51 protein-coding genes (2 of these 51 cut by a window edge) are annotated in these 57,671 nt (G+C 48.0%); 23 read left to right on the top strand and 28 right to left on the bottom strand.

Annotated features, from left to right (window positions below):
- Positions 1-1,010 carry the end of an endonuclease MutS2 gene (locus tag J0A67_RS12440; RefSeq protein WP_206569649.1) on the top strand. 1,378 nt of this gene lie to the left of the window's left edge, so the window shows 1,010 of its 2,388 coding nt (coding positions 1,379-2,388); its start codon lies off the left edge, out of view; the stop codon is at positions 1,008-1,010.
- Between the two features lie 45 nt (positions 1,011-1,055).
- On the opposite strand, the gene J0A67_RS12435 is transcribed toward J0A67_RS12440, so the two are convergent.
- From J0A67_RS12435 to J0A67_RS12410, 6 genes are all read right to left on the bottom strand, one after another.
- Complete coding sequence (locus J0A67_RS12435; RefSeq protein WP_206569648.1) at positions 1,056-1,529, bottom strand: DUF5004 domain-containing protein; 474 nt, start codon at positions 1,527-1,529, stop codon at positions 1,056-1,058.
- A gap of 61 nt (positions 1,530-1,590) precedes the next feature.
- On the bottom strand, positions 1,591-2,211 hold the full coding sequence (locus J0A67_RS12430; RefSeq protein ID WP_206569647.1) for an ABC transporter ATP-binding protein: 621 nt from the start codon (positions 2,209-2,211) through the stop codon (positions 1,591-1,593).
- A gap of 1 nt (position 2,212) precedes the next feature.
- Positions 2,213-2,992 carry an acyl-ACP--UDP-N-acetylglucosamine O-acyltransferase gene (lpxA, locus tag J0A67_RS12425; protein WP_206569646.1) on the bottom strand — a complete coding sequence of 260 codons (780 nt, stop codon included), beginning with the start codon at positions 2,990-2,992 and terminating at the stop codon, positions 2,213-2,215.
- Entirely contained in the window at positions 2,989-4,383 is a 1,395-nt protein-coding gene (locus J0A67_RS12420) for a bifunctional UDP-3-O-[3-hydroxymyristoyl] N-acetylglucosamine deacetylase/3-hydroxyacyl-ACP dehydratase (RefSeq protein ID WP_206569645.1), read from the bottom strand. The genes lpxA and J0A67_RS12420 overlap by 4 nt, the downstream gene beginning before the upstream one ends.
- A 127-nt stretch (positions 4,384-4,510) precedes the next feature.
- On the bottom strand, positions 4,511-5,533 hold the full coding sequence (gene lpxD / locus J0A67_RS12415; protein ID WP_206569644.1) for a UDP-3-O-(3-hydroxymyristoyl)glucosamine N-acyltransferase: 1,023 nt from the start codon (positions 5,531-5,533) through the stop codon (positions 4,511-4,513).
- 14 nt (positions 5,534-5,547) lie between these two features.
- Positions 5,548-6,780, bottom strand: coding sequence for an HD domain-containing protein (locus tag J0A67_RS12410; protein WP_206569643.1), 1,233 nt, complete (start codon positions 6,778-6,780; stop codon positions 5,548-5,550).
- 59 nt (positions 6,781-6,839) lie between these two features.
- Between J0A67_RS12410 and porX the strand changes: the two genes are divergently transcribed.
- The 3 genes from porX to J0A67_RS12395 are packed head-to-tail and all read left to right on the top strand — an operon-like array spanning position 6,840 to position 10,038.
- Positions 6,840-8,399, top strand: coding sequence for a T9SS response regulator signal transducer PorX (gene porX / locus J0A67_RS12405; protein ID WP_206569642.1), 1,560 nt, complete (start codon positions 6,840-6,842; stop codon positions 8,397-8,399).
- Positions 8,400-8,405: 6 nt separating this feature from the next.
- A complete protein-coding gene (gene tsaE / locus J0A67_RS12400; RefSeq protein WP_206569641.1) occupies positions 8,406-8,837 on the top strand; it encodes a tRNA (adenosine(37)-N6)-threonylcarbamoyltransferase complex ATPase subunit type 1 TsaE in 432 nt (143 codons plus the stop codon).
- On the top strand, positions 8,827-10,038 hold the full coding sequence (locus J0A67_RS12395; RefSeq protein WP_206569640.1) for an alanine dehydrogenase: 1,212 nt from the start codon (positions 8,827-8,829) through the stop codon (positions 10,036-10,038). Before tsaE ends, J0A67_RS12395 begins: the two co-directional genes overlap by 11 nt.
- Here the strand turns inward: J0A67_RS12395 and J0A67_RS12390 are convergent, their stop codons facing one another.
- Positions 10,039-10,512, bottom strand: coding sequence for a response regulator (locus J0A67_RS12390; protein WP_206569639.1), 474 nt, complete (start codon positions 10,510-10,512; stop codon positions 10,039-10,041).
- Between the two features lie 207 nt (positions 10,513-10,719).
- Here J0A67_RS12390 and J0A67_RS12385 point away from each other — a divergent pair, with 207 nt between their 5' ends.
- The 5 genes from J0A67_RS12385 (at position 10,720) to J0A67_RS12365 (ending at position 16,343) form a co-directional block, all read left to right on the top strand.
- On the top strand, positions 10,720-11,823 hold the full coding sequence (locus J0A67_RS12385; RefSeq protein WP_206569638.1) for a ThiF family adenylyltransferase: 1,104 nt from the start codon (positions 10,720-10,722) through the stop codon (positions 11,821-11,823).
- The gene (locus tag J0A67_RS12380; protein ID WP_206569637.1) at positions 11,813-12,520 is read left to right on the top strand and encodes a hypothetical protein; all 708 of its coding nucleotides are present in this window, start codon (positions 11,813-11,815) and stop codon (positions 12,518-12,520) included. The genes J0A67_RS12385 and J0A67_RS12380 overlap by 11 nt, the downstream gene beginning before the upstream one ends.
- Positions 12,517-14,646 carry a sensor histidine kinase gene (locus J0A67_RS12375; protein WP_206569636.1) on the top strand — a complete coding sequence of 710 codons (2,130 nt, stop codon included), beginning with the start codon at positions 12,517-12,519 and terminating at the stop codon, positions 14,644-14,646. Before J0A67_RS12380 ends, J0A67_RS12375 begins: the two co-directional genes overlap by 4 nt.
- Complete coding sequence (locus J0A67_RS12370) at positions 14,639-15,733, top strand: hybrid sensor histidine kinase/response regulator (protein ID WP_206569635.1); 1,095 nt, start codon at positions 14,639-14,641, stop codon at positions 15,731-15,733. Before J0A67_RS12375 ends, J0A67_RS12370 begins: the two co-directional genes overlap by 8 nt.
- Positions 15,734-15,803: 70 nt before the next feature.
- Positions 15,804-16,343 (top strand): inorganic diphosphatase, encoded by a 540-nt coding sequence (locus J0A67_RS12365; RefSeq protein WP_206569634.1) that lies wholly within the window; start codon positions 15,804-15,806, stop codon positions 16,341-16,343.
- Positions 16,344-16,359: 16 nt separating this feature from the next.
- On the opposite strand, the gene J0A67_RS12360 is transcribed toward J0A67_RS12365, so the two are convergent.
- Both J0A67_RS12360 and J0A67_RS12355 read right to left on the bottom strand, forming a co-directional pair.
- A complete protein-coding gene (locus J0A67_RS12360) occupies positions 16,360-16,818 on the bottom strand; it encodes a hypothetical protein (protein ID WP_206569633.1) in 459 nt (152 codons plus the stop codon).
- Positions 16,805-17,410 (bottom strand): acyl carrier protein phosphodiesterase, encoded by a 606-nt coding sequence (locus tag J0A67_RS12355; protein ID WP_206569632.1) that lies wholly within the window; start codon positions 17,408-17,410, stop codon positions 16,805-16,807. Before J0A67_RS12355 ends, J0A67_RS12360 begins: the two co-directional genes overlap by 14 nt.
- A gap of 62 nt (positions 17,411-17,472) precedes the next feature.
- Between J0A67_RS12355 and J0A67_RS12350 the strand changes: the two genes are divergently transcribed.
- The gene (locus J0A67_RS12350) at positions 17,473-19,398 is read left to right on the top strand and encodes an AAA domain-containing protein (RefSeq protein WP_206569631.1); all 1,926 of its coding nucleotides are present in this window, start codon (positions 17,473-17,475) and stop codon (positions 19,396-19,398) included.
- Positions 19,399-19,496: 98 nt separating this feature from the next.
- On the opposite strand, the gene J0A67_RS12345 is transcribed toward J0A67_RS12350, so the two are convergent.
- Positions 19,497-20,624, bottom strand: a complete 1,128-nt coding sequence (locus tag J0A67_RS12345) for a DEAD/DEAH box helicase (RefSeq protein ID WP_206569630.1) — start codon at positions 20,622-20,624, stop codon at positions 19,497-19,499.
- Positions 20,625-20,831: 207 nt separating this feature from the next.
- On the opposite strand from J0A67_RS12345, the gene J0A67_RS12340 reads away from it, so the two are divergent.
- The 3 genes from J0A67_RS12340 (at position 20,832) to J0A67_RS12330 (ending at position 25,392) form a co-directional block, all read left to right on the top strand.
- The gene (locus tag J0A67_RS12340) at positions 20,832-23,375 is read left to right on the top strand and encodes a DUF7133 domain-containing protein (RefSeq protein WP_206569629.1); all 2,544 of its coding nucleotides are present in this window, start codon (positions 20,832-20,834) and stop codon (positions 23,373-23,375) included.
- Between the two features lie 19 nt (positions 23,376-23,394).
- Complete coding sequence (locus J0A67_RS12335; protein WP_206569628.1) at positions 23,395-24,474, top strand: sugar phosphate isomerase/epimerase family protein; 1,080 nt, start codon at positions 23,395-23,397, stop codon at positions 24,472-24,474.
- 123 nt (positions 24,475-24,597) lie between these two features.
- Complete coding sequence (locus J0A67_RS12330) at positions 24,598-25,392, top strand: SDR family NAD(P)-dependent oxidoreductase (protein WP_206569627.1); 795 nt, start codon at positions 24,598-24,600, stop codon at positions 25,390-25,392.
- Positions 25,393-25,408: 16 nt separating this feature from the next.
- Here J0A67_RS12330 and J0A67_RS12325 read toward each other — a convergent pair whose 3' ends face one another.
- On the bottom strand, positions 25,409-26,740 hold the full coding sequence (locus J0A67_RS12325) for a GntP family permease (protein ID WP_206569626.1): 1,332 nt from the start codon (positions 26,738-26,740) through the stop codon (positions 25,409-25,411).
- 171 nt (positions 26,741-26,911) lie between these two features.
- On the opposite strand from J0A67_RS12325, the gene J0A67_RS12320 reads away from it, so the two are divergent.
- The 4 genes from J0A67_RS12320 (at position 26,912) to J0A67_RS12305 (ending at position 30,988) form a co-directional block, all read left to right on the top strand.
- A complete protein-coding gene (locus tag J0A67_RS12320) occupies positions 26,912-28,963 on the top strand; it encodes a family 20 glycosylhydrolase (protein WP_206569625.1) in 2,052 nt (683 codons plus the stop codon).
- 272 nt (positions 28,964-29,235) lie between these two features.
- Positions 29,236-29,622, top strand: coding sequence for a Spi family protease inhibitor (locus tag J0A67_RS12315; protein ID WP_206569624.1), 387 nt, complete (start codon positions 29,236-29,238; stop codon positions 29,620-29,622).
- A gap of 105 nt (positions 29,623-29,727) precedes the next feature.
- Positions 29,728-30,519, top strand: a complete 792-nt coding sequence (locus tag J0A67_RS12310; RefSeq protein WP_206569623.1) for a C10 family peptidase — start codon at positions 29,728-29,730, stop codon at positions 30,517-30,519.
- Between the two features lie 4 nt (positions 30,520-30,523).
- Complete coding sequence (locus J0A67_RS12305) at positions 30,524-30,988, top strand: hypothetical protein (protein ID WP_206569622.1); 465 nt, start codon at positions 30,524-30,526, stop codon at positions 30,986-30,988.
- A gap of 249 nt (positions 30,989-31,237) precedes the next feature.
- Here the strand turns inward: J0A67_RS12305 and J0A67_RS12300 are convergent, their stop codons facing one another.
- From J0A67_RS12300 to J0A67_RS12275, 6 genes are all read right to left on the bottom strand, one after another.
- Entirely contained in the window at positions 31,238-31,738 is a 501-nt protein-coding gene (locus J0A67_RS12300) for an acyl-CoA thioesterase (RefSeq protein ID WP_241265157.1), read from the bottom strand.
- A 9-nt stretch (positions 31,739-31,747) separates the two neighbouring features.
- Positions 31,748-32,182 carry a cupin domain-containing protein gene (locus J0A67_RS12295; RefSeq protein ID WP_206569621.1) on the bottom strand — a complete coding sequence of 145 codons (435 nt, stop codon included), beginning with the start codon at positions 32,180-32,182 and terminating at the stop codon, positions 31,748-31,750.
- A 15-nt stretch (positions 32,183-32,197) separates the two neighbouring features.
- Positions 32,198-33,487, bottom strand: a complete 1,290-nt coding sequence (locus J0A67_RS12290) for an MgtC/SapB family protein (RefSeq protein WP_206569620.1) — start codon at positions 33,485-33,487, stop codon at positions 32,198-32,200.
- 32 nt (positions 33,488-33,519) lie between these two features.
- Entirely contained in the window at positions 33,520-34,149 is a 630-nt protein-coding gene (locus tag J0A67_RS12285; protein ID WP_206569619.1) for a hypothetical protein, read from the bottom strand.
- 182 nt (positions 34,150-34,331) lie between these two features.
- Entirely contained in the window at positions 34,332-35,219 is an 888-nt protein-coding gene (locus J0A67_RS12280; RefSeq protein ID WP_206569618.1) for a dienelactone hydrolase family protein, read from the bottom strand.
- 251 nt (positions 35,220-35,470) lie between these two features.
- The gene (locus J0A67_RS12275) at positions 35,471-35,935 is read right to left on the bottom strand and encodes a YehS family protein (RefSeq protein ID WP_206569617.1); all 465 of its coding nucleotides are present in this window, start codon (positions 35,933-35,935) and stop codon (positions 35,471-35,473) included.
- Between the two features lie 183 nt (positions 35,936-36,118).
- Here J0A67_RS12275 and J0A67_RS12270 point away from each other — a divergent pair, with 183 nt between their 5' ends.
- Positions 36,119-38,290, top strand: coding sequence for a B12-binding domain-containing radical SAM protein (locus J0A67_RS12270; protein WP_206569709.1), 2,172 nt, complete (start codon positions 36,119-36,121; stop codon positions 38,288-38,290).
- 162 nt (positions 38,291-38,452) lie between these two features.
- On the top strand, positions 38,453-39,142 hold the full coding sequence (locus tag J0A67_RS12265) for an SIMPL domain-containing protein (RefSeq protein WP_206569616.1): 690 nt from the start codon (positions 38,453-38,455) through the stop codon (positions 39,140-39,142).
- A gap of 103 nt (positions 39,143-39,245) precedes the next feature.
- Here J0A67_RS12265 and J0A67_RS12260 read toward each other — a convergent pair whose 3' ends face one another.
- Positions 39,246-41,168 carry a tetratricopeptide repeat-containing sensor histidine kinase gene (locus tag J0A67_RS12260; RefSeq protein WP_206569615.1) on the bottom strand — a complete coding sequence of 641 codons (1,923 nt, stop codon included), beginning with the start codon at positions 41,166-41,168 and terminating at the stop codon, positions 39,246-39,248.
- Between the two features lie 187 nt (positions 41,169-41,355).
- On the bottom strand, positions 41,356-41,925 hold the full coding sequence (locus tag J0A67_RS12255; RefSeq protein WP_206569614.1) for a Pycsar system effector family protein: 570 nt from the start codon (positions 41,923-41,925) through the stop codon (positions 41,356-41,358).
- A gap of 242 nt (positions 41,926-42,167) precedes the next feature.
- On the opposite strand from J0A67_RS12255, the gene J0A67_RS12250 reads away from it, so the two are divergent.
- Positions 42,168-43,430 carry a hypothetical protein gene (locus J0A67_RS12250; RefSeq protein WP_206569613.1) on the top strand — a complete coding sequence of 421 codons (1,263 nt, stop codon included), beginning with the start codon at positions 42,168-42,170 and terminating at the stop codon, positions 43,428-43,430.
- 75 nt (positions 43,431-43,505) lie between these two features.
- On the opposite strand, the gene J0A67_RS12245 is transcribed toward J0A67_RS12250, so the two are convergent.
- The 8 genes from J0A67_RS12245 to J0A67_RS12210 all read right to left on the bottom strand — a co-directional run bounded on the left by J0A67_RS12245 (position 43,506) and on the right by J0A67_RS12210 (position 52,672).
- Entirely contained in the window at positions 43,506-44,474 is a 969-nt protein-coding gene (locus tag J0A67_RS12245) for a Kelch repeat-containing protein (RefSeq protein WP_206569612.1), read from the bottom strand.
- Between the two features lie 75 nt (positions 44,475-44,549).
- Complete coding sequence (locus tag J0A67_RS12240) at positions 44,550-46,202, bottom strand: serine hydrolase domain-containing protein (RefSeq protein ID WP_206569611.1); 1,653 nt, start codon at positions 46,200-46,202, stop codon at positions 44,550-44,552.
- Between the two features lie 174 nt (positions 46,203-46,376).
- Positions 46,377-47,225, bottom strand: coding sequence for a prephenate dehydrogenase (locus tag J0A67_RS12235; protein WP_206569610.1), 849 nt, complete (start codon positions 47,223-47,225; stop codon positions 46,377-46,379).
- 6 nt (positions 47,226-47,231) lie between these two features.
- The gene (locus tag J0A67_RS12230) at positions 47,232-48,380 is read right to left on the bottom strand and encodes a pyridoxal phosphate-dependent aminotransferase (RefSeq protein ID WP_206569609.1); all 1,149 of its coding nucleotides are present in this window, start codon (positions 48,378-48,380) and stop codon (positions 47,232-47,234) included.
- The gene (locus J0A67_RS12225; RefSeq protein ID WP_206569608.1) at positions 48,377-49,201 is read right to left on the bottom strand and encodes a prephenate dehydratase; all 825 of its coding nucleotides are present in this window, start codon (positions 49,199-49,201) and stop codon (positions 48,377-48,379) included. Before J0A67_RS12225 ends, J0A67_RS12230 begins: the two co-directional genes overlap by 4 nt.
- Positions 49,198-50,430: a 3-phosphoshikimate 1-carboxyvinyltransferase gene (locus J0A67_RS12220; RefSeq protein WP_206569607.1), complete on the bottom strand. Its 1,233-nt coding sequence runs from the start codon at positions 50,428-50,430 to the stop codon at positions 49,198-49,200. Before J0A67_RS12220 ends, J0A67_RS12225 begins: the two co-directional genes overlap by 4 nt.
- Before the next feature lie 27 nt (positions 50,431-50,457).
- Positions 50,458-51,492, bottom strand: coding sequence for a 3-dehydroquinate synthase (aroB, locus tag J0A67_RS12215; RefSeq protein WP_206569606.1), 1,035 nt, complete (start codon positions 51,490-51,492; stop codon positions 50,458-50,460).
- Positions 51,493-51,574: 82 nt separating this feature from the next.
- The gene (locus J0A67_RS12210; RefSeq protein ID WP_206569605.1) at positions 51,575-52,672 is read right to left on the bottom strand and encodes a chorismate mutase; all 1,098 of its coding nucleotides are present in this window, start codon (positions 52,670-52,672) and stop codon (positions 51,575-51,577) included.
- A gap of 586 nt (positions 52,673-53,258) precedes the next feature.
- Between J0A67_RS12210 and J0A67_RS12205 the strand changes: the two genes are divergently transcribed.
- From J0A67_RS12205 to J0A67_RS12195, 3 genes are all read left to right on the top strand, one after another.
- Positions 53,259-54,440, top strand: coding sequence for a proline dehydrogenase family protein (locus J0A67_RS12205; RefSeq protein ID WP_206569604.1), 1,182 nt, complete (start codon positions 53,259-53,261; stop codon positions 54,438-54,440).
- A gap of 101 nt (positions 54,441-54,541) precedes the next feature.
- Entirely contained in the window at positions 54,542-56,245 is a 1,704-nt protein-coding gene (gene lysS / locus J0A67_RS12200) for a lysine--tRNA ligase (RefSeq protein ID WP_206569603.1), read from the top strand.
- 218 nt (positions 56,246-56,463) lie between these two features.
- Entirely contained in the window at positions 56,464-57,357 is an 894-nt protein-coding gene (locus J0A67_RS12195) for an NAD-dependent epimerase/dehydratase family protein (RefSeq protein WP_206569602.1), read from the top strand.
- A 95-nt stretch (positions 57,358-57,452) separates the two neighbouring features.
- On the opposite strand, the gene J0A67_RS12190 is transcribed toward J0A67_RS12195, so the two are convergent.
- Positions 57,453-57,671 carry the final stretch of a DUF4197 domain-containing protein gene (locus J0A67_RS12190; RefSeq protein ID WP_206569601.1) on the bottom strand. The gene runs 540 nt beyond the window's last position, so the window shows 219 of its 759 coding nt (coding positions 541-759); its start codon lies beyond the right edge, outside the window — the gene reads right to left on this strand; it ends in the stop codon at positions 57,453-57,455.

Genomic DNA, 57,671 nt, shown 5'->3' with positions numbered 1-57,671 from the left:
ATTTGAAGCAGGCGGCCAACAAAAACCAGGGTTTGGTCAACGGCGCAATGCGATACGATGTGGATCGGCTAGAACCGCTTTACCAGCTGGAGATAGGAAAGCCAGGCTCTTCTTTCGCACTTGAAATCGCTTCGAAAATCGGGCTTTCGAAAGAAATCCTCGCGTATGCCAAAGAGCATATTGGAGAGGAACGCGTGAGATACGATAGGCTTTTAACCCAGCTTGAAAACGAGAAAAACCAATATTCGGTATTGCTGAAGGAGGTCAAGGAAAAGGACAAATTGCTTCAGACTCGTCTCAAGGAATACAATCAGCTCAAGGAAACGATAGAGCTTACCAAGAAGCGCTACCTCCAAGAGGCCAAGCAGGAGGCCCAGTCTCTGCTGGATCAGACCAACAAAAAAATCGAAGCGACCATCCGTGAGATTCGGGAGAAGAAGGCCGATAAAGAAGTTACCAAGCAGGTAAGACAGGAGTTGGAAGAGTTCAAAAAGGTGGTCAAGCCGGAAAAAACAGCGGTGAAGGATCCTGAAATCGTCGTGCTAGGGGGCAAGATAGAGACGGGAGACTGGGTAAGGCTGAAGGACAACGGCGCCGTGGCTGAGGTGGTAGCGATAAAAAACAAGGACGTCGAGATCGCCATCGGAGATCTCAAGTCCAACGTGAAGCTATCGCGACTGGAGAAGATCTCCAAAACCGAAGTTAAGAAGGAGCTCAAGGCAGTGGAGCGACGAAGCAACTACAACACCAACGAAAAGATGATGGACTTTTCTCCAAATCTTGATCTTCGTGGAAAAAGAGGGGAGGAGATCTTGGCCCTGATCCAGACATTCATCGATGAGGGCTATATGCTCGGGGTAAAGGATCTGCGAATCGTGCATGGCAAGGGAGATGGCATACTCCGTGAAATCACACGAAACCTTCTGCGATCTATGCCGCAAGTAGGCAGAATGGAAGATGAGCATGCCGACAGGGGCGGCGCAGGAGTGACCTTGATTACCCTAAAATAAAAAAGGGGAGTCGTTTAGGACTCCCCTTTTTTGCACGGCAAAAGCCTATTTTTTTACCAAATCGAATACATAGTCTCCTGCTACGGCGTTTACCCTAGCCCCTGGAGCGGGAATGGAAAAAACTAATTTCAGGTTGTCACCCGATTGGGTAAAGGACATTTCACGGGTTGCAGCGGGTTTGGATCCGCTCAGCGTGATCTTGTCGAAATTAGACCCGGCAAAAGACCAAGTTCCACTTGCGTCAAAAAGATCGTCACTGTTTTTCGAGGTGTAGGTTTTGGAAGAAGTAGAGATGAGCGTGAGCTCAAACGTCGCGTACTCGCTGGTCACATCGGCTCCTCCTTTGGTGACTTTTCCCCCTCCGGTGGTGGTCCAAGTTTGCGTGCCCGAACCAGTCAAGGCTTCGGTGGCTATTTCTTCCGCCGTTTTAGGAGGGGCTGGAGTTGGGTCGTCTCCGCAGGATTGGACTCCCACTGTAATCAGTATCAATGCCGCTACTTTCCAAAGATTCAATCTCATAAAAATCCAATTAGGTAAATGTAAAATTAGAGATATAGCTGAATGATCAAAGTGTAATTTTTTACTTGAAATCCTCAAGCGCCAGTCTTCGGCTACAAAACTCGTATTCGCGGGGTTCATTAGAGCAGACAATCAATATGCGGTTGCTGCGATAGGTCTCGATCAGTTTGGCATACCAGGCAATGCCCTTCTTGTCCAAATTTGAGGTAGGTTCATCCAGCAAAATCAATGGGACGTCCGAAAAAAGGGCCAAACCCAATTTCAATCTCTGCTTCATTCCCGAGGAAAACTGGGAGACGGGCTTGTGGACATGCTGGTCGAGGTATAGGATTTCGATCAGATCTCTTGGCTGGGTCCGATTGAGGGGCTTTTTGAATTTGAAGTGAAAATCTATCGCTTCAGTGAGCGTAAACTCTTCTGGTAGCTCCAAGTAGGGGGCTGAGACCGCCAAGTGTTTGTACCAATCGGTTTCTGGGATTTGGCTGCCTGTCGATTCAAAAGTTATTTTCCCGGATGAAATGGGAATCGCTCCCGAAATACACTTCAACAAAGTGGATTTTCCGGAGCCATTTCCTCCAGTGATCGCCAAGGCGTCTCCTTGGGTCAGCTGGAGGTTGAGATTCTTGAAAATCCATTCATACTGAAAGCGCTTTGAGGCTTCATGCAAGTGGATTTTCAGCATATCAGTTGATATAGCCCTTCATGACACCACGCTCTGAGGAGCGGATGAAGTTCAGGATTTCGTCACGTTCTTTAGTGGCAGGCAGGTTGATTTCGATTTCCTCCAAGGCTCTGCTATTGTTCAGACTATTGAGGAAAAGGTATCGGTAAACCTCCTGGATATGGGAGATCGTTTCACTGGAAAATCCCCTTCTTCTAAGTCCCAGAGAATTGACGCCGGCATAGGAAAGTGGTTCTCTAGCTGCTTTGGTAAAAGGAGGCACATCTTTTCTCACCAGAGATCCGCCAGAGATCATGGCGTGCATGCCGACCTTGACAAATTGGTGCACCGCGCTTGATCCGCCGATGATCGCCCAGTCGTCTATGGAGACGTGCCCCGCGATCTGAACGGAGTTGGCGATGATGACATTGCTGCCAATGACACAATCGTGCGCTATATGGACATAGGCCATGAGTAGGCAGTTGCTTCCGACTACCGTGGTTTGTTTGTCCACGGTACCGCGACTGATCGTCACACATTCGCGGATGGTGGTGTTGTCACCGATTATCACGGTTGATTCTTCTCCCTGAAATTTGAGATCTTGGGGTACACCCGCTATCACTGCACCCGGGAAAATCCTACAGTTTTTGCCAATCCTAGCACCAGGATAGATGGTGACGTTGGACCCAATCCAGGTATTTTCCCCTATAATTACATCCCCATGTATCATTGTAAACGGATCGACCTGAACGTTGCTTCCCAGCTCCGCTTTGGGGTCTATATGGGCCATGGTACTAATCATGATTCTTTCCGGGTTATGCTGGCGGTCATTACGGCTTCACATACCAGTGTGTTTCCGACATATGCCTCACCCCGCATCTTTGCTATACCTCTACGTATTGGTGCCAACAGTTCGCATTTGAATACTAATGTGTCTCCTGGCAAAACCATTTTCCTGAATTTACAGTTTTCGATGCCTAGGAAATAAGTCCAATAGTTTTCGGGGTCATCCACGGTGCTCAAAACCAAAATGCCGCCTGTTTGGGCCATGGCTTCGACCTGTAGCACGCCTGGCATGACGGGGTTGCCTGGGAAATGGCCCATGAAAAACGGCTCGTTCATGGTTACATTTTTCACGCCTGCTACGACGGTTTCGTCCAGATAGATGATTTTATCAATGAGCTGGAAAGGATATCGGTGAGGCAGGATATTGCTGATCTGGTTGATGTCCATCACAGGCGGGAGCTTCGGATCGTAGTGCGGGATGTGCGAAGCGCCAGCTTTCTCCATAGCCCTTTTCAATTTCTTGGCAAAGGCCACATTGGCAGCATGTCCAGGACGCGCCGCTAGGATTTGGGCTTTCAAAGGTCTGCCTACCAAGGCCAAGTCGCCAACTACATCGAGGAGTTTGTGGCGGGCAGGCTCATTTCTGTATCTAAGGTCCACATTGTTGAGGATCCCTTCTTTTTTGACTTCGACAGTCTGCTTGTTGAACATTTTGGCCAGGTGAGCCAATTCTTTTTCCTCTACGACGCGGTCTACGACGACGATCGCATTGTTCAGGTCCCCTCCCTTGATGAGGTTGGAATTGTAGAGCATCTCGAGCTCATGGAGGAAGCAGAATGTTCTGCATGAGGCGATTTCAGTTCTAAATTGGCTGATGTCGGTGATTGACGCATGCTGGCTTCCCAAAACAGGGGAGTTATAATCCACCATTACGGTGACCCTGTAGTTGTCCGTAGGTAGAGCGACCATCTCCACTTCCCGAGCGGAATCCTTGTACTGAATACTTTCCTGTACTTCAAAAAATCTCCGGAGAGCATTTTGCTCCTCAAATCCTGCATCTTCCAGTACTTCGATAAACTGAATAGAGGACCCGTCCATGATTGGAGGCTCAGGGCCATCGAGTTGTATCAAAACGTTGTCGATCTCCAAGCCTACCAAAGCCGCCAAGACATGCTCTACCGTGTAGACTCTGGCACCGTTTTGCTCCAAAGTCGTGCCGCGCGATACATCCACCACCAGATCGCAATCGGCGTCCACAGTCGGTCGTCCTTCGAGGTCAATGCGTTGGAATTTGATGCCGTGATTGGGTGGCGCAGGCAGAAAAGTCATGTTGGAAACCACGCCCGTGTGGAGTCCCACACCGGAAAGCTCCACCTGCTTTTTGATGGTATGCTGTTTTACTTTCATATGATTATTATTTGCCCTTTTGGGGCTAAATGGAATCTCGCATGGTTGATACACCTCGATGTTTGACTAGTTACCGATGCTCGATTTCACGTTGTTTTTTTCCATACGGAATTTCAAGGCAGCAAAATTAGCCCTTTTTTTCCAGTTCTTTGACCCGCTTTTCGAGCTCATCCAGATTTTTGAACAAGGCATAGGACTTCAAAAAATCCTTCATGTCCATTGCCATGTAACCTAACAGCGTTTCACCGGGTTTTTTGATGGACTTGCTGACTCCCGTGTTTGCCCCGATGGTGGTGTTGTCGGCGATTTTGAGGTGACCTACAATACCGGCTTTTCCCGCGATTATGCAGTTTTTGCCGATTTCTGTAGAGCCAGATATACCAGACTGCGCTGCGATGACGGTATTTTCACCGATGACGACATTGTGCGCAATCTGAACCTGGTTGTCTATCTTGGCTCCCTTTCGGATGATCGTGGATCCCATGGTAGCACAGTCCACAGTGGTGTTTGACCCGATGCTGACATTGTCCTCGAGGACGACGTTGCCAATCTGCGGGATGGCTTTGTAGCTGCCGTCCGGCTGTGGCGCAAAGCCGAATCCGTCGGCTCCGATTACCGCCCCCGGGAAGATCTCGCAATTGTTCCCGATTTGGGTGTCGGCGCAGATCTTGACTCCGGCGTGGATGATGCAGTTATCCCCCATCTTCACATTGTCCCCGATATAGGCTTGAGGGTGGATTTTCACATTGTTGCCGATTCTGCACTTTTTTCCGATGTAGGAAAACGCGCCTCTGTAGCAATTGTCTCCGATAGAGCTACTGCTATGGATGAAGCTCGGCTCCTCTACTCCGACCAACATTGCTTTGGTAAACTCGGCGTATGCCTCCAGCAGCTTGGTGAAGCCTAAATAGGCGTCTTTGACCCGAATCAGGGTGGTCTTAAATGGTTTGGAGGGGGAGAAGCCTTCGGAGACAATCACCGCCGTACACTCCGTATCGTACAGGAAGTGCTCATACTTTTCATTGGCCAAAAAACTGATTCCTCCCGGCTTGCCTTCTTGGATCTTGTCCAGTCGATTTACCTTCTGATTTTCGTCACCTTCTGCCTTTCCTCCTAAAAGTGCGGCCAGTTGGCCTAATGTGAATTCCATATACAGCTTTGGATTTATCGGGTTAAAATTAGGCTTTTGGCTTTACAAACGTAGTGTTTCTCCACGATCTTGCTCATGACTTTGATATTTGGCAGATCGGCAGCGGCAGCCACGTCCATTACTTTCCCCTTTTTCGTGAGGATGTTGATCCTCTCTTTGGCCAGATAGCCATAATTGCTCACCGTACCAGAAGAAAAGAAATAATCGATGTCCTCTTCCGGTATCTGCAGTCTTTTTTTTGTTTTTGACTTCAAGTCTTCGATCTCGCTTGGAGAAAAGGGCTCATTCGCCAGCGTGATCTTATATAGGTTTCGGGTCAAAAACATTTGGGAAATATTCCTGAGCACATAATCCTCATCCTGTTTCCAAAGTTTGATCGCGCCCCAAATATCAAAGTCATCCAGGCTCAGAAAGTTTTCGAGAATGTCCCTGTTTTTTTTGAAGTCCTCTAGGTTGAAATCATTTTTCAAGAAAAAGCCAAACTCTTCACTTACCGTCAGCTTGTGCCCAGTCTGGGCGAGGTTCTTTGCTCTTCGGATGAGGTTGATAAGCATTTTTTCCGCGCTTACGGTGGTCTTATGCAGATATACTTGCCAATACATCAGTCGGCGGGCGCTTAAGAAATTTTCTATGGAATAGATCCCCTTCTCCTCGATCACCAGCTGTCCGTCCTTGACATCCATCATCTTGATGATCCTGTCTGCACCGATCGTTCCCTCCGACACACCAGTGAAGAAACAATCCCGCTGCAGGTAGTCAAGGCGGTCAATGTCCAATTGACTGGATACGAGCTGATTAAGGAATTTTCGTTCATATTGATTCTTAAAAATTCGTAAAGCGAGGCCCAATTTGCCACCTAATTGCTCATTTAGCAGTTGAATAGTCAGGAGGGAAAGCTCCTCGTGGGGTACGCCCATGAGCAGGCTGTACTCCAAGGCATGGGAAAAAGGCCCATGTCCGATGTCGTGTAGAAGGATGGCGATGAGCGCCGCCTCGTACTCCTCGTCCGAAATCTCGGTACCTTTGATACGCAGGTTGTCCAGCGTAATGCTCATCAGGTGCATGGCTCCGATGGCATGGTGGAAACGTGTGTGCAGTGCACCGGGGTAGACAAAGTCGGTCAAACCCAACTGTCTGATCCGGCGAAGTCTCTGGAAAAAAGGGTGGTCAATGATCGTAAAAATTAACTCACTGGGTATCGTGATGAATCCATAAACTGGATCATTGAGTATTTTCTGGCTTTTCAATCAGCGCTCATTTGATTGACTCAAAAGTAATTATAATTTTAAAAGAAAGGGAAACCGACATGTCTCAAAAATTCTCCATTCTCTGGGCCGACGATGAAATCGACCTACTCAAGCCACACATTCTTTTTTTGGAACAAAAAGGCTATGAGATCACTACGGCCAATTCCGGAGTAGATGCCATAGACGAAGTCGAAGGGCGAAATTTCGACGTCATTTTTTTGGATGAGATGATGCCGGGCATGACCGGCCTGGAGACGCTTCAGCAGATCAAGCAGATCAAACCCCAGATTCCCGTCGTGATGATCACCAAAAGTGAGGAAGAGCACATCATGGACGACGCCATTGGCGGCAAAATCGCCGACTATCTGATCAAGCCGCTTAATCCGAGCCAAATCTGGCTTTCGGTAAAAAAGATTCTCCAAAACAAGCAGCTCATTGACACAAAGACCACGCAGAGCTATCAACAGGAATTCATGCAGATCAGCCTTGCATTGGGTGACGCAAGGGATCCAAAGGATTGGGAGGAGTTGTACCGCAAGCTGACCTTCTGGGAGTTGCAGATCGATTCCACAGAAAACAAGAACATGCTCGAAGTGCTTGAAAACCAAAAATCAGAGGCCAACTCCTCTTTTGCCAGATTTATCAAGGACAATTATCTCGACTGGCTGGAAGAGAAAAATCCCGACAAGCCCCTGATGTCCCACAAGGTGTTGAAGGAAAAGGTTTTTCCCGTCCTCAAAGAGAAAAAGCCATTATTCCTGATCGTGATCGACAATCTTCGGCTAGACCAGTGGGAGGATATGGAAAAGCTGCTCAGCCCCTATTTCAACGTCGAGGAAAAGAGCACCTACTACAGTATCCTACCGACGACGACAGCCTTTGCTAGAAATGCGCTTTTCAGTGGGATGATGCCGCTCGATATGGCGCGTTTTTATCCCAAGTTGTGGGAGGATGAGGATTCGGATGAGGGGAAAAACAACTTCGAGGAAGAATGGCTGAGGATCAATCTGTCCAAAAACCGGCTGAGCCATAAATTCACCTACAACAAAATCCTGCAAACCAACCAAGGTAAGGCGGTGCTGGACCAGTTTCATACCTTTCTCCAAAATGATCTGAATGTATTGGTCTACAATTTTGTGGACATGGTATCCCATGCCCGGACCGATATGAAGATGATCCGCGAATTGGCTCCCGACGAATCCGCCTATCGATCACTTACCAGAAGTTGGTTTGAGCACTCGTCCCTGTTTGAATTATTCAAGAAAATCCAGAATGCCGGTGCCGATGTCATCGTCACCACCGACCATGGCACCAAAAAAGTAAACAAACCCTACCGGATCATTGGCGACAAAAATGTCACGACCAATCTTCGCTACAAGCAGGGCAAAAATCTGAATTTTGAGCATGGAAAGGTCTTTGAAATCAAAAAGCCGGAGGACGCAATGCTTCCGAGGCTGAATGTCTCCACGTCGTATGTCTTCGCGGTGGAGGACTATTTTTTCGCCTACCCCAATAACTATAACTACTATGTCAATTATTACAAAGACACTTTTCAGCACGGAGGTATATCTTTGGAGGAAATGATTGTTCCTTTGGTCCATCTGACCTCCAAACGATAAGCAAGCTTGATTACCATTCAATATGAACTAGATCAAATCGAAAATGCAGCCCGCCGGATCATAGAAGAAGCCGGAGACGAAAAGATTTGGATTTTCCAGGGGCAAATGGGCGCGGGCAAAACGACCCTGATCAAAGCATTGGCAAAACAGTTGGGGGTGGTAGATCAGGTCAGTAGCCCGACTTTTGGTATCGTCAATGAGTATGGCACCGCTGCCGGATCAAAAATTTTCCATTTTGACTTTTACAGGATGGATGATCCCACCGAAGCATTGGATATCGGAATAGAAGAGTATTTTTATGGTGGAGAATATTGCTGGCTCGAGTGGGCTGAAAAAATCGCCCAGTTTCTTCCGGAGGAATTTCTCCTGATCAGGATCATTCCCGACTCACAAAACAGCAGGACCATTACACTTCAACATTCCCGAAATGCCAACTGAATTATCAGAACTCACTTCTGTAGGGCTGATCGCAAAAGAATCCCCACTTCAGGTCAAGAAGGGGGCAAAGCCACTTCACGTAGGGCTTCCGAAGGAAACTTCTACCCAGGAAAAACGAATTGTGCTTACCCCGGAATCGGTAGGTTTGCTCAGCAATAACGATATCGAGGTGGTCGTGGAATCAGGAGCGGGCCTGAGCGCAAAGTTTTCGGACCAGGATTATTCGGACGCTGGGGCCAAGATTGTTTATTCCAGAAAAGAAGTGCTTTCCGCTGATGTCATTCTCAAGATTGATCCCCTGACCATTGAGGAAATAGGCGACATGTCCCAAGGTGCCTGTTTGATTTCCGCGTTGCAACTCGAAAAGCAAAATGCGGATTTTATCAAAGCTCTAAATGAGAAAAAGATAACGGCGGTGGCCTTCGAATACCTGGAAGACAAGGTAGGGGGGATGCCGGTTGTCCGGGCAATGGCGGAAATTGCAGGAAGTACCGTAATGCTCATTGCGTCGGAATATTTGTCCAGCGTCAATGAAGGAAAGGGATTGATTTTGGGAGGGGTGACCGGGGTACCTCCTACCCAGGTCGTGATCATCGGCGCGGGGACTGTTGCTGAATATGCTGCACGCACTGCAATTGGCCTGGGAGCAAACATCAAGGTATTTGATAACCATATCTATAAACTTAGAAGGATTAAACAGCTGCTTGGGCAGCAAATCTATACCTCGACGATTGACAATTACAGTTTGGGGCAAGCCCTTGCAGAAGCAGATGTCGTGATCGGGGCACTACGGGCGGAAAAGGGCCGAAACAAGATCGTGGTGACTGAGGAGATGGTAGCCAACATGATTCATGGCAGCATCATCATTGACGTGGGAATAGATCAAGGTGGATGCATAGAGACGGCTAGGATGACCACCCATGACGATCCTGTATACCAAGTGCACGACATCATTCACTACTGCGTGCCAAATATTGCCTCGCGGGTAGCGCGCACTGCCTCCTATTCACTGAGTAATATTTTTACTCCCATCATTCTTCAGATGTCCGACTTGGGCGGCACTGAGGAAATGATATTTAACTACAAGTGGTTTCTACGGGGAGTTTATACTTATAGAGGAAGTCTGACCAATGCCTTTTTGGCAAGGAAATTTGGCCTTAACCACAAGGAGCTACAGTTGCTTCTCGCGGCGCGTTATTGATCAGGAAAGCAGGTTTTGGCGAAGCAAAAATTCCAACTGCTCGTTGGCTTTGAGTAGCGAGGAGGTGAGTTTTTCGTTTTCCCTTCTTAGGGCATACACTTCAAATGCATTTTTGATGACCGTCCTAAGGTAATCTTCTTCCCAAGGCTTAGTGAGGTAGTGATATACCTGCCCCTTATTGATCGCATCGATCACGGCCTGTATGTCGGTATAGCCAGTCAACAGTAGACGGATAGGCTTAGGGTGGATAGGAATTATGCTTTCCAAAAATTCAACCCCGGTTTTTTCCGGCATCCTTTGGTCAGTAATGATAATGTCGACTTCCTCTCTCGCAAGGATGTCTTCGCCTTCTTTGGCGGAAATAGCCAAGAAAATCTTGTAATCCCGCCGAAACGTAGCTTTGAAGGCTTGAAGATTGTTTTCTTCGTCGTCTACATATAGGATTCTTATTTTTTCGTCAGGCTGATTTTCCATCCAAAGTTTTCCTTAAAAGGGGGGCGATAGTTGACACTCCAAATATTCTGTTTTTCCGATAAAAAACAAACATAGGGTTGATGTCTGTATTTTTGTGCTAAGCTATGCAGTTTTTAGTTCTTTTTTGGTACAAATTGCGGAGTAAATAATTTGAGTTCTTTGCGGAAAAATTAACTTTACTCAGCTTTATCACCCTAAAGTCAAACTATGCCAACCAAATACCAGGCTGATCGCAGTGATCAAGCCTCTCCCATGATCTTAGACCCAAACGTCGACCGTGATTGGGAAAAAATCCAAAAGCTTCGATCGGATAATTACGTGACTAAGGTAGACGCTATCGATAGTCAGGTGTCTGATTTGATCAAGATGACCCATCCCCAGACTAAGCTTTCCCAGGAAGAGATCGAGCAGAGGATAGAGGAGTTTTTCGAGGGAAAACAGCGGGATCGCTATGGCAACTGGGTGTTTTATCCTTGGAAAAACACGTTGGTCCACCTACTTCCCGAGCGCGAGTTCATTCAAGTCAGAACCTCACGCAACAAATATAAATTTACGGAAGAGGAGCAGGCTTTGATGGCTACCAAAAAAATAGGCGTGGTGGGGCTATCTGTGGGACAGAGCGTCGCGGTTTGTTTGGCTATGGAGCGGTCTTTTGGCGAATTGAGAATCGCCGACTTCGATACGCTGGAATTGTCGAATATGAACCGAATCAGGACAAGTGTAACAAATTTGGGGCTTCGAAAAACAGAAATCGTAGTAAGGGAGATTTCGGAGATTGATCCATATTTAAAAATCAAAGTATATTCGGACGGCCTTACTAAAGAAAATATGGAGGCATTTTTCAATGACGGGGGGGGCTTGGACCTGTTGATTGAAGAGTGCGACAGCCTACCGATGAAGATTTTATCACGTTTAAAAGCAAAATCCCTTGGAATCCCGGTCCTTATGGACACGAGTGACAGGGGCATGGTCGACATCGAGCGATTCGACTTGGATCCACGTCGTCCCATCTTTCATGGATTTCTTTCCGGATTTGGAGAGGAAAGTGAACTGATCGATCGTTTGGAGGAAAACCGTGGACAGCTGCTCATGGCTATCCTAAATTTTGAGAAACTTTCAGAAAGAGCCCGATACAGTATTCAGGAAATTGGAAAAAGTATCACCACATGGCCACAGCTGGCTTCCTCGGTAGTGATGGGTGGAGCGATGTGCGCCTATTTTGCCAAACGTATTCTTTGCGGGCAGATTTCCGGGTCCGGCAGAGTATATGTTGATTTAGACGAGTTCTTTTTGATTGATCATGAAAGTTAGAATTAGAGTGGTAAGGGCAGTTTCTTCCCCGGAAGAGACAGAAAAATATATTGCTGGCCACTTTAATGTTTTGGAATCCTATGGCGTGACTAAGGTAACCTCTGCTGATCGGTCTTGGGTCAAAAACCCAAACGTATATCTGCTCCTGGTGGAATCCATGGATGGAACCGGAAGGATCCTCGGTGGCGGCAGAATACAGATGCGAAACGAAAACTTTCCCCTGCCTTTGGAGGGAGCCATACTCGAGAAGGATGTGCGGATCATCGAATACATGAAGAAGTTTAAGGATCTTGAGGTGGCCGAATACTGTGGATTATGGAATTCAAAAGAGGTTTCCGGGTTTGGATTGGGTAGCATCTATCTCATCAGGATCGGTGTCGCAATCACTTCATTTTTGAGTTTGAAGAGCCTAATGGCATTCTGTTCCCCCTTTACGGTTAAAAATTCCCAGTCTGTCGGCTTTGAGATCATCGAAACTCTCGGGGACAATGGAGCTTTTCTATATCCAAAAGAAGGATTGGTGGCCACCATCATGGAAATACAGGATGTGATTAACTTGCCTTGCTCAAGTCCCGCCGAAAAGGAATATATTGACAATCTGAGAAATAATCCCGTTCAGGTCTCTTTGGACGAAAGTCCCAAAGGGCCATTGGAGATCCATTTTGACCTTAACATAGACGACCTCACCCTGAGATGAAAGGAAGTTTTAAAATCCAAAGTTTGTATTGGGGGCTAGCGCTACTCGTGACACTAGTCCTGATTTCCATCCTCATCATTCGCTCTGACTTTTTTAAGATTGACTACCAAGTTTCCGAGGTCAAGTTTTACCGCCATGTCGACGGACAGTTTGAGCCGATTTCTATACCCGATGACCAGGTGCGCAGCAGTTTCTCCTTGGGGTTTGTTGCAGATACTGTTTGGGCCGAACTCGATTTAAGTGATTTCAACGGAATGGGAAATCCATCCATCATCGAAGTGAGAAATCCCGCCTTTCGCACGGTGGAATTGTACAAAAGTGTCGAAGGAAAAGGAATTGAAAATAGTACGCTCCTCTATGATGAACACCTCGGCAAGTCGAATCCATTGACTTATCCGTTCCCGATTTTTAGGGAGGTCTTACGGCCGGGTGAGACATATTACTTGAAGATCTTCTCCTCAGAGCCTGTCAACTTTTCGGTAGGCATCGTGACTGAGACAGATTTCTATGAAAAATATACCCGAACATTGCTTTTTGTCAGCGTCTACATGGGGATTATGCTGGCGCTGTTCCTTTACAATCTGCTCTTGTATTTTTCGGTTAAGGATAGGGTTTACCTTTTCTACTGTCTTTATATATTGTTAATCTCTGCCACCCAGCTATCGCTCCTCGGCTATAGTTATTTTTTCCTTTTCAATGAGAATTCCAGGCTTTTTGAGAATAGTATCGTTGTGTTTTCCTCGTTTTCGGGCATTTTCGGAGTGCTGTTTTTGCGAAATTTCCTGCTGACCAGGAAATACGTGCCTCTGCTCAACAAGGCTCTTTCACTCATTGTAATCGTGTATTCTGCTGGTGCGCTTGCCCGGGTCTCTGGAATGGTGGAGTTGAGTTATTCCTTTACCGACATTGGCGGCTTGCTCGTGGTTTTGTTGTTTGTGACCACTGCCATATTGATTGCCCGTAAGGGTTACCGGCCTGCATTTTATTTTTTGGCGGCATGGGTATTTTTCCTTTTTGGCTTGTTGCTGTTTGTCTTTCAAAACCAAGGTGTGATCGATCTGGGATCCTTTGCAAATCTGCCGATGCTACTGGGAACTGCATTTGAAGCAATCGTACTGTCCCTTGCGCTCGCCGACCGAATCAACATCCTTAAGAAAGAAAAAGAAGAGGAACAAGCGGAAAAGCTAAAGGTACTCAACGAAAACCAAATCCTGATCAGGGAGCAAAACAACCTCTTGGAAGAAAAGGTGAGGATCAGGACCGAAGAACTGGAGCAGACGCTGAGGACTTTGCAAAATACCCAAAGCCAGCTGGTCAATCAGGAAAAAATGGCCTCACTGGGCCAGCTTACCGCGGGCATTGCGCACGAGATCAACAATCCAATCAACTTTGTGAGCTCGAATATCACGCCGCTGAAGCGTGATATCAAGGATATCATGGAAGTCATCGAATTCTACAGGGATTCGGGCGAACGGGAGTTTACGGACAAGACTAAGAAAGAAGCCAAACAGCTGGAGGAGGACCTTGAGCTGGACTATGTGCTGGAAGAGGTAGAACAGCTCCTCAAGGGCATGGACGATGGGGCTAAACGGACCGTTGAGATCGTCAAGGGGCTTAGGATTTTCTCCCGCGTGGATGAGCAGGATGTCAAAAAAGTGGACCTTCACGACGGGATCAATAGTACCTTGATCCTGCTCAACAGTTCAATACCAGGGAAGATCCGCATTGTAAGAGAGTTTGGGGAGTTGCCCATGGTGGAGTGTCTGGCGGGCAAGATCAACCAGGTGTTCATGAATATCATCAACAATGCTGTCCACGCACTTACCGACCATATTGACAAGATCGCGGATCCCAAGATCGCCATTCGTACGCTGGCCTTCTCCGATCACGTGGTAATCGAGATAGAGGATAACGGCCCAGGGATGCCTGAGACTGTAAAACAGCGGATTTTTGAACCTTTTTTTACGACAAAGCCCGTCGGGAAGGGGACAGGTTTGGGGCTTTCCATAGTTTATTCTATTATTGAAAATCACAAAGGAACTCTGGAGGTAAATACGGCGGAAGGCCAGGGTACTACTTTTATTATTTCGCTTCCGATCTACCAAAACGCCCCAAAGTATGAGTGATAAAATTCACGTGCTCTATATCGACGACGAGGACAACAACCTCAAGTCTTTTAGGGCTACCTTGCGTAAGGACTTTAAGATTTTTACCGCTATCGATGCGGAAGAGGGACTCAGAATCGCCCAAGAAGAAGAGATCCACGTGGTGATTGCCGACCAGCGTATGCCGGGACTTACGGGAACCGAGTTTTTCGAACGCATGGTCAAGATCAATCCTGATCCGATCCGAATCCTGCTTACCGGCTATTCGGATATCGCCAGTGTGATCGATGCGATCAACAAAGGGGAGGTTTACCGATTTATTGATAAACCTTGGAACATTGAGCAGATCAAAAACTCGATCAAAAACGCTGCGGATATCTATTTTATGCGTCGCGAGCTGAAGGAAAAAAACCTCAAGCTGAAGAAGCTGCATTCGGAAATGAACCAATTCGTGTACAGCTTATCCCACGAACTTAGGGGGCCGCTGATGAGTATCTCCGGCGTTTCGAAGTTGGCTAAGATGGAGCTGACCGAGCCCAATGTGCTAGAGTATTTTGAGATGATAGACTCCGCTACTGGCAAATTGGACGATTTTATCTACAAGATGCTGGACTTCTACCGGTCTACTAAAATAGATCACAAGGTCGCGAGAATCGACTTCCGCGAAATAGTGGACCACCAAATGTCCGCGTATAGGGACAAATTCGATCTTTCCCACTTCCACATCGACATTCAGGTCAATCAGCGCGAAGATTTCTACTCGGATGATGCAAAGCTTCGGGTAATTCTCAACAATCTTTTTGGCAACGCCGTGCAGTTCCAAAAAGAAGAGGGCGAAAAAAGGATCAGCCTTACCGTAGATGTGTCTGACGGCCATGCCATCATTGTAGTGGAAGACAATGGCATCGGGATAGAGGAGCGGTACAGGGAGGAGGTATTCAATCTATTTGCAAGGGCCACCCAAAAGAATGTGGGTACTGGATTGGGGCTCTATATGGTGAAGGAGTCCGTAGAGCAAATGGGCGGGGAGGTCGTCCTCGAGTCGGAGCCGAATGTTGGCACCACGATGACTGTCAAACTTCCAAATTTGAATAAAGAAGTACTTTAAAGGCCGGAATTTACTTTGTGCTTGTATCTTTGCGCCGGCATTTGGCCATTTTTTATCAAAAAAAGAAAATATGATTAACCCTTGGCATGACGTCAATATCGGGAAGGAAGCTCCCGACTATGTAATGGGCGTGATAGAAATCCCAAAAGGAAGTAAAGGCAAATATGAGCTGGACAAGAAGACCGGTATGCTGAGCTTGGATAGAGTCCTTTTTTCGGCCGTGCACTATCCTGCGAACTATGGCTTTATCCCCCAGACATTTTGTGAAGATCATGATCCGCTGGATATCCTGATCATCTCCCAAATCGACATTCCATCCATGACTTTGGTCAAAGCCAAGGTGATCGGTGTGATGCGGATGATTGACGGTGGAGAGGCCGATGACAAGATCATCGCAGTGGCCGCTGGAGACCAATCAGTCAATTATATCAATGACATCGACGAGCTCCCGCCCCACCTGATGAAGGAAGTCCACCGATTCTTTGAAGACTATAAAAAGCTCGAAAATAAGGAAGTGAAAGTAGAAGACTTCCTGGGCAAAGAAGACGCAATGCGTATCATCAACGAAAGCATCGCGCTCTACGACAAAAATTTCAGAACAACGCGTTGAGAAAAAGCCTGAGCAATCAGGCTTTTTTAGTTTTTATCATCTGCTTGCTGGCTTTTTTCTTGAGGTAGTTGACCAGCTCGGTGTATGACTCATGCTCATGGTTGGAGACGGCGATGGAGTTTTTGTCAAGAAAGGCAATCGTTACCTGTCGAAACTCTTTCTTGTTGGCCATTACAGTTTCTTCTTCCCAAGCCAAGACTTCTGAGACTGGATAGGTCTTTGTCAAGCCTTTTAGCGGCAGTCTGACAATAATGTGATCCTTTCCTGCTGTAATAAATCGCCAACCAGCCAGCATCTTCACCAGCAGCATCAGGATAACCAAAGTGATCAGGGAACAAGCTATAAGGTAGAACCAAATCCCGAAAGAGCCTTTGTAGGCGAAATCCCGCATCAGCAGCACCAGTCCAGTGATCAAGATGATCAAAATCAAGCTCAAGGAGACATAGGTGGAGATTTTTGGTTTAATGACTACCATGAATTTGCTTTAGTTCTACGAGTTTTTCTCGGGCAAAAGTCTCCAATTCCCGGAAGAAAGCGAAGAAAATCACTTCAAATTCCGCCTCTTTTTCCAACAAGAGCTCGGGAGCCTCGTTCATTTTGGAGTCGAAAGCCGTGCGGTTACTCAATCCATTGAGGGTTCTTTGAATGCCGCTGAGTTCCTTATAGTGAAGGAGCCAGTTTTGTTTCCTCATCCAATAAAACATCTCGCTGAAAGAGCCCGGGAGCTCGGCGAGGTGCCGTTCCATGATTTGATAGGTTTGTTTTACAAATAATTCGAGCGGAGTGTCAGAGAATTTGGCCCAATGTTTTCCTAGAAAATAATCGAAGAAAATGTCTGTAATTACCGTCGAATAATGTCTGAATTTTGGCCTTAGGTAGGACTGGGCGGCTTTGACCAGTGGATGGGAATCTGTGAAGAAATCTATCTCTCGATGCAGCAGGATGCCCGTTTTGGTGTCGCCATGGTAGCGGAGTATCTCCTTTCCCTTGATGAAATCTGCGGCGAAATTTCCGACGAGGATTTTTTCCTGTCCAAAAGAGAGGTATGCGTGGGCGAGAAAGTTCATCTGGCTTTTTGAGGTATAAACCCTGAAGTTTTTGTTTAGTTTGTACTCTAAAGTAAGGATTGATGCCGAATATCATCGAAGAACTCAAGCAAGGTCTCCAACTTCTCAAGCTCGAATGGTCGGAAGATCTAGCCCAATACAAGAGAAAATTCCTGAACACCTCCCTCGCTGAAAAGAAAAAGGAGGGGATCACCTGGCATCCCGTAACGCTCAAAAAAAGCAGAATTGGGATGGGGGAACGCCTAATCGTGGAGATCGAACGAGTCGATTCCCGCTATGCTTCTGCCTTTTCCTCGGGCAAGTCCGTTTCCTTTTTCTCGACTCAAGACGGATATCAGGGTGCAGAGGATAGGGTAAGCGGGGTTGTCAACCAGGTCTCCCGCGATTCGATGGTGGTGACTCTCCAATCTGACGAACTCCCGGAATGGATGCAGGGTAGCCGCTTGGGGGTGGATTTGCTATTTGACGAAAACAGCTACCGGGAAATGGAAGCTGCTATGAAAAAGGTCATTGCTGGTGAGAATCCCCGCTTGGCCGAACTGAGAGATATTGCTCTGGGTGAGAAAACCCCAAAATTCGATCCCCAAGTCCCGATAGAGCTGCCCTCACTCAACTTTTCCCAAAACGAAGCCTGTCAAAAAATCGCCAGTGCCAAGGATATCGCGGTGGTGCACGGACCTCCGGGCACGGGAAAGACAACCACGCTGATTGCGGCCATCCGGCAGGCGGTTGACAAGGGACTCAGCGTATTGGTGACCGCGCCTAGTAATGCCGCTGTGGATCTGTTGGTCGAAAAGCTGGTGGATTTCGGCATTGCGACGCTTCGCCTCGGGCACCCGGCCCGGGTAGAGGAGAAAATCCTAAGCCAGACGCTAGACGCCAAGATCGCCAACCATGAGAGTTTTCGGGATCTGAAGAAGCTTCGAAAGGAGACCGAGGTATATCTCAAGGTTGCCAGGCAGTATAAGCGAAACTTCGGGCCGGAAGAGCGGGCACAGCGCAAGCAGGTGTATCAGGAAGTCTCCCGTATCCGCGAGGCCGCTACTCACTTGGAAGATTATATCCGATCAGACATTTTCCAGAAAACCCAGGTTTTTGCATCTACCCTGGTAGGGGCCTCCAATTCTAATTTGAAGGGTATGCTGTTTGATATAGTATTTGTCGATGAGGCTGCGCAGGGCTTGGAGGCCGCTACTTGGATTCCCGTTTTGAAAGCTAAAAAACTGGTGTTGGCAGGAGACCACTGCCAACTTCCACCCACAATCAAGTCGCTCGAAGCTGCGAAAGCCGGACTTTCGGTAACGCTTCTTGAGAAAATCGTTGAGCGTCAGCCCTCGGTTTCCCAAATGCTGCAGGTTCAATATCGCATGCCAGAGGATGTAATGGGTTTTTCTAACCAATGGTTTTATCACGGGAAGTTACAGGCTGCTGAAAATACAAGAAGCCATGCCTTTGCCCCCGATGAGCCAGTCTTGGAATGGATCGATACTGCAGGTTCGGGTTTTTCCGACCAACAGGAACCTGAAAGCTTAAGTACCTTCAATCCCGAAGAGGCTAGGTTTGCCTGCTCGCATCTGAATGAGACCATCGTAAGAGTCGGCGTAGGTCGATTCAAGCAGGAAAACTGGACGATTGGGCTCGTAGCCCCCTATTCGGCGCAGGTCCGAATGTTGAGAAATCTGATTTTCGAAACCTTTGAATTCCCCAATCTGAAGGCATTCGCAGATATGATTACCATAGATACCGTGGATGGATTCCAAGGGCAGGAACGGGATTTAATGCTGATTTCCCTGACTAGGTCCAATGAAAAGGGTGAGATAGGCTTTTTGTCGGATACCCGTCGGATGAACGTCGCCCTCACGCGGGCCAAGCGAAAGCTGATTCTGATCGGCGACAGCAGCACGCTCGCCCAAAACCCTTTCTTCGATGCACTACTAGCCTATTTTGAGGAAAAAGAAGGGTACAAAAGCATCTATGAATTTTTATAAATGGTAATGGGCGTGAAATCCGGCAGGGGCAAGAAGCAACACTCTATTTTGATTCCTAGTATGAACGAGCGAAACTCGAACAGGTTCTGACCCAAGAATCAAAGGCTTTCCGAATCGAGCAAGGGTACACGCTTGCCCATTTTCTTTTGGATCACTTTGAAATGGTGCAATTCCTCAGGTGTGATCAGGGAAATTGCTTCGCCGTCTGCTCCTGCACGCCCGGTTCTGCCAATGCGGTGGATATAGTCTTTCGGCGATCTTGGCAATTCGTAGTTGATGACCAAGGGAAGGAATTGGATATCAATTCCCCTTGCTGCCAGGTCCGTCGCTACCAATACCCTCGTCTTGCCCGATTTGAAACGAGACAAAGCTTCTGTTCTCGCTCCCTGGCTTTTCTCTCCGTGAAAAGCGATTGCGTCGATTCCGTTTTTGCAAAGCTTGGCCACCACATTGTCTGCCGTTCGAATGGAGGAGGCGAAAACCAGAATCTGTTTCCACTCTCCTGACTTGATCAGTTGGCGTAGAAATGGTCCCTTGTTTTCAGGACTGACCCGATAGGCTTTTTGCTCTATCTGTTCCGGGGTAAAATCGGGGGCTTCCACTTGGATGCGCGTGGGTTCTCGCAGGATTTTTTGGGTCAAGTGTTCGACCTCTTGGTCCATCGTTGCGGAAAAGAGGATGTTTTGCCGATTGCCCGGCAGAAGCTCCAAAATATGCTCTACTTCCTCTCGGAATCCCATGTTAAGAACCTTGTCCGCCTCGTCAAGAACCAAAGTATGCACTCTCGATATGCCAACAGCCCTTCTTCCAATCAGGTCGATCAAGCGACCGGGCGTGGCGATCAAGATCTCGACACCATGGAGCCGCATCATTTGGGGATTGATCGAGACGCCACCAAACACAGCCATGGATTTGATCCTTCGAGGCAGAAAGCGACTGAAGTTCTCGGCTACTTCTGCCACCTGTACTGCCAGTTCCCGCGTGGGGACGATGACAAGTACCGGGACAAAGCGCTCAAGCGCCGCTTCCTTGTCCAGAAGACGCTGCAGGATGGGAAGAATGTAGGCGGCGGTTTTTCCGGAGCCGGTCGGAGCGAGGCCGAGTAGGTCTTTTTTCTCCAGAATGGAGGGGATTGCCTGGACTTGTATCGGGTATGGGCTCTCGTACTTTGCCCGTTCCACCGCATTGATCAGATCTTTTGAAAGCCCTAGCTCGGAAAAATTCATTTTTGGGATTTTCGACAAAGGTAGCACAAGTCTCCGAAAGGCGCTTGGTTTTGACTGGGACTAAGTTGTCGGGGATTTTGGGGAGGCATTTGTTTTCCCGAGTAATTCGCCTTGTAAATCAGCGGAATAAAAAGCATCTTGGAAAAATGAGGATGGAGAAGTAGTTCGCTTTTCTCAAGCCCGAAAACCCAAAATGCCCGAATAAACATGTTTCGAAGGACCCTGCTGTGCTGTACGGTCGTGCTGACGTTTTTGATTTCTTGTAAGGAGTCCGGTCCACTGCCGGAGACCAGCGATAGCCCGCCGAGGACGCCAGAAGAAGAGGCAAAAACCTTTCAGTTGGAAGATGGATTTGAGATTCAGCTGGTAGCATCTGAGCCGCTGGTAGAATCACCCGTCATCATTCAGTTTGATGAGGATGGGAGACTGTGGGTCGTGGAGATGCGAGGCTATATGAACGACATGGAGGGTTCGGAGGAACATCAACCCGTTGGTTCCGTGGCAATCTTGGAAGACACGGACGCAGACGGGATGATGGACAAGCGCACGGTTTACCTCGATTCCCTGATCATGCCGAGGGCCTTGGGCCTTTTCAAATCTGGTGCTTTGGTGGCCGAAAACAATGCGCTTTGGATCACACAAGATTTGGACGGAGACTGGGAAGCCGACTCAAAGATACTTTTGGACTCGACCTATGCCGCCAACGGCATTCCGGAGCATTCTGACAATGGGTTTGTAAGGGGAGTAGACAATTGGTTTTACAGCGCAAAATCGAGTCTGCGCTATCGTTTTCAGAATGGAGCTTGGATTAGGGATTCCACTGAGTTTCGGGGACAATGGGGAATTTCCAAGGACGATCAGGGACGCTTGATTTACAACTATAACTGGTCCCAGTTGCATGGAGACCTAGTGCCGCCCAATTATTTTTCCAGAAATAAAAACCACAAACCATCTTCAGGAATCGATCATGGACTGACCATAGACCGCAGGATTTATCCCATTCGTTCCAACCCGGCAATCAACCGGGGTTATATCCAGGGAACGCTCGACTCTGCCGGGCGGCTATTGGAGTTTACCTCAGCCTGTGCGCCTACGGTCTATCGTAGCGGGCTTTTTCCCGATGAGTATTTAGGGAATGTCTTTGTTCTCGAAAACGCCGGTAATTTGATAAAGCGCAACGTGGTCAAGGAAGAAGGGATTTTATTGGAAGCGCACGACCCCAATCCCGGTCGGGAGTTTTTGGCATCCACTGATGAACGCTTTCGCCCCGTGCAGGCAACCGTCGGGCCGGACGGAGGGCTCTACATCGCGGACATGTATCAAGGCATCGTGCAGCATGGCTCTTACATGACGCCTTACCTCAAGGAGCAGACCAAGCTTCGGGGTTTGGATGCCCCTGGGCATATGGGGCGTATCTGGAGGATTGTTCCAAAAGGCTTTGATCCGGCTGATTCGCCCAAGCTTTCCAAGGCGAGCCAACTGGAGTTGGTTGCGTATCTCAGCCACGAGGATGGCTGGTATAGGGATATGGCTCAGCGACTTTTGATCGAAAGAGACGATCCGGAATCCGTAGTAGACTTGGAGGATTTAGCCAAAAACGGAAGATTGGAATTGGGGAGGTTTCACGCACTGTGGACTCTGGAGGGAATGGGGAAAATAAACCCAGAGCTTTTGCTGGGATTGCTGGAAAGCGACTCGGACCTGCTCCGGAATACCTCTTTGAGACAAATCGAAATCCTTGCGTCGCAGGACCCAAAGGTAATGGAGAGGTTGGAAGAGGTGGTTTTGACTTGGTCTCCCAATCTTTCAGAAAAGCTGGCACTCCAACTTGCGCTTAGCGCAGAGATTTTCTCCGGCGCCACAAAAATTGGCCTGCTGGTGGATATCCAAAATCAATACGGGCAAAAAGGGCTGATACGGGATGCAATCTTAAGTAGCTTAGAAGGGGAGGAATACGCGTTTTTGCAAGCGCTTTTGGAATCTGGCTCGTGGACTGAATCCCATCCTGGCCAGGAAATTATTCTCGAAGCCCTGACCATGGCGATCGTGGAAAATGGGAAATCAGAGGAAGTATCGGGGCTTTTGGCTCTAGCCAACGCTCCCCAACTAGGCTGGAAGGAAGAGGTGATCTTGGGCGGGATGGCCATCAAAGGAGCTGAAGCCGAGGCTCCCGGGTTTGTGGAGGTTGGGAAAAAGCCGGAGATACTAGCCAGAAAGGATTTGCCGATGGATGAAGCGAGAATTGAAATGCTCAAACGCCTTTTCTCCTGGCCAGGGTATCAACCCGAAAACAAACCTTTGGCAGCTGGAAAACTCGACGAAAAGGCGATCAAGCAATTTGCCCTAGGTCGGACAAAGTATCTGAATTCTTGCGCCGGCTGCCACGGGAGCAATGGAAAAGGCGTGAGCAGAATGGGGCCACCATTGGCGGGCTCGGATTGGGTCAATGGGGACGAAGTTCAGCTTTCATTGATCCTCCTTCACGGTATCGAAGGACCGATCGAGGTTTCTGGTAGGAAATACGACGCACCGGATATCCTTCCAGTAATGCCTTCCCACTCGACCATGGATGATGGCGACATCGCAGCGATTCTTACCTACATTCGAAATGAATGGGGCAACCAAGCGCCGCCGGTCACGGGAAGAACTGTGAGCTCCACCCGTCATCTCAACCAAGGCCGGGTTTACCCTTGGTCTGCAGCAGAACTGAAAAAACACATGGCAAGCCTCGCCTCTGCCTCCAAACCTTAGACCCAAAACCTCAGAAATTATGGACAAGCTTTACAATTTCGAATCTAGAAGAGATTTTCTGAAAAAAGCTGGCTTGGCTGCCGGTGCGTTTGCTTTTCCTTTTTCAGCGCTGCCGGAGAGCTTGAAAGGCGTTCCGATGGGCGTGGTGGTTCATTCTTACAGTCGCTACGGTTCCAAAGTCGAAAGCCAAAAATATCCGGGATTCAAGGATGCACTCGACCTCATGAGACATTGCCATTCCATAGGTGCCGGCGGAATTCAGACCACAGTCGGGGGTTGGACGACGGAATTTTCTGGAAAAATGAGAGATGAGCGCGAAAAGCTCGGGATATATCTGGAGGGAAGCATTGGGGTTCCAAAAAATCCCGAGGATGTAGCGCGCTTTGAGAAGGAAGTTTTGGCAGCAAAAGAGGCCGGGGCAACAGTGCTCCGAACAGCCTGTCTCAGTGGTCGACGCTACGAAACCTTCAAGACAGAAGCTGATTGGGTCAATTTTAAAACGAATTCTATCAAGTCAATCCAGTTAGCCGAACCCATCATGGCAAAGCACCGGATGAAGCTGGCTGTCGAAAACCATAAAGATTGGAAAGCTGCCGAACTAAGGGATATTATCCAAAACATAAATAGTGAGTGGGTCGGAGTGACTTTGGATTTTGGAAACAATGTCTCTCTGCTGGAGGAACCCATGGAGGTGATCCGAACTTTGGCTCCCTTTGCCTTTTCTACGCACGTCAAGGACATGGGGGTAAGAAGCTATGAGAAGGGTTTTTTGCTTTCAGAGGTTCCCCTAGGTACCGGTATCGTGGATCTTAAGGAAGCCGTTTCACTTTGTCAAAAACACAGTCCTTCGATTACGTTCAGTCTGGAGATGATCACCCGCGACCCGCTTCAGATTCCATGTTTGGAGGAAAGTTATTGGACGACCTTTCAGAACCCCTCTGCACAAGAACTTGCGAAGGCTTTGAGGCTGGTTAGAGATCATGCATATCCCAGCGCACTTCCGAAGATAAAAAGCCTAACTCCTGAGCAAAGGTTGGCCTACGAAGAAGAAAATGTATTAAAGTGCTTAGCATATTCTAAAACCCAACTCTCCATTTGAGTTTTGAATTTCGATCTTAGTTTCTGTTTCTATAAATTTCAATTTCCAATTCACCAGACATCGATCATTTGACACCGACAAAAATTTCTTTGGTCTCCAGTCTTCCAACCTAAATTTACTCCCATGCCAAATCTAGACTTCTCCCAACTTCCAGGAATTTCACTTTTTTCACTCAAAGGCAAATCCGCCATCATCACCGGAGGCACCAAGGGCCTTGGTTTGGCAATGGCTGCCGGCCTCGCTTCGGCAGGAGCCAATGTGCTATTGGTCAGCAGAAATGCAGCTGACGGGGATGCTGAAGCTGCTGAAATTGCCGCTCAATACGGGGTGAAGGCCCTGACTTTCTCGGCAGATGTAGCCGATAAGGATGGAATGGAAGCCATGGCGAAGACTGCTTTTGACGCCTTTGGAAGCATAGATATTCTGATCAATTCGGCAGGAATCAACATTCGCGGGGCGATAGATGAACTGAGTTATGGAGATTTTACGAAGGTCATGGATGTCAACGTCACCGGGACTTGGCTGGCAAGCCGTGCCGTGACGCCCTATATGAAGGAGCAAAAAGGAGGATCAATAATCAATCTCGCCAGCACCTTGGGTCTCGTTGGACTGTCGAATAGAACACCATATGCGTCGAGCAAAGGTGCGGTGGTGCAGATGACCCGCGCCCTTGCTTTGGAGCTGGCTCCTTGGAATATTACCGTCAACGCGATCTGTCCTGGACCATTTTTGACTGAGATGAACCTGCCGATTGCGGATACGGAGGAGGGCAAGAAGTTCGTCGTCGGCGCTACAGCGCTGGGTAGATGGGGCGAACTCAAGGAAATCCAAGGCGCTGCGATTTTCCTGGCTTCTGCAGCAGGTACCTACCTAGTCGGCTCAATGCTCACCGTGGATGGAGGCTGGACGGCGAGGTAGATTCACGTTGGGATTTTTATCCTACCACCAGAGTCAGAATATAGATTGACAGGATCGCAGTGACGCTCGCAATAACCGTCCCTAGGCTGTGGGACATGTTTCCTTGTTTGATCGACATGCCTGAGAGCTGGGTGACCACCCAGAATCCGCTGTCGTTGGCATGGGAAACTGCCAAGGATCCGGCCCCGATGGCCAATGCCGTAAAGACCTTCATCGTCTCCGAATCCAAGCCGAGCGGTCCCAAGATGGGAGCAATGATGGAGGCTGTGGTGATCATGGCAACAGTCGTTGAGCCTTGTGCAGTCTTCAATGCAAAAGCGATCAAAAACGGCAAAAAGATCCCCCAATTAGCGTCACTCATGCTGGAAGTCACCAAATCCCCGACACCGGAGTTTTGCAGCATTTTGCCAAATACCGCTCCAGCCCCTGTAATGAAAATGACAGGCGCGGCAAGCAAGATGGATTCTCCAATCCAGCCCGATGAGGAAAGTAGCCTTACTTCAAATTTCTTGGGGAGAGTGAAAGAAAGTATAGCGCCGAGAAGCAATGCGATCACTGGAGTTCCGATAAACTGAATGACGACGAAAAACTGTCCTTCGCCAAACGGACGAGTGGGATAATTGGCGATGGAGGCCAGAATGATCAGAAACAAAGGCACCAAGACAGGAGTCAGCGCGGCAAAAAAAGGAGGAAGTTGTTTCTTTTCGAGTTTGTTTTCGTCTATACCCATCTTTGCTTCTAGGGGGATTTTGACTACGAATCGAGAAACAAAAATGTACAAGGGTATCAGGGCAATCAGGGAAACAATTACTCCCCAAAAGATCACCTGACCGAGGTCCGCCCCCAAGATTCCAGCGGTGGCGATAGGCCCGGGAGTAGGAGGAACTAGCGCATGACTAGCCATGGCGCCAAGCGACAGCGCGACTATGGTGGCGGCGTAGGATATTTTGCTTTTGACCGACAGAGACTTGGCAATCGGGTTCATCATGATGATGGTGCTGTCACCAAAAACCGGGATGGAAAGCACCCATCCGCTTAGCATCATCGAGAGATTGACTGATTTTTCGCCTATCCACTTCAAGATTCGATCTGCGATCACAATCGCTCCCCCCGTTTTTTCAAGGAAAGTCCCCATGATCACTCCTAGCAGGATCAGCATCCCCACACTTCCTATTACCCCACCGAAGCCTTCCGAAATAGACTTGATGATAAGTTCGGTCGGCATACGCATCATCAGGCCATAAAGGATGGCGCCGACGAAGAGCGCCAAAAATGGGTGGATATCGAACTTGACAATGGCAATCAGGATCATGGCCAAGGCAACCAGGATAATCAAAAGTGTCAGCATTTTGGGTTTGTTGTGGTTTTTTCTTCCTGTTGGAGATTCCAAACATGGATTCTAAAAATTAGGCAAAAATGGGGAATATCAAAGACCTGTCGTGGAATAGCGCCATCTTCCGGAATTTCGGATCGCCAATTCGGGCATTTTCCCTATTTTCGGCCAAAATCAAAATAACCCATGCGTTTCTTTCAACTTGCCAGTATTCTGGTTCTTTTTTCCGCTGCCTTTGCCTGCGGACCACAACCCACCTCCGATGCTCATTTTGTGGTTTTGCCCAGCCCGACCTCTTTCGAGATCACGGGCAGTTCCAAACTGGCTATTTCCGATGTCGATGAATCTTTTAAGCGAGCCAAAGACATTTTTGTAAGTGGCAAAGATCCACTTAGCCTGCAAAAGGAGGAGCTGGTATTTTCCCTCGATCCGGCTTCTGGAATTGCGTCTGAAGGATATGAACTCGTAATTTCTTCTGACAAAGTCGAAATCAAAGCGAGCTCAAAAGCCGGTCTTTGGTATGGTTTGATGACCGTTTCCCAGCTGCTGGAAGATGCGAAAGACCAAAACGTTCCGCTGCCCCTCTGTAAGATCACTGACACCCCTGCATTGGCATACCGAGCAGTACACCTGGATGTGAAGCATCACCTCGAGAAAAAAGAGTACTACTACGAGCTCATGGATCGCTTTGCTGCGCAAAAAATAAACGCCGTGATCGTCGAAGTAGAGGATAAGTTGGGCTACGAACTTCAGCCCAAAGTTGCTTCTTCGGATGCGTTTTCGATCACGGATTGGAAGGCGATCAGTGACTATGCCATGGCACGAAATATCCGAATCAGCCCGCTGGTGCAGGGATTGGGACATGCTTCTTTTATCCTGAAGCACGACGAATACAAGCCACTCCGTGACGATCCTCAAAGCGATTGGGCTTTTAATCCTCTGGATGAAAATACGTACAAAGTGCAGTTTGACCTTTATGAGGATGCGCTGAAGGCCTTTCCTTACGCCAATTATTTGCACGTGGGAGGGGATGAGGTTCACACCACCGGGCGAAATAGCGGGAAATCTCCCTTGGAGCTTCAGCTTACTTGGCTCAACCGAGTGAGTGAGTACGCTGCTCAAAAAGGCCTCACGCCAATCTTTTGGGACGATATGCCGCTGAAAAATGCAGAGGTGTACAACTCGATCTACAATGGAAAGCTGAGTGAGGCACAGGTGGACAGCATCTGGTCTGCCAATGAAACTAACCTGAACGAGTATGTGGGGATGTTTCCGAAAAACTGCGTCTACATGCGTTGGAACTACGACGCACCGGAGTCCCCGGGAAACATCCGAGCCATGAAGTGGTTTGCGGACAATGGCCTGAAAGTCATGGGCGCTACCGCCGGACAAACCCGCTGGAACCTCTTGCCCCAAGACCAAAGCAATACAAACAACATCCGGGATTTTGCCCTGATTTCGATCCGGAACAAAGCCGACGGCTTGCTGCTGACCCTTTGGGACGACGACTCTCCGCACTTTGAGCTTTATGGCAGGGGCATTGCGATTTTTGCAGAGTATACTTGGGCAGGGGACAAGCGAAATACCGAGGAACTCCATGCGGCATACCGACAGCGGGCATTTGGACCGGCTCTGGCTGGCGCCGAAATGGAATTCATCAATCGACTCGAAGAACCCGTTGCTTTTTGGAAGAATGCCTTGTTGAACAAAAAGAAAGACAGGAATAGGCTAAAGACTCTGGAAAACCCACTTGAAGAAGCGATAATTCCCTTCCCAAATACAGACTCGGCTGGTGCTTGGACTCAAAAATATGCGGAAAAAGTCTCGACTGCCCAGGCTAATCAAGCTCAAATCGATTCTGTTCTCCAGTTGATCCAAGAGTCGAAAAAGCTAGCGGTGAGAAACACTTATACTTTGGAAGTGTACGAGCAGGTTGCGCAAGCGGCTCAATTTTCCAATCGTGCGCTGATTACGCTGGCAGAACTGGATGAACCCAGTGGAGAAAAAAAGGCCCAAGCTGAAGCAAAATTGGCCGGGATGCGCGAGGAATGGACGGCGATCCAAAGCCAACTGGAAACGGTCTATGGCAAGACCCGTCAACTGCACAAGCCGGCTGACTACATTCTGGATCAGGATCACCATGTCCACTTGGCCAATCAGGCGCTGAAGTTCTCAGACTGGCAATTTTATGCGGAGGGACTGTTTTTAGAAAAAGTGGATAGCGAACTTAAAAAATAGTGCTCTCAAACTTGGTTTCTCGAAATTTGCAGTTGCGAGGACTTATTCATGGGGTTTTCAATCCGTTTTCATGCTTCTGGATTACGACTCCCCTATAAGTATTTTATAATTTCAAATCCTGATGAATGGGTTGTCAAACTCTTGAAGATGGAGTCTGAAAACTGATAAAATTCTAAAAAATTACCCATAACCTTCAAAAAATACCCTGTATTGGGTATTTTTTGAAGGTTTATTTGTTTCGATTATTATCGATAAGGTTAAACGAAAACAAAATGAAACAAAAAAATACTATTAAAAGTCTTTTGATAGGCATTCTCCTCTCGTTTGTTAATTCAGCTTGTCAGCAAGGGGATTTGGAAAATGAGCCATCCTTCAATTCGAATGCGGATGAATTTTACGTAAACTCAAAGGAAGCCGAGCTTATCGCTAGTGTAATTGAGTTTCCCGACGTATTAGGCAATAAAGAAAAGGATAAGGCTCGAAATAGAAAGGATTATGAAATTAGAAGACTATCCGGCAGGACAGTAAAGCAAATCAAATCTGCGCCGGGAAAACAAAATCTTGATCTTTTTCACATTGTCAATTACGAAGAAGGTGGCTGGATAATTATTGCAGGAGACAAAAGGGCTACTCCCATTTTGGCTTTCTCCGATGAGTGAAGCTTTATTTTGGACGAGAGTTTCACCTATCCCGGGCCACTGGTGGATTGGGTGGTGAGTCAAAGGGACTACATTGAAGAAATCCGAAGTAAATCGGGGGTCGAGATGGGGCTTAACGAGTTTGAAATTCAATCCCAATCTTCACTTTGGAATTCTTGTCCAATTCAAAGGTCAATAACTCCTAATTTTTCAATACAGAATGATTGTGATCCAGGCGGCGGCGGCTGCGAAGATCAATATACTCAAGTTGGTCCCTTATTGTCTACCGTTTGGAATCAAACCTGTACCTATAATGACCAAATGCCTACTTCATCTTGTAGTAATGCAGCATGTGGGAGAGCTTTTGCGGGGTGTGTTGCAGTGGCAATGGCGCAAGTAATGAGATATCACGAACATCCTACCAGCTATAATTTCTTGAATATGCCAAACACTTTTGGTACTTCCTCCACGGCAGGACTAATGGCTGATATTTTTTACTCTTTTCCTAGTGGTGATCGAGAGATTGACTGTAATGGTACGGGTATTAGTGACAATGCCAATTATTCTTCTGTTTTTGTGAATAATTTTGGATATTCAACGGCCTCTAGGACTTCTTACAGTTCCGCTACCGTGAGATCGGAGTTGGATAATTTACGTCCAGTTATTTTGAGTGGAGCGACTCAATCTGGTTGGTGGATTTTCAAAAAATACACAGAAGGTCATATGTGGGTATCTGATGGTTATCTTCGCGCTGTTTATTGTTCTGGACAAACCCTCCTTAAATTGCACATGAATTGGGGATGGGGGCCTAATTCAGGAAACGGCTTCTATAACTATAATAGTTTTAATCCAATAGTAGGCGGAACCACATATAATTTCAACGCGAATCAGAAAATGATTTTCAACATTAAACCATAACAGTATGAAAAATATAATCTTAGTGATGATTTCAGTTTGCTTGTTGTCCTGCTCAAACGAAGAAATTCCAAATTCTATCCCTGTGTCCATTAATTTATATCTTGAAATAGTGGATGAGGGTGGCGCGGACTTGCTTAATTCGGAGAATTCAACTATTAGTCAAGGCGATATCAAAGTTTTCTATAAAGAAAATGGCCAATTGAAAGAAGTCTTTAATCCTGAGATGGACAATCCCAGAAATTATTCGATTTTCTTCCATGAAGGGAAAATGAAAAATTTATTAGCCCTTGGATTGGGTGGAGAAGAGACAATTCTTAAACTCAGTGATACAATTTCCGAGTCCTTCATTCCTGAGTGGCACTTGATGGAGAATGGAGGAAAGGTGCTCTCTAAAATTTATTATAAAGGGAATTTGGTATATGACAATCGTAGCGCGGACGATGTCCCTTCACTAAAAATTATATTATAAGGCCTCCACGTTTGGGATTTTCTTGTTCCTCGGAATCTGAAATTCCGGAAACTTATCATTGGATTTGCAATCCGACTTTCCGAAAAGGGGAATTACAAATCCCAAACAGTGTTTCAAGATCGCAAATCTAGGAGAGCGAAGTGATGCCGTAATTTGAGAGACAAAGGCATTCTAAGTTTCCAAAACTTGGAGTATCTTTTTCTATCGCAATCCTCCAAGGGTTTTAAACCCTTGGAGGATTTGCTTTTTTCACTCATTAAAAAACGGCCGCATTTCCTCGTGGATTTCGCCGCGGAGCTTTTTTAGCTTTTCGGCATATTCCTCCAGCTTTTTTTCCTGTTCAGTTTTCGGTACCCAGGGCTTCACTTTTTTAGGTTCGCCATTTTCGTCCACGGCCACGAAGATGATGATGCAGTGGGTCTTCTTTTCAAATTTTTTCTCCGAAAAAGCCCTGGAGTAGACTTCCACCATGATATGGATGCTAGAACTGCCAGTGAGGATCACTTGGCAGTCTATCTTGATCAGGTCGCCAATGGAAATTGGCTTGTAGAAGCGGATGCCGCCGACATACACGGTCACGCAGTAAGTTTCCGCCCAAGTGCGGGCGCAGGTGTAGGCAGCTTGGTCTATCCATTTCATCACGGATCCCCCGTGGACTTTTCCTCCGAAATTGACATCGGACGGCTCGCTGATAAACTGGAAGGTGGTCTTGTGTAGGGGCATATCGGTCAGGTTGATAGGTTTGGTCAAAAATAGGTTTTATTTCATTGGAGTTTCCTTGACCACGATTTCCTTATTGGCTTCTCCTGCATAGAAGACCAGGATTTCCGCGGCCTCCGAGCCTTTGTTTACGCCAAAGTGAATTGTATTTACCACTTCGATGATGGGATCCCCGGCTTTCATTTCGAGGACGTTGCCGTGGACATCCACGACTGTCAGTTCACCTTTCAGGAGTACGCCGGCGTTGATCACGGGGTGGTAGTGTTTGGGAAGTTCGGATTGCGGGGGAATCGTCACCTTGACTATGGAGATTTTCGGCTTTCCTTCTGGATAGGCGGGAAGAGAGTCCCCATTCCAAGAAAGGAAGGATTCGGCGATGAGTTCAGAAGTTGGGCTACCAGGCTTGGTCTTCATTTTTTCGCAGGAAAAGAGAAGGGAAGTAAGTGCCAAAACAAAATGAATACGGCGTACCATAGTTAATTGATGTCGTCAGATAAAGAAAGCCAAGATTGCCAAAGCCACCAAAAACACCGTCCCGTAGCCGATTAGCAGGTTTTTTCGCAGGCCTGGACTGCCTGCATAGATACCGATTCCCATCTTGACCAAGGTGTTGGAGATGGAGGCGACTAGAACCGCGAGCGAGGCGATTCTGAGATCGAGAGAGGTTCCTGCGAGTTTGGAAATAGAAATAGTGATGGCGTCGATGTCGGAAAAACCGGCGATCGCACTGGAAATGATGGTGCCGCTGGTTCCGAGATTTTCATTGGCATAGCTCACCAGGAGCAAGATCACCACGTAGATCAGGCCAAAGATCAACGCGCCTTTAAGGTCCAGTGCTTTTTTGAGAGGGATTTCAGCCTGTTCAGATTTTCTGCTTCGCCTTTTGAAATAGATGTAAAGTGTCACCGCAATTGCCGATGCAAAGATGGCGATGACTGCGGGAAGGAGTTTGATGAAAAGCTCTTCGCTAAAGATGGAAGTCCAAATCAGCAGGCGGACAAACATGATCGAGGAAGCGCCGAGGATTGCTGTGGCGCAGCTCGCTGCGAGGCTTTCGTTTTCCTTGCTTTTTTTGGCGTAGATCCAGGTCACCGCGGTGCTGGAGACCAGTCCGCCGACGATTCCACCGAGTAGGATTCCTTTGTTCGTGCCTAGGAATTTTGTCAAAGCATATCCGGCAAGCCCAAGGCCCGAGGTAAGGATAATCACCCAGCCGATTTCCCTGGGATTTAGGACGTCATAGGGCCCAAAAGTCTGGTCGGGAAGGAAAGGGAAAATCAATAGCGCGATCACCACGAATCGAATGAAGTCATACATCTCCTCAGCCGTGATTTTTCCCACGATCGTCTTGATTCGGAACTTGGAAGAAAGCACGAGAAGAATCAGCACAGTGATCATCAGGCTGATCTCGATCAGTCCGATCAAAGCCATGGAGCCAAGTACAAAAGCAAGCAAGGAACTGAATTCGGTCGTTGCCCCATGATCTCCCCGGGTGGATGTAAACCAGTAGGAAACCCCGATAAGCATACTTACACCAAGCACAAAAGCAACATAGACCCAGGGAGAAATCAAAAAGCTGAACAAGGCGGCGACAAATCCAAGTAAGGTAAGAAAGACGAACGTACGGATCCCTGCGAAGCCTTTGGACTCCTCATTCATGGCGTGGTACTGTCGCTCGAGTCCGATCACTCCGCCTATCCCTATTGCGACGAGCAGACGGATGATAAAATCTCCCTGGGACAGAGAGAAGGACTCCTGATCAATGATTAGTGTCTCCAATTTTTTTAGTTAACGGGGAGGATAGCTAGCCGCTATTCTTCCTCAATGTAGTACTGGACTTCCAAAAAGACCTGGTCGAGTGGGTCTTGGCCATCCTTGCCGCTGAGAGAAGTGAGGACTCCGCCAAGCTTAAGCTTTTTCTCTGGCAACGGCGACTTTTCTTTGTGGTGGGCGACCGTCGCCTTGAGTCCGGTTTTGTCGCAAGTCATCTGGTAGACTTCGTAAGCGCTGACGATAGGCACTATCGTGAAGCTCGTCACAGCGTCAACGATGACTGGAATCATGATCGTACCGCCGAAAACCTGGCTTGTACTGACCTTGCAGGGAGTTCCCGTCAAGACGGTACTGAATCCTGCTTTGGGTTCTTTGGCGAGCTGTGCAATGGTGCTATGGACGGGACTGTGTTTTTCATAAAGTTCAAAAAGCTCCTCATCCAAATGTGCAAGGATTCGCTCTTTGGAGTGCTCGTCCAAGTGGGAAATGGCCATCGTCAGGTAGAGTATCATCTCTTGGCGGTCAAAGGTCACTCCGGCGACTTTTCCCAATTCGGCAGGAGTGACCACTCCGTCTTTGGCGTGACTCAGCAAATTGAAAAATTTTCCCCCATTGTCAAACGCTTGAATAGCTTCCTGATAGGAAGCAAAAGGGATGATTTGTTTCATTTTCTTAGCTGAATTTGGATTGTCCTTACCAAATATTCGGAATTAAAAGAATAGAAGCAAATTCGAATTTGGGGGAGAGTGGTGCTGGGCTTTTGGTGCCTCCAACATATGGGATTTGGATATTACCCCAAAAAATAGGCTCAAACCTTAAAAGGAAGGGGAGGTTTTTGGCCTCCCCTTTCTCAGCTGAGATTTGCTTTAAAAAAGGCAATTGTCTTTTCCCAGGCTTTCGTGGCGGCAGCCTCGTCAAAGCGTGGAGTCGTATTGTTGTGGAATCCGTGATTGACTCCTGGGTAATTGATCATTTCATATTTTTTGTTGTTGGCTTTGAGGGCTTCCTCGTAGGCAGGCCAGCCAGAATTCACCCGCTCATCCAGCTCGGCGTAGATAATCAAGAGCGGCGCATTGATCTTCGAGACGTCCTCTACCGGAGGCTGACCGCCATAGTAGGGTACGGCTGCACCTAGGTCCGGTATCCTTACAGCCATCATGTTGGAGATCCATCCACCAAAGCAAAAGCCGACGACGCCCACGTTGCCGTCACAATCCGGGTGTTTTTTTAGGTATTCGTAGGCGGCGATGAAGTCTTCTAGCATGGAGTCCCGGTTCAGCTTGGATTGCATGGCGCGGCCTTCGTCGTCGTTTCCGGGGTATCCTCCCAGTGGGGTCAGTGCGTCGGGTGCGATGGAAATAAACCCAGCCACAGCGCACCTTCTCCCTACATCTTCAATGTATGGATTCAATCCTCGGTTTTCATGAACGACCACGATCCCCGGTGATTTTCCGCCTTTGGCAGGCTTGGAGAGCAGTCCCTTGATTTTGCCGCCACCTTTTGGAGAATCATACATGACGTAGTCGGAGCTTTGCATGCGCTCATCATTCGCTTCTATGGTTCGGGTGTTGACATAGTCGGGCATCATCGAGCTCATCAGTGCTGTGACCGTAATGCCACCTACCGCATAGACTGAGAGTTTTTCCACAAAAGTCCTACGGTCGAGCTTGTTATGGCAATAGTAGTCGTACAGATCAAAGGCTTCCTGAGGGATGTCTTCCTTTCTTAGTTTATCCATGGGCTTATGGTTTGGTTAGTGGTAATAAGTTATTCAAAAGAATCAAAAGATTGGAAAAATTGGGTGGAACGGTTGGAAAGAGGGAAGGTCGAAAAACGTCAAGGCCAAATGTTTGCGGAGTCGATGGTTTTTGACGCCGGGAATACGAAATGGACTTTTCGAATTTGGGAATAGGGAGAAATTGAGCACGAACAATGCTCGGGTTAGTCCGATTATGAGCCTTTGCTCTTAAAATGCAGTCAGGCCGCTAATCAGGACTCACCTCTATACTTCAGCTGAAGGCCATGGAGGAAGTTGCGAAGCACCTGGTCTTTGCACTGCCGGTATTGGGGCTGGTTGGGGTTGCGAAAAAAGGCGCTGAGCTCATGCTTGCTCAGTCGGAATCCCCGAAGTCCAAAAATTTCCAGCATATCGTCGTCTTTCATGTTCAGCGCGATCTTGAGCTTTCTGAGAACCAGGTTGTTGCTGAGTGACTTTTCGGCAGGAGGGTTTCCATCTTCTTTTGGGCCGCGTTTTAGGATGATCAGGCCATTGAGAAAGCAAGCCAAGTCCTTGTCGTAAATCGCTACAAAGTCCTCGTCTTCGTCGCGCTTGAGCCAGTTGCTTACCTCCTCGCGGGTGGTAGGTCTACCACCCTTTCCCAAGATGTCCATCATCACAAAGTCATTGAAATCAAACGTATAGCGAAGGGAGCGGAGGATGTCGTTGTTGTCCATGGGAAGCGATTGAAGGGCAAAGATCGCATTTTTTTGACCAAGGAGTCCAAAAAAGGAGAAAGCCCTATGTCCGGGCACATCAAATTGGACTTTCGGATTCTAACCAGAAAAGTGAAGGTGAAACTCAGCCATGAAAAAATCCCCATTCTTTCCGACCTTTGGACCATTCCAACTTTCCTTCCCTTGTCCACCAAAGTCCTTTTCATCACGCCACCGTTTACCCAGCTCAATACGCCTTATCCGGCTACGGCTTATCTGAAGGGTTTTCTCAATACGCTTCGGATTTCCTCGCGGCAGGCGGACTTGGGGATAGAGGTGATTCTGAAACTTTTCTCCAAAGAGGGACTGGGGAGAGTTTTTGAGCTAGCGGCATCGACTGATGGCGAGCTTTCTGACAATTCAGCTCGGATTCTGCGAATGAAGGGAGTTTACCTTCAGACGATAGACACCGTGATTGCTTTTTTACAAGACAAAAATCCCACGCTTGCATACCGCATCGCCGAGGGCGACTTTTTGCCTGAAGCTGGGCGATTTGAACAAATGGATGACATGGAATGGGCTTTTGGCTCACTCGGTGTGCGGGACAAGGCACGCTATCTTGCCACATTATACCTGGAAGACATCGGCGACTTGATCACGGAGGCCGTGGATACGCATTTCGGGTTTAGCCGCTATGCCGAGCGTTTGGGAATGTCGGCAACTAGTTTTGACGAGATGGATGGAGCGCTAAAGCAGCCGCTTAGCCTGATAGACTCCATGATGTTGGAGCTTTTGGAAGAGAAAATCCAAGCCTGGCAGCCGGAGTCGGTCGCTTTTTCGGTTCCGTTTCCCGGTAATCTCTTTGGGGCGCTCAAGTGCGGACAATACCTCAAGCAAAACCATCCCACAATCAAAGTTTGGATGGGTGGAGGATATCCGAACACCGAGCTTCGCTCGCTGAGAGATCCCAGAGTCTTTGACTACTTGGACTTTGTCACACTTGACGATGGTGAGGCTCCCATTTCTTTGCTGCTAGAGCATTTAGATGGGAAAGTTCCGGCCACCGAGCTAAAGAGAACCTTTGCCAGGATTGACGGGAAAGTAAAATACCTCAATGGGGCTACTCGCAAGGACTACCCCCAACGTGAAGTGGGCACCCCGGACTACAGCGACCTTAAGCTCGGCGACTATCTCTCTGTGATAGAAGTAGCCAATCCCATGCATCGGCTTTGGAGTGATGGGAGATGGAACAAACTGACCCTCGCCCACGGATGCTACTGGGGAAAATGTACTTTTTGCGACATTTCACTGGATTACATTGGTCGTTACGAATCCATCAATGCGGCAATCCTCTGTGATCGTATTGAAGAGATCATGAAGCAAACTGGAACCAATGGATTTCACTTTGTGGATGAGGCAGCGCCGCCAGCTTTGATGCGGGATTTGGCAATTGAAATTCTCAGGCGAGGTTTGGTAGTGGTTTGGTGGACCAATATCCGCTTTGAAAGCAGCTTCACGGCAGACCTCTGTCGTCTGCTTCGTGCGTCTGGATGTATCGCTGTGTCGGGAGGCTTGGAAGTGGCTTCAGATCGACTGTTGGCTCTGATCAAAAAAGGGGTAACCGTGGCTCAGGTGGCACAGGTTACCAATCATTTTACCCAAGCGGGCATAATGGTACACGCCTATCTGATGTATGGCTACCCCACGCAGACAGCGCAGGAGACGGTCGATTCCATGGAAATGGTACGGCAGCTTTTTGAAGCTGGTGTGCTGCAGTCCGGTTTTTGGCATCAATTTGCGATGACTGCCCACAGCCCGGTTGGAATGGATCCTGCGGCGTTTAGCGTGAAAAAAAGTAGCTCTTTTGAGGGCGATTTTGCCAATAACGAATTGGACTATGTAGATCCGACAGGCGTGGATCATGCGGTTTTTTCCAAAGGCCTTCGAAAGTCACTCTTCAATTACATGCACGGAGTTGGTTTTGATATTCCGCTGAAAAACTGGTTTGAGGTAAAAGTGCCTCCTACCTCCATCCCCAAAAAATACATCGAAAAACAGATTCAGTCCTCACCTCCGCAAGCCTACCGAGACCAAAGCCGTATCGTATGGATCGGTGCTCAGCCTGACTTGATCGATTCTGGGGATGGATTTTGCGAATTGGTTTTCTCTGGAAAAAAGGAGGATTTCGCCATTGAACTTCCTTTGGAGTTGGCTGAGTGGATCGTTTGGCTCTTGGGGAGAGTCAGCTTCGAGCAAAGTCTAAATACGCTTAAGCCAGTTCGGGAAAAATATGATGCAGATCTGGGAGACTTCCAGGAACTGCTCGAATCGGAGGTATGGGAGATCCTGCGTGAGCATGGATTGCTGGTGTTCTAGGATTTGAGGTCTTCTGTACCCTGTCGGATTTCCGGTAAGGCCTCACCCTTTTGCCTTCTTAATTTTTCTAAATTCCCTACCGGAAATAATCTGCCTGTGTAGCATCAAGATTTCTGGTGCGTCTTTTGACTAAAAACTAGTATAAACCAAACTGAGATCACAATGAAACGATTCCTGATTTTCTCGCTGGCCATGGTGATGGCAACATCGATTTTTGCGCAGCAAGTACAACAAATTCCCCTGATCGAAGTGGAAGGCTTTGCAGAACGGAAAACCGCTCCGGATGAAGCGATATTTATGATTTCTCTCGAAGAAAAGGCTATGAAGGTCAACGATGCGGTAAACGTCCTAAACAAAAAGACGCAAAATCTCTCCGACGCTTTGAAAAAGGGCCGCATCAAAGACTATAAGTTAGTCGCTGACAACTATGCGGTCGACGTCAACCGCATCTATCGCTCTGGGTCCCAAAAGGACAGTGGCTATGTAGCCCGTCAGAGCTTGAGGATTGTGACATCCGCCACCAACGAGGATCTACACAAAATCGCGGACGCTATCCAAGGGGCCGGCGATATGAGCTACAACCTGAGCTTTGGCATCTCTGAAGCAACACGCAAATCTTTGGAGAATACGCTACTGACAGAGGCGCTGAAAGATGCAGAAGCCAGAGCCAACCTGATCGGCAGTACGCTGAATCTGAAGGGCCTTAGGGTATTCAATGTGACCTTGGAGCAAAATTTCCGACCTGTGCCGATGTACAATGCAAAGGTTGCGATGGCTGAGTCGGCGGATATGCTGATCGAGACCGATGAGCAGTCGCTGACCAAAAGGGTATTCGTGAAATACACCTACTGAGAGTAAGATTGGACCAAACAAAAAGCCCGAATTTCCGGGCTTTTTTTGTTGTTAATCCTGTACAATGGCTTGGTGAACCAGGACCTTGATGAGGTGAATGATCCTAGTCAAGAATGATCGTGAAAGTGGTTCCTTGTCCGATTTTACTTTCGGCCAGGATTTTTGCCCCAATGCTTTCGGCAAATTCCCGGCAAAGCATAAGGCCGATTCCAGTTCCGGCTTCGCCCTCCGTGCCTTTTTGGGAGGCTACCCGGTCGGTAAAGAGCTTGGAAAGCATCTCGGGAGACATGCCCTGACCGGTGTCCTGAATCCTGATTTCTCCAGGGCTGGGGTAGTCGATTTTGATGCTTCCTTCCGGGGGGGTGAATTTGATCGCATTCATCAGTATGTTTCTGACGATAAAACTCAGGCGCTCCCTGTCGGAGGTAATTTTGGTGCCCGGAGTGGCTTCGATTGTCAGTTGCTGTTTTTTTTGCGTGAGCTGAGTGAGCAGAAGATCGGTATTTTCAGCCACCAAGTCAGAGATATCAAAGCTACTGAATCTGACCTCTTCCGATCCCAACTGGGACTTAGACCAAATCAGGAGGTTATTGAGCATGAGGGATAGGGAGTTGGTTTCTTTGGCGATTAATGGCATCACTTCGAAAAGCTCCTCCTCAGAAAGGATCTTTTTGTCCCAAAGCTGAATGATACTGTGCAGAGAAGAAAAAGGAGCCCTCAAATCGTGGGAAATCACCGAAAAAATCTTGTCCCGAAACTTATTGGCTTTGCTCAACTCGAGGTTTGCCGCATTGAGGTGGTCGGCTTGCTCCTGGATTCGAGCGGTTTGATTGATGGACAATTGGTGGGCCTCTGCGAGGAGGTTATGGGCGACTTGGAGTTTTTTGTGGTTTTTTCTCTGGAGCCAGTACAGGACAGCGAGTACCAAAAAAAGGATCGCTGTACCGAGTAGTAGTTCGTTTCTGCGCTGAATCGTCAAATCCAAATATTCCTGCTCTTGTATGAGCCTCTGGTTTTCCAGTTCTTTTTTTTCGCTTTCATACTGTATGAGGAGTTCTTCCCGGATTTTTTGTCGGTTGTCGTTGAATACCGCCCGGTCAGCCTCATTTTTTATCAGCAGGTATTCGTAGGCGGATTTGTAGTCGTTTTGGCCCAGGGCTGCTTCGGTGAGGTATTCGGCAGCGGTGGAAACGTAAAAATGCGAACCGGCGTCCTTGGCTATTCGATAGGCTTTTAGAGCATTTTCTTTGGCTATTTCGAAATTTTTTGACTTCAAGTGGTAGCTGGCAAGCTCATGGAGTACTGAGATCTTGTTTTCGATATCCTGGTTGGCTTCGGCGATGGAAAGCGCCCGTTCCAGATAGTCCTTTGCCTTTTGTGGGTCGTCAATACTCAATTCGGAAAGTTGGGTAAGGGTCTTTACCAATCCATTGTTGTCCTTGAGTTCTTCTTTGATTTTTAGAGATTCCTGCAGGTATTCCACAGCCTGATCAAAGTCTTCCTTGCTTTGGTTTTGGGCCCATCGGTCCTTGTGGTAGTTGCCGAGATTGTTGTAGATCATGGACTGGCCGCGCAGGTTTTTGGTGGCGAGCCCATAGACCAAAGCTTTCTCATACATTTCGGCGGCCTTGCCCATTTCCCCATTGCGGTAGTAAACATTCCCGATGTTGAGGTTTGACTCCAGCATACCCGTGGAGTCGCGGAGCGTTTCCCGGATTTTGAGAGCTTCGAGGTGTGAGGTCAAAGCCCGTTCATATTCGGAGCTGATCAACAGCGCCACTCCCATGATGTTGAGCGAGCTGGCTTGGAGCTTTTGCAGGCCGAGACTCTCAGCCAAGTCGATGGCATTTTGGGCGTAGAGGATTGCAGTATCCTGCTCAAAACCGTAGTAGTGCTTGGCCAAGTCGTAGTATAGTGCTGCTTTTGTAGAGTCGCTTTCCGCAAAGTTGATTGCATTTCTGATACTGTCGGAGATAGACTGGGGCGTCTGCAAGCTTGTCCATAGGACCAAGAAAAGGGATAACATCAGGGTGAATGAGATTAAGCGAAAGGGGTGACTGCCAAATATGCAATCTAAAACGAAAATTCCAAGGAGTGGGTAAGTGGAAATTGGCGGGATTTAGAGCCGGACAATGGATTTGTTTGGACAAGGGGCTTTTTTGCAAAAGATGTTGGCGCCGCTGCCAGCGTCAGACTGGATTTTCGAACGCTTCTCAATTCACCAAAAAGCCGAAGAAAATCAGGATACCAACTGCAAGTGCCAACACAAAGACCTCGTAGGCACGGCGGATCAGCTTGTATTTTCGATCGAGGATTTTCCCCTGGTAGTATAGAGAGATGGACATTTGGTCGATGATGGCGCCCTTTTCCCCAAGCACATTCCGGGTTTCGGCCAGATATTCTTCCAGTGATAGCTTGGCGCTGTCCCCGAAAAAAAGCATGTTGGACTTTGCCTTTTTGCCCGTCTTTTCGCTCCCGATGATTGAGGGCTTTGCGGCCTGTACCGCCAGTAAAGCGGAGGCTAGCAGAGTCAGGAGAAACAGTAGGATAGGGCCAATAGTCCGAAATGAGTCAATCTCGATGATGCCCGCTGCGGATCCATAGCCAAGAAATGCAACGGTAGAGGAGATGCCAAGGGAGTTGATAGTAATGATGATGTTTGCCTTATTGTCGGCAATCTGGAGGAGGCTACAGTTGTTTTTGAAGGCGACGCGATAGTAAGTCTGCCTTTCCCGCTGTGTCTTTTCCTTGTCTTTCCCCTTCTCTGTAGTCGGTTGTTCCATTTTACGGCATATTTTCAATGAATTTAATCAATAATTTACACTGCTTGTATCTTCTCTTTCTTGGCATTTTGCAAACCTCTGGATTTTAGGCCGCGGGGTATTAGGTCCGTATGTAGCAGATGTCGGACTTCGGAAACTCGCCGTTGCTTTTCGGAGTGGCAGCAGGTTTCCGCTGCGTTTTATCTAGTAAATATTCCAAAACTTTTTCATTTTTAGTTTTTTCCTTCAAAACAACTTTCCTCATGCAGCAAGAAGCCCCTGCGTGGTCAACGTTTGGCCGTATTTCTTTTCGGATCGCTTTTATCTATTTTCTACTCTTTTTCAATCCCTTCGCTTCCCTTTTTGTTTATCCGTTAGCGCCCCTAGTATCTTTTCTCAATAGCCATCTGTTTCACATCCGTCCAGAGCTCAATATGAACGGCGGAGGAAGTGGGGATACCAGCTTTGATTGGGCTTTGGTATTCACCTATGGGATCTTGGCGGTAGGCGGTGCTTTTGTGTGGACACTGCTGGATCGGAAGAGAAAGCACTATTCAGAATTGAACTATTGGCTGTGTCTGATTCTTCGCTACATGTTGGCTGCTGTTTCATTCAACTACGGGATATGGAAAGTCTTTGCTTTGCAGATGACTTTCCCCAGCCTAAGTCAGCTGGCTACGCCTTTGGGAGACTATCTCCCCATGCGTTTTTCCTGGATGTTTATTGGATACGGCGGACCATACCAGATCTTTTCGGGTGTTGCAGAAGTGTTGGTGGCTTTACTGCTAGTATGGCGAAGGACGGCGCTCTTGGGTGCTCTTTTAGCTGTTGGAGTTTTCGCCAATGTGGTCATGCTTAATTTCAGCTATGATATTCCTGTGAAGATAAAATCCAGTCACTTGTTGGTGTTGAGCTTGTTTTTGGTGTGGCAGGAGCGGAAGCGGCTTTTTGCTTTCTTTATCCAAAACAAAGAAGTCTTGCCCTCCCCCGTATTCGAGCGTCCTTTGACAGAGAAATGGCAAAAGAATCTTAGGATCAGCTTGAAGCTTCTCTTCTTCGTTTTATACTTTGGGAGTCAAGTTTTCTTAAGTTTCAATGCTTGGGGCGAAAGGCAAGCAAGCAGTAAGCGGGTGCTGCAGCCCATCGAGCCAGGGATTTACCATGTCGAACTTTTCGTAAAAAATGGCGACACCATACCCGAGAGTCTGGCTAATTCTGAGCGCTGGAAGGATGTGGTCTTTGACTACAATGGGGAAGGAAGTATGGCAGCCAGAGACACTAGTTTTTTTATGAGTTATGGCCGTGCCTATTTTGGGTATCAGCCTGATAGTACGGGCAAGCAATTAGAAATTAGGGCTTTTCGTCAGAGAATTGCCAACTTTTCCATGGATCTGTCGAAATCTGATCGAATGATTCTAAATGGCAGCAAAGGTGAGGATTCACTACATGTGGTCTTGCAAAAGCTCGACCGACACTTCCCATTGGCCGACCGACAGTTTCACTGGATCAGCGAGTGGGCTCAATAGGTTAAGTTTATGTCAAAAAAATGGCAAATCAGTTTTTAAACTGACTTGCCATTTCTGCTTGTGTTTTCTCCTAGTCTATTTGTTCCACTCCATTACCTCCATCTCGCTAAGTTCGGGGCCGCCGCCGCGGTTGGCTGAGCCGGCTTGTACGTAGATTTTACCATCCAAAAACGCCGCTCCGGTACCGTGACGGCCTTGGAGTAGGTTGGGTAACTTGCTCCAGGTATTGGTACGAGTGTCCAGCACTTCGACTTCGGCATGGGCGGGTACTTGGACGCCGCTTTCCCCGTTCATAACCACTAGGAAATGGCCGATGCCTAGATTGGAGTTGCCGGCGCGCTCGGTGGGAATACCGGTGTCGATGGTGGCCCAGGCCCCGGTTTTGAAGTCGTAGTAATCCACTTCTTTGATGGTGGTGTCAATCACACGATTGTTTTTTGCATTGGAAGTACGGCCGCCAGCAAGGTAAAGTCGATCGTCCACCATGGCTGCACTGATATGATCCCGGGCTCTTGGGGCGTCTGGGAGAGTGGTCCATTTTCCAGTCTTGGGATCCAGTTCGTCGAACCATGGCACGAACCCATCCCAGTGTCCATCTTGGATTCCACATACCATGTAAATTTTGTTGTTCCTGACAAACACACCTGCGGAACCTCGGTGGCGATTTTCGGGAAGTTTAGGGCCTTCTCGCCAGCTTTTGGTTTTAGGATTGAAAATCAAGGCGTTTGGAATCGGCGTCTCGTGGGGATAGCCCCCGGTTAATGCTCCGATAACCCAAATTTCCCCGTCATAGGAGACCGCCTGGAAGTGGCTGATTTCCATAGGTGCATCGGCTACTTTCGTCCAGGTATTGGTTTTTGGATCATATTCCTCGACAGGTCTCTCTCCACGTCCTCCGAGGGAGTAGAGCTTGCCCCCGCACTCGACAAAGGAGTTTTCATGCCTTGGGGTGGCTTCCGTTTTGGGAGTGACTACCGTCCAAGTTTCTTGAGAATAAGCTTGTAGGCTAAAAAGGACTAGAAAAGTTAGGAGTAGGTTTTTCATGGCAAGCATTGTTTGTTCCATCAATTTACTCAAAGCAACCTGATCTTGCACACCAAACTGCAATTAGACTGGAAGTCAATTTGTTTTTCGGAATTTCAAGTTTCTGATACGCCCAGACGAAGCCACCACTCCTTCAACTTCACCGGTGCTGTCACGAAAGAACTCAGCTTTGCCAAAAAACCAAGTGTCTCCGGAAAACCTGTCCTTTTTTATGGGGGTAAAGTATATTTCATGGTGTCTGGAGTGAGATGCTACCAAGTTGCTGTCTATGATCTGAAACTGATAGGCCGTGGACAATTCCTCGCTGTAATAGTTGCCCACAAACTCCGTTAGATCGACCGATTTAGCATCGAAAGGTTGTGTCCTTCTGCCCTCTTCACTGTCATTTTCTGAGTAAAATACCTTAACCGTCTGGCTGAGACTGTCGGTTTCTTCCGGAAACTCCAAAATGATGTCAAACTCCTCAAGTTTAAAGCGGGTGTGTGAAATTGGCATAAGAGGGTAGGTGTCCTCTCCTGTCGCCTGGACGAATAGCTGATCGTTTTCCTCCGTGATGTAGAGAATGTCTCCCGACTTCAACTCGTAATCTCCGAGATGTTTGACCCAAGCCTCCGGTTTGAGAGTTTCCGGAATAGTCGATTCGGGGCTCCCCGCTGTCCTTTTTTCCATGATATTTTCCAGAAAAAGGTCGGCCACTAGGTGTGCAAATTTCCCGGACTCAAAGGAGGCGTCGTTACTAAATACCGAAACGGCGAGGTTTTGATCTGGATATCGAGCGAAGAAGGTTCGGTAGCCTGCGTCCGCACCTCCATGCGAGATTTCGAGGATACCTTTATATTCCCCTACAAACTGTCCCATCGCTCCGCCAAAAGTCTCTCCATTGTTCAATAGCGCCAGCGTATTCAGTTTATCGATGATTATTTGGTCTCCCACTTGTGGGTTGGAGAAATTCTTAGCCCATTTACTCAAATCTTCAACGGTTGTAAACAAACTTGTAGCGCCTACATTTGCGTAGTTCAGGACGCTTTTTTTATACCCGCTGGAATCCGGGTGATAGGAGTAGGCCCTGTTAGGAACGATTTTCTCATGATCGTCATAGAAAAGGGTGTAATCCATTTGAAGCGGCTGAAAAATACGCTCCGAACAAAATTCGGCGAAGGTCTGCCCCGAAACTCTGGCAACAATCTCGGCCAAAAGTGTAAAGCCGGTATTGCAATAGAGAAATTCTTCACCTGGATCAAAATTCAAATCCCGTTGCTTACTCACCAACTTGAAGATCTGTTCTTTGGTGATCACATCGTCCAGTCTCCATCCGGCGAGAGCGAGGAGATTCCACTGATCGCGAAGCCCGCTGGTATGTGTTGCCAAATGTCTTAGCGTAATGGTCTTTCCAAAGTCGGGTACCTCTGGAAGGTAGTTCCGGATGTCGTCGTCCATGGATAGCTTGCCTTCGCTTTCCAGCATCAGTGCGGCAAAGGCTGTAAATTGTTTGGAAACAGAGGCAATATGAAAAATCGTAGACGCTGTGACAGGGATTCCATATTCGAGATTGGCGGAACCATAGCCCTTTTTCAGAACGATTTCTCCGTCCTTCATCACTGCGACAGCCACTCCGGGGGTATCAGAATGATTCCATTTGTCGAAAATCCGGTCGACATTCCTTTCTTGGCTAGAGCTACAGGACCATAGTAACAGGAGGAAAAGCAAAAGGTGAAGACGGTTTTTCATGGCGAAAAAAATTATGGAGAGATTAAGTTTAAATAACGCCACTTTGGGAGGATTTTCAAAGATGTGGTAATTCTCCGAGCTTGAGGGGAGGGATCAAATGGCTTAAAGACCAGTGAAAACAAAAAAACCACGGATTGTTCCGTAGTTTTTTTGAATGCCGAATTTCATGTCAATTCACTTTCCCAAATCCAAAATATCCCGAATCTTGTTGATCTGGGCCATTTCTTCAAACAATCCCTCAGCGTCCGACGCTGCAATCTTGTTTCTGAAATTGCTGAGATTGGCGATGTAGCCGTCCAGTGCGCTTAGGATGTTTTCCTTGTTTTCGGTAAAGATCGGCGCCCACATTGCTGGACTGGATTTGGCCAGTCGAACAGTTGAAGCAAAGCCCGATCCTGCCATATCAAAAATGTTTTTCTCGTCGGCCATCTTTTGAAGAACCGTCTCCCCGAGCATAAAGGAAGAAATATGCGATAGGTGGGAGACAAAAGCCAAGTGTCTGTCGTGCTCCTCAGGATCCATAAATCGAAGCTTCAGATTCAAGGCGTCAAAGAGCTTGTAGGCTTTCTCTTTGAGATGGAGGTCGGTCTTTTCCAATTCGCAAACGATCATCACCTTTCGGTCCAGCAACTCGGCAAAGGCCGCTTTTGGCCCGGAGTATTCCGTGCCGGCAATAGGGTGGGCAGCGAGGTATTGCCTACGCTTTGGGTGCTCGGCGATCAGTTGGCAAAGTTTGGCCTTGGTAGAGCCAAGGTCAAAGACCAGCGTATTTTCGCCCACTTCGTCCAGCGTTTTCAGCAAGAGCCCGCCCAAAGTATCCGCAGGAGTGGCCAAAATTACCAAGTCCGTGTCCGCGTCAGGAGTTTCCTTGGCCTCAGTGATGATACCCAAAGTCAGGGCGTCTTTTAAGTTTTGGGGATCGGAGTCAAAACCGCTGATCTGCAGCTCAGGAAATTTTTGTCTGGCACCCAAGCCAAATGAACCGCCCAAAAGTCCAAGTCCGACAATGTGTATTTTTTTCATTTTAGGTTAGGGTTTTATTCGATTGATAGCTTCCAGAATTTTGAATTCCGGCATACAGAGTGAAAAACGCACGTAGGCGTTGCCTGCTGAGCCGAAGATTTTTCCGGGGGTGATAAAGATATTTTTCGCGTATAGAAGCCAATCCACGAGCTCTTCCGCAGATTTGCCTTCGGGCATTCGGCACCAAACAAAGAGTCCGGTCGCCTTTGGATCATAAGTCAAACCAAGATTGTCTGCAAGCTTCCAGATCAGTTTCCGCCGATTGGTGTAGATTTCATTTTGGTCAGAAAACCAGTTCTGACCCAGATTGAGTGCCGCAATGGCGCCTTTTTGCAATCCCAAAAACATGCCCGAGTCCATGTTGGATTTTACTTTCAAGATCGCTTCTACCCAGTCGGCTCGTCCACATAGCATGCCTACTCTCCATCCCGGCATATTGAAGGTTTTGCTTAGCGAGTTGAGTTCCAGCGCCACGTCTTTACCTCCCGGAATTCCCAAAATGCTCAAGGGTTCTGGGTTGAGAATGTGGCTGTAGGGATTGTCGTTAATAAGGACGAGCTGGTGTCGCTGCGCAAAGTCGACAAGCTCGGCGAGGATTTCTTTCGAGCCCGAAGCTCCAGTCGGCATATGGGGATAGTTGACCCACATGAGTTTCACGCGGCTGAGGTCCTTCTTTTCCAGCTCCTCGAAATTTGGCCGGCCTTTTTTCTCCAAATCTATCCCGTAGAATACCGGCTCCGCTTCCAAAAGATGGGTCACCGACGTGTATGTCGGATAGCCCGGATTGGGTACCAAAACCTGATCGCCAGGATTCAGAAAGGCCATGCTGATATGGAGTATCCCTTCTTTTGAACCCATCAGTGGCAGGATCTCCTTGTTGGGATTCAGATCGACCCCATACTCCCGGGAGTAAAATCCGGCCATTGAAGCTCTTAGCTCAGGGACACCCTGATAGCTTTGGTAACCGTGGGCGTGGGGATTTTGGGCAGTGTTTTTCAGCGCTTCCACCACCGTTTTGTCTGGAGCCAAGTCTGGGCTTCCTATGCCAAGGTTGATCACGGGTTTTCCCTCGGCGACCATCTGACCCACTTCGCGCAGCTTTGCGGAGAAGTAGTATTCGGCTACGGTGTTGATTCTTTTGGCAAATCCTTTCATTGTTTTCTGCTGGTGTATTCGCCGAATATTTTCAAATCCCCAAAATCGCTTGCAACCAAATCCATCGCTTCGCGGAACTGGTTGTAATCTCGGAATTCCGCATCGATAAAAAAGGCGTATTCCCAAGGTTTCTCGATCACGGGGATGGATTGGATCTTGCTCAGATTCAGATTTTTGTCCGCCAGCATCGTGAGTAGCTTGGCGAGGCCGCCTGCTTGGTTTTTGATGGTGACTTTGAAAGAGGCCTTATTGGGCAGAATTTTGGTTTGGACTTTTTCCTTTTGTAGGATGATGAAGCGGGTGTAGTTTTCCTTTACCGTCTGGATATCTGGCGCTACGATCGCCAATCCATAGATTTCCGCCGCGATTACGCTGGCAATAGCTGCCGTACCCTTAAGCTGCTCTTCGGCGATTCGCTGCGCCACGAGGGCGGTGTCCACGTCATCATATTGTTTAATGTGGGGGTGTTTCGCAAAAAAGGCCTTGCACTGCAGCAGCGCCATGGGATGGGAGCGGACTTCGGTAATATCCTTTATTGTCTGCCCCGGCAAAGCCATCAGCTGGTGGGCGATCGGCAGATAGTATTCGTCTCGGATGAAGAGCCCGTATCGGTCTATCAGATCATAGTTGGGCAAGATGGCTCCAGCGATGGAGTTTTCAATGGCCATGACTCCGAAGTCAGCCTCTCCTGTGGAGACGGTTTTGGCAACAGGCTCAAAGGTGTTGAAGGGCAGGATTTCGCAGTCTTCGCCAAAGTTTTTCAACGCTACTTGGTGGTGGAAGGAGCCAGGGACACCCTGAATAGCAATCTTCAGGCTCATGCAGTTTCCAGTTTTTCGGTAGAGATCCCGATCAGTTCGCAGTGCTTCCAGAAGCTCGGATAGGATTTGTTGACGACATCGGGGTCTTCGATGACGACTTCCGTTTTGGTCAGCAGCGGCATAAATGCCATTGCCATACGGTGGTCGTCATAGGTGTGGATCTGTACTTTGGAAGGCATGGTGACCGAAGGGATTACCTGATATACTTCCGGCTCGATCTCCTTCAGTTCGGCGTTGAACTTGGCAAGCTCCTGCTGCAGGGCGTAGATTCGGTCTGTTTCTTTGATTTTGAGACTTTCCAGACCTGTGAAAACGGCATCCTGTCCGAGGATCGCACAGGTGACGGCAACGGTCTGGGCCAAGTCTGGGCAGTGGGAAAAATCCCATTTTTTCAGGCCTTTCACGGCTTGTTTTTTCAGCAAAACCCCGCCGTTTTCAAAGGTGGATTTGATGCCGAGAAACTCCATGATGTCCACAATGGCCGAGTCTCCTTGCAAGCTGTTCTCTTTTAGCCCTTCCAAAAACAAGGCTCCCGAGTCTGCACACGCCAAGAGGCTAAACCAATAGCTAGCGCCTGACCAGTCGCTTTCCACCGCAAAAGTGGTGCGCTGATAGGCTTGATGAGCGACTTTGATTTTGTTGTCTTCCCAAGTGTATTCAATTCCAAACTGGGCCATGAGTTCCAGCGTCATCTCGATGTAGGTACGGCTTCCAACTTTACCTTCTAGTTCGATTTCCAAACCTTGAGGCAAAACAGGTGCGATCATCAGCATGGCTGAAATGTACTGGCTGGACACATCACCGCGGATTTTTACTTTATCGGATTTTTGCTCCGGTAGTCCGTGTATAGCCAAGGGAGGATAGCCTTCCGAATTGAGGTAGTGGATCTCAGCGCCTATGGATCGCAGGGCATCGACAAGGATGCCTATTGGACGTTCGCACATGCGTGCCGTGCCAGTCATGACTTTCTTTTGGTTGGTCACCGTGGCAAATGCCGTCAAAAAACGCATCGTCGTTCCTGCATCCAGCACGTCAAAGACAGGCGGACTGCTCTTGAGCAGTCGGATCATCGTCTGTGTATCTCGGGCTTCGGCAAGATTGCTGAGGCTGTTTTCCCCCTCCGTCAATGCGTCGATTACCAAAGCGCGGTTGGATTCGCTTTTGGACGACGGAAGCGGTATTCTGCTGGGATTAAAATCGCTTTTTTGGCTGAGGCGAAGTAGAGTCATGGTTTGAGTAGTCAAAGCTGTGGCCGTTTACAGGTTGTGATATTGGAGAATAGCCTCACGTATTTCCTCGCGGCTGACGGGAATATTGTAAGTGCAGTCTCCGATTGAGTTGAGCAGGGAAAACATGAGGGTGCTGCCTTCATTTTTTTTGTCCTGCAGGCAGAGGTCTAGGATGGGGTCAAGTTCGTTTTTCGAAAATTCGACTTTGCCATAGATCTGGAGCATCGTTTTGGTCAGTTGATCCAGCTCCTCGTAGCTGAATCCGACTTTTTGGAAGGATAGAAATCCTTCGCAAATCATCCCCAAAGCAATGGCTTCGCCATGGAGGAGGTGGTTTGAAGTGTCAAGAAAATAGGATTCAAAGGCATGGCCGATGGTATGGCCAAAATTGAGGATTTTGCGGAGTCCGGCTTCCTTGGGATCGGCGGTCACTACCGCGTTTTTGATTGCGACCGAGTGGTAGATTAGTTTTTCCCAATCCTGCTGTTCCCAATCTTGGGATTTCAGTTCGGAAAAATAGGTTTTGTCTCGAATCAATCCATGTTTGAGGATCTCTGCATAGCCTGAACGAAGCTCCGCATGGGGAAGCGTTTCGAGAAATTCCCTTCCTATCACCACTGTTTCCGGCTGGTTGAAGACGCCGAGGTGGTTTTTAAGTCCCTGGAAATCTATGCCGAGTTTGCCTCCCACGCTGGCGTCCACTTGGGAAAGTAGGGTAGTGGGCATGTTGATAAACCGGATGCCCCTTTTGTAAAGGCTGGCGCAGAAGCCTCCCATGTCACCGATCACACCTCCCCCGAGGTTTAGCATGAGCGCCTTTCGGTCCAGTGCCGCATCGGTCATCTTCTCCCATATCAGCGAGCAGATTTGCAGGTTTTTGTTGATTTCTCCAGCCGGTACGGTGATGAAGACCGTTTGGTCGGGCAGGCTTTTTGAGATCCGTGGGAGGCAATGGATTTGGGTGTTGCTGTCGGTCAGGACGACCAACTTCGAAAAAGAAAGCGTGGCTAAAATCTCCGCTAGCGTCTGCTCCGCCTCGGAGGTGAAAATGACAGGATCCAAAGGGCTGAGGGGTTATGGGTAAAAGCTAAAGGTAAGGAAAGCAGCCTCCAGGAGGGACTGCTTTCCCGGTAAGAGAGCAGATTTATTTCTTCAAAGCTTCTCCTTCGCGGAGCTGTTTTTCCTGGCGCTTTACGGATTCTTCGTGGATGCAATAAAGCAATTCTTTCATAAACTTCTCGCTGAGATGCTTAGCGACGCCTTTTTGGGTGCGGCTTTCCATTACATCTTTCCACCGGTCAGACTGAAATACGGAGAGGTGATGCTCACGCTTGTGTGCACCGATCTGGTCGATCACGGCAAATCTTTCCTGAAGGATATCTAACAACTGGTCATCTAGGTGGTCCACCGCCCTTCTGAGATCCTGAAGCTTTTCGTCAGGCTGCATCGCTTCCAACGATTCCTTGAAATCGATGGAGTTGATCATTTCCTTCAATCTGGCTGGAGTCACTTGCTGCTTGGCATCAGACCAAGCCTTGTCTGGATCGTGGTGGGTCTCGATCATGAGTCCGTCCAGCCCAAAATTCATCGCGCTTTGTGCTACTTCCAGAAGTCCATCTCTTCTGCCCACGATATGAGAAGGGTCGTTGATGACCTCCATACCGGTCCACTGACGCTTCAGGTGGATAGGCATAGACCAGTTGGGTTTGTTTCTGAAGCGTTTGTCGTAGGCATCAGAGAATCCTCTATGGATGGCGGCGAGTTTCTCAATGCCGACGGCGTACATTCTTTCCAAAGCGCCCATCCAAAGCTCCAGATCGGGGTTCATCGGGTTTTTGACCATTACAGGAATGTCTACTCCGCGAAGTGCTTCCGCGATTTCCTGGACCGCAAATGGGTTTACGGTAGTTCTTGCGCCGATCCAAAGTACGTCCACCTTATGCTTCAACGCGATCTCCACGTGTGATGCGTTGCCCACTTCAGTCGTGATGGGGATGTTGAGGTGATGGCGCACGATCTCCATCCATTTGAGGCCTTCCTCGCCCACTCCCTCGAAGGATCCCGGTCTTGTCCTAGGCTTCCAGATACCTGCCCTGAAAAGCTGGGGTACCATATTTTCCTCCTTCATTTCCTTGCAGATCTGCTCGATCTGCTCTGGCGTCTCTGCTGAGCAAGGTCCTGCGATGATCAGCGGGGTAGTGAGTCCTAATCCCCAATCTTTGATTTGTTTGTGCGGCTTCATAATTCTGAGCGTTTGAAATGAAAAAAGCCCGACTCTTTCGAACCGGGCTTTTTGTGTTTTATTTTCTTTTAGTTTTTGGCTAGACAATACACAGCTCCGATTCGATTTTGGCTTCGAAAGTAAAAGTAAAAGAAGGTAAAATAGATCGCTGCTGTGAATAACATGCCCCAAATGTAGGCGGAGGCAAATTAAAAACAAAATTAAATTTTCAGATGCTTTATTGCCTATTTGCCAACCAAGCCAATGATTCATTGATAATTTTCCAAAATGGCACCTTTTTAATTCCTAAACAGAATAAAATTCTGTAAAAAATGACAACGTATGATGGATGTTGTGGAAAAATTATTTTGCTGAATTTACCTTTTTTCTTTTTGGGATTCCGTGATACGATAGTTGGTGGCGGTCTTGACTTTGTCCGAGAAAGGCCGGGGTGTCGATAGGGATGGATCGTCAAGTATTTTTGCGTATGGAGGGCCACTCCTGCCTGGGCTTTGAGGTTTTTGGGAGGTTTTCCCGTAGTTTCCAGCCTGCAATCTCTCCGCCCAAGCTGTTTTTTTTGATATCTTTGCAGCCTTAAAACAGCGGTATGTCTGTAAAACCCCAAATTTCTTTTGAGAATCTAGAAGTAGCCTTTGCATCCAAGTCAGATGCCGAGCTCCGAAAAATGTATCTGATTTTCGCCACCCTCAACAACAACCTGATTTCAGACTTGGGCATAGGTTTGGCCAATTTGGCTTTCAAGCTTAAGCTGCCTGTGAAGGGAATCATGAAGCGTACCATGTTTGGGCATTTTTGTGGAGGTGAGACCATCGCGGAGAGTATCCAAGCCTGCAGGCACCTTTCGAATTTTGGGGTGCAGGCGATATTGGACCTTTCCGTAGAGGGGAAGGGCGATGAAGAATCATTTGACAAAACCTGCGAGGAGATTTACCAGACGATGGTAGAGTCTGCAAAAACCGACTATATGCCTTTTGGGGTTTTTAAAGTGACCGGTTTGGGTGACTACCGCATCATGGAGAAGATCCAGGCAGGTGACAAGCTTCTTGCAGCAGAGACACAGGCTTTTGAAAGGATGAAGGCGCGAGTGGATAGGCTTTGCAAGGCAGCCCACGATTTAGGATTGAAGATCCTTTCGGATGCGGAGGAAAGCTGGTTTCAAGATGTGATCGACGAGCTTACCTATGAGATGATGGAAAGGTATAACCGCGAACGTTGCGTGGTGTATAATACCTACCAGATGTACCGACATGATTCATTGGAGCGTCTCAAAAACGCGCACAATATTGCCATGGAAAAGGGATATATACTTGGAGCAAAGCCTGTGAGGGGAGCCTACATGGAAAAGGAGAGGGAGCGAGCTGAGCGGCTGGGATATCCTGACCCGATTCAACCGAACAAAGCGGCAACGGATCGTGACTACAATGCGGCGATTAAGTTTTGCGTGGAAAATGGGGTTTACCTGGTCTGCGCAACACATAATGAAAAAAGTGCGATCGAGCTGACTGAACTGATGAACTTACACGCCATCGATCCCAAGTCTGATCGGGTGTTTTTCTCCCAGCTCTATGGCATGAGCGACAACATTTCTTTTAACCTCGCTAAAGCCGGCTATCAGGTATTCAAGTACGTGCCCTATGGTCCAGTGGAAAAGGTGATGCCATACCTGACCAGAAGGGCTGCCGAAAACACATCCATATCTGGACAAAGCAGCCGTGAATTTGAGCTGGTCAAGCGGGAAATGAAGCGAAGAAAAGAAAATAGGCAATAGGAAGCTCTTCGGCAGGCCCTGCGATCGAGGCAATCATGGAGCGCTGGAAGAATCGGATTGTTGGATAAAAAAATATAGAATCAAAATATCAACTCAATATAATGCAACTTCTTAGCGAACAGGAAATTGAACGCAGAAAAGACCGGGAAGAACTGATGGCTTTGGGAATCAATCCCTATCCAGCAGAGTCTTTTCCCATCAACGTCACTGCGGAAGACATCCACAGGAATTACGAAAACAGAAAGACAGATTATAAGGACATTTCCATCGCTGGGCGTCTGATGAGCCGCCGGATCATGGGGTCGGCCTCATTTGCCGAAATCCAGGATTCCACGGGGATTCTTCAGATCTATGTCAGGAGGGATGACATTTGCCCCGGGGAGGACAAGACGTTATATAATACCGTTTTCAAGAAGCTGCTTGGCCTCGGCGATTTTGTTGGGGTGAGGGGATATATTTTTACGACTCAGACTGGAGAGATTTCTCTCCACGTCACAGAGATCAAGCTTCTTTCCAAGTCTGTGAAACCTCTTCCCGTAGTGAAAAGAGACGAGGAGGGCAATGTGTTTGACGGCTTCACCGATCCCGAGCTTCGCTATCGCCAGCGTTATGTTGATCTGACTGTCAATCCTGAGGTGAAAAAGACTTTCATCACCCGATCCAGGATCATCTCACAGATGAGAAAGTATTTCGATGACCATGGCTGGCTGGAAGTGGAAACCCCGATCCTGCAGGCGGTTCACGGCGGTGCGGCGGCGCGGCCGTTTCATACCCACCACAACACGCTGGATATACCGCTATATTTGCGGATTGCCAACGAGCTTTATCTCAAAAGACTGATTGTGGGAGGCTTTGACGGCGTCTATGAGTTTGGGAAGATGTTCCGAAACGAGGGCATGGACCGCACCCATAACCCGGAATTCACCTCCATGGAAATCTATGTGGCCTACAAAGACTACATCTGGATGATGGAAATGGTGGAGGAGCTGATCGAGCAGGTGACGGAGACGATCCATGGCAAAACCAAAATCAAAGTAGGAGAGAATGAAATCGAATTTGCCGGTCCGTATAGGAGACTGAGCATGTACGATTCCATCAAGGAATACGCAGGCATCGACGTAAGCGAGATGGATGAGGCAGGTCTGCGCGAAGTCTGCGCCAACATGGGTATCCAAGTGGATGCGACCATGGGCAAAGGCAAACTGGTGGACGAGATTTTTGGGGAGAAAGTAGAGGCCAACCTGATCCAGCCGACTTACATCACCGATTATCCGATTGAGATGACTCCATTGGCCAAGAAGCACCGAAGCAAGCCAGGACTGGTGGAGCGCTTTGAGCTTTTTGTCAATGGAAAAGAAATCGCCAATGCCTACTCTGAGCTGAATGATCCTATCGACCAGAGGGAGCGATTCGAGGATCAATTGAAACTTGCCGAGCGTGGCGATGATGAAGCCATGGCAATGGATGAGGATTTCCTCCGCGCACTGGAATACGGCATGCCGCCCACCTCTGGACTAGGAATTGGAATAGATCGACTGACGATGTTGCTTACCAACAACACGACCATTCAAGAGGTGTTGTTCTTCCCTCAAATGAGACCGGAGAAAAAAGCGGTGGAATTGACGGAAGAAGAAAAATTGATCTTGGACTTGTTGAAAAATGAGCATCCGATTGACCTTTCCAAACTGAAAGGGCAAGCAGGCCTGAGCGGAAAGAAATGGGATGTGGCCATAAAAGGCCTGACCCAAAAGGAGCTCGCCAAAGTCCAAAAAGACGGAGACCTTTTGACAGTGCAATTGCTTTAAAAATTTGCTAAATACATTGAAAACCGGGCTGAAAAGCCCGTTTTTTTACTTCAATTTTTGCGTTTAGCTTACAAAAAAGTCAGCTTTCTAACAGTGAATCAGGCGCCTTGTGCCTTTCATATCGACCGTTGGATACAACTATGCTAGGAGCTTGTAGATTCCTTCGTATTTTGATGAAGCAAATCTGAACCCACAACCCAATCCTCAGCAAAGTTACTATGCGCATTCTTTTCACCGGAGGCTCCGGAAAAGCCGGAAAACATGTGATCCCCTACCTTTTGGATCAAGGACATCGAGTACTCAACGTAGATCTTACCCCGCTGCAGCATCCAGGAGTGGACAATCTAACCGCGGATATCACCGATTCGGGACAGATGTTCAATGCCATGAGTATGTATGCGGGCTTTGACGAAATGGAGCCAGGAACGGGCGTTCCCCAGTTTGATGCGGTAGTGCATTTTGCCGCAGTCCCTCGAATCCTCATCAAGCCAGACAATGAGACCTTTCGGGTCAATACGGTAGGGACCTACAATGTCATCGAAGCTGCCGTAAAATTGGGGATTAAGAAGATAGTGATCGCATCGTCAGAAACTACCTATGGCGTCTGCTTTTCTGACGGGAAAACCGATCCCCGTTACCTTCCCCTGGACGAGGAATACGATGTGAATCCAATGGACAGCTATGGTCTCTCCAAAGTGGTAAATGAGCAGACAGCCCGCAGTTTTCAAAGGCGGTCTGGGGCGGATATTTACGCGCTCCGGATCGGCAATGTGATCGAGCCGCATGAGTATGCGGAGCTTTTTCCTTACTATTTTCGTCACCCAGAGGTACGCCGTAGAAATGCCTTTTGCTATATCGACGCCAGAGATTTGGGGCAAATCGTCGATCTCTGCCTTAAAAAGGACGGCTTGGGATTTCAGGTTTTCAACGCGGGAAATGACCACAATGGAGCCGTGATTCCGAGCAGGCAATTGGCTGAGTTGTTTTTTCCGCAAGTCCCTGTCACCCGGGAATTGGGCGAGCATGAGGCCTTGTTTTCAAACCGCAAAATCCGCGAAGTCTTGGGCTTCCGAGAACAACACAACTGGAGAAACTACGTGACTTGGGAATAGTTACGCCCAAGCCTTACCCTAGCAAAAAAATGGCTTAGAAGGTTTTCCGCTGGACGCGTCTGACTGAAGCCTTGCCGGTTTGGAAGAGGGTTTGGCTACTTTAGGCTTTTCTGCTTGTCTGCGTATCCAAACACTTTTTGCAACAAAGAGCTAGTTCGCGCATTAATATTTTCCCGGATTTTCAGTTCCTCTTTGGCAATCTCCACAAAAAGTCCCTGAATGGCTTTTTCGGTGACATAGGCAGTCAAGTCGGTATTCACTGGCTTGACGAGAGGGATCTTGTTGTAGCGGCCCATTACATCTCCCCAATATTT

The organism is Algoriphagus aestuariicola, assembly GCF_017254835.1.
Lineage (GTDB): Bacteria > Bacteroidota > Bacteroidia > Cytophagales > Cyclobacteriaceae > Algoriphagus > Algoriphagus aestuariicola.
Note: the sequence above shows the minus strand (reverse complement) of the source record. Positions and strands in the feature narration are given on the sequence as shown.

Coding starts and splice junctions, on each gene's coding strand:
- J0A67_RS12195 (WP_206569602.1), top strand. CDS start 56,464: ATGCGCATTCTTTTCACCGGAGGCTCCGGAAAAGCCGGAAAACATGTG.
- J0A67_RS12365 (WP_206569634.1), top strand. CDS start 15,804: ATGATTAACCCTTGGCATGACGTCAATATCGGGAAGGAAGCTCCCGAC.
- J0A67_RS12340 (WP_206569629.1), top strand. CDS start 20,832: ATGTTTCGAAGGACCCTGCTGTGCTGTACGGTCGTGCTGACGTTTTTG.
- J0A67_RS12420 (WP_206569645.1), bottom strand. CDS start 4,383: ATGAAAGTAAAACAGCATACCATCAAAAAGCAGGTGGAGCTTTCCGGT.
- J0A67_RS12250 (WP_206569613.1), top strand. CDS start 42,168: ATGCAGCAAGAAGCCCCTGCGTGGTCAACGTTTGGCCGTATTTCTTTT.
- J0A67_RS12245 (WP_206569612.1), bottom strand. CDS start 44,474: ATGAAAAACCTACTCCTAACTTTTCTAGTCCTTTTTAGCCTACAAGCT.
- J0A67_RS12235 (WP_206569610.1), bottom strand. CDS start 47,225: ATGAAAAAAATACACATTGTCGGACTTGGACTTTTGGGCGGTTCATTT.
- J0A67_RS12265 (WP_206569616.1), top strand. CDS start 38,453: ATGAAACGATTCCTGATTTTCTCGCTGGCCATGGTGATGGCAACATCG.
- J0A67_RS12370 (WP_206569635.1), top strand. CDS start 14,639: ATGAGTGATAAAATTCACGTGCTCTATATCGACGACGAGGACAACAAC.
- J0A67_RS12375 (WP_206569636.1), top strand. CDS start 12,517: ATGAAAGGAAGTTTTAAAATCCAAAGTTTGTATTGGGGGCTAGCGCTA.
- J0A67_RS12350 (WP_206569631.1), top strand. CDS start 17,473: ATGCCGAATATCATCGAAGAACTCAAGCAAGGTCTCCAACTTCTCAAG.
- J0A67_RS12225 (WP_206569608.1), bottom strand. CDS start 49,201: ATGAGCCTGAAGATTGCTATTCAGGGTGTCCCTGGCTCCTTCCACCAC.
- J0A67_RS12360 (WP_206569633.1), bottom strand. CDS start 16,818: ATGGTAGTCATTAAACCAAAAATCTCCACCTATGTCTCCTTGAGCTTG.
- J0A67_RS12260 (WP_206569615.1), bottom strand. CDS start 41,168: ATGTTATCCCTTTTCTTGGTCCTATGGACAAGCTTGCAGACGCCCCAG.
- J0A67_RS12285 (WP_206569619.1), bottom strand. CDS start 34,149: ATGAAACAAATCATCCCTTTTGCTTCCTATCAGGAAGCTATTCAAGCG.
- porX (WP_206569642.1), top strand. CDS start 6,840: ATGTCTCAAAAATTCTCCATTCTCTGGGCCGACGATGAAATCGACCTA.
- lpxA (WP_206569646.1), bottom strand. CDS start 2,992: ATGATTAGTACCATGGCCCATATAGACCCCAAAGCGGAGCTGGGAAGC.
- J0A67_RS12315 (WP_206569624.1), top strand. CDS start 29,236: ATGAAACAAAAAAATACTATTAAAAGTCTTTTGATAGGCATTCTCCTC.
- J0A67_RS12435 (WP_206569648.1), bottom strand. CDS start 1,529: ATGAGATTGAATCTTTGGAAAGTAGCGGCATTGATACTGATTACAGTG.
- J0A67_RS12385 (WP_206569638.1), top strand. CDS start 10,720: ATGCCAACCAAATACCAGGCTGATCGCAGTGATCAAGCCTCTCCCATG.
- J0A67_RS12305 (WP_206569622.1), top strand. CDS start 30,524: ATGAAAAATATAATCTTAGTGATGATTTCAGTTTGCTTGTTGTCCTGC.
- J0A67_RS12320 (WP_206569625.1), top strand. CDS start 26,912: ATGCGTTTCTTTCAACTTGCCAGTATTCTGGTTCTTTTTTCCGCTGCC.
- J0A67_RS12220 (WP_206569607.1), bottom strand. CDS start 50,430: ATGACTCTACTTCGCCTCAGCCAAAAAAGCGATTTTAATCCCAGCAGA.
- J0A67_RS12325 (WP_206569626.1), bottom strand. CDS start 26,740: ATGCTGACACTTTTGATTATCCTGGTTGCCTTGGCCATGATCCTGATT.
- J0A67_RS12255 (WP_206569614.1), bottom strand. CDS start 41,925: ATGGAACAACCGACTACAGAGAAGGGGAAAGACAAGGAAAAGACACAG.
- J0A67_RS12380 (WP_206569637.1), top strand. CDS start 11,813: ATGAAAGTTAGAATTAGAGTGGTAAGGGCAGTTTCTTCCCCGGAAGAG.
- J0A67_RS12210 (WP_206569605.1), bottom strand. CDS start 52,672: ATGAAGCCGCACAAACAAATCAAAGATTGGGGATTAGGACTCACTACC.
- lpxD (WP_206569644.1), bottom strand. CDS start 5,533: ATGGAATTCACATTAGGCCAACTGGCCGCACTTTTAGGAGGAAAGGCA.
- J0A67_RS12335 (WP_206569628.1), top strand. CDS start 23,395: ATGGACAAGCTTTACAATTTCGAATCTAGAAGAGATTTTCTGAAAAAA.
- J0A67_RS12205 (WP_206569604.1), top strand. CDS start 53,259: ATGTCTGTAAAACCCCAAATTTCTTTTGAGAATCTAGAAGTAGCCTTT.
- J0A67_RS12330 (WP_206569627.1), top strand. CDS start 24,598: ATGCCAAATCTAGACTTCTCCCAACTTCCAGGAATTTCACTTTTTTCA.
- J0A67_RS12295 (WP_206569621.1), bottom strand. CDS start 32,182: ATGGTACGCCGTATTCATTTTGTTTTGGCACTTACTTCCCTTCTCTTT.
- J0A67_RS12390 (WP_206569639.1), bottom strand. CDS start 10,512: ATGGAAAATCAGCCTGACGAAAAAATAAGAATCCTATATGTAGACGAC.
- J0A67_RS12240 (WP_206569611.1), bottom strand. CDS start 46,202: ATGAAAAACCGTCTTCACCTTTTGCTTTTCCTCCTGTTACTATGGTCC.
- J0A67_RS12395 (WP_206569640.1), top strand. CDS start 8,827: ATGCCAACTGAATTATCAGAACTCACTTCTGTAGGGCTGATCGCAAAA.
- J0A67_RS12280 (WP_206569618.1), bottom strand. CDS start 35,219: ATGGATAAACTAAGAAAGGAAGACATCCCTCAGGAAGCCTTTGATCTG.
- J0A67_RS12345 (WP_206569630.1), bottom strand. CDS start 20,624: ATGAATTTTTCCGAGCTAGGGCTTTCAAAAGATCTGATCAATGCGGTG.
- J0A67_RS12275 (WP_206569617.1), bottom strand. CDS start 35,935: ATGGACAACAACGACATCCTCCGCTCCCTTCGCTATACGTTTGATTTC.
- J0A67_RS12430 (WP_206569647.1), bottom strand. CDS start 2,211: ATGCTGAAAATCCACTTGCATGAAGCCTCAAAGCGCTTTCAGTATGAA.
- lysS (WP_206569603.1), top strand. CDS start 54,542: ATGCAACTTCTTAGCGAACAGGAAATTGAACGCAGAAAAGACCGGGAA.
- J0A67_RS12355 (WP_206569632.1), bottom strand. CDS start 17,410: ATGAACTTTCTCGCCCACGCATACCTCTCTTTTGGACAGGAAAAAATC.
- J0A67_RS12310 (WP_206569623.1), top strand. CDS start 29,728: ATGGGGCTTAACGAGTTTGAAATTCAATCCCAATCTTCACTTTGGAAT.
- J0A67_RS12230 (WP_206569609.1), bottom strand. CDS start 48,380: ATGAAAGGATTTGCCAAAAGAATCAACACCGTAGCCGAATACTACTTC.